Source organism: Chryseobacterium aahli (genome assembly GCF_022699665.1).
GTDB lineage: Bacteria > Bacteroidota > Bacteroidia > Flavobacteriales > Weeksellaceae > Chryseobacterium > Chryseobacterium aahli.
Genome location: NZ_JALDNB010000006.1, coordinates 57,672 through 114,069 on the forward strand (window position 1 = coordinate 57,672; position 56,398 = coordinate 114,069).

Here is a 56,398-nt window from a genome sequence, read left to right on the forward strand (position 1 = left end):
ATTTTTTATTAGATGTTGCAAATTTAAGGAAATGATGTTAAAAGTCAATTGTGAATTTTGCTTCATGGGTAAATAGTGAATTTAAATTTAAAATTTTCCGTCAATATTTTTAAAACTAGCAAAGAAGTTGCTTCAATATTTACTTTAAAGTTCATAAAAAAACCATCCCGATAAGAATGGTTTTGAATTTTAATTTACAATTTCGGCGTCAATTATTTTTGAGCCCTCGGTGCCATATTTTCTCTCAGCTTCCCAAAGTAAAAACTTGTCTACTTCTCTGATCAGTTTCGGAATTGCTAAAGATAATACCGCTAAATCATCTAAAACTCCCGCAACGATAACGAAATCCGGGATGATATCAATAGGAGAGATTACATAGAGGAGACCAAGTAACGGTAGGATAAGATCTATCGATTTTACAGGATATTCTCCTTTTCTCCACATTTTCACCATTCTGAAAATGTCAGGAATTTTTTTCACGAAGCCTTTGTGGCTGATAGCTTCTTTAGCTAAATTGAGTTTTGAATATTTCATTTTGTGTTTATTTAAAAAATAATTTCAACTCTATAAATTTCTCAAATTCTGTACCAAGTAATTATAATATTAAGTTAAAGTTATTTAATGATATTGTCAATAAATTGATGGATAGATTCTGCGTCCCAGTCAGTTGCTGCATCTTCTTTAATAAGAATTCTTCCGTTTTCATCAAGTAAAAAAGTCGTGGGGAACGCTTTCGGGAGGATCTTTTCTGAGATTGGGCTTTGGGCAATGTATACAGGAACTGTATAATTATTTTCTTTTAAAAATTTTCTTACAGCCGCCTCTTCATCTTTCATTGCAATCAAAACGAAATCTAGATGATCTTTTCTTCTGTCATATAATCTTTGGATTGAAGGCCATTCCTTTCTGCATGGCGGACACCAAGTTCCCCAAAAATTCAAAAAAACAGGTTTGTTTCTGAAGTTCTTCATATTGGTACTCGGAACATTGATTCCCTGAAGATCGATGTCATAGTCATCAGCTTCAATATGTACAGCGTTTTCTACCGTTGCAATCGGGAAAAACAGATCTTTCAGAGAATTTCTGATTCCGGGAACTAAAAATACAGTTCCAAAAACCGCAAGTACAACGACATATATAATTAATTTTTTCATATAATATTCTATTGTTTTTAAAGGTTATATGTAATCGCTACTTCATAATGACCTGTATGACATGACAAATCGCTGCGATTTCATAATAACTCTAAAATTTCCTGAATCGAATCTTTCCCTCTGTTTCTTGAATAATAAACCTGCAGGTCATTATAAAATAATTCTTTCGGGTATTCTTCAGGATTTGCTTTGAATTTTAATAATAAATCATGTCCAAATTTTGGTCTCGGTCCCCAAGAATTTTTTACATTAAAATCTTTGTCCAATATAATAACTTTTGGGATAGATTGTGTGCCATTGGTCAAAAATTGATCAATCAGGCTGCTGTCGTTGTCTCTAAGGAAAATTTTTACTTCATTTTGACCTTCAAAAAACTTCACCAAAGCCGGAACAGTTGCACTGGCATCACCACACCAGGCTTCAGAGATAATTAAAATTTTTCCGTCGAAGTTTTTTGATTTTAATTCATTCAATTGTTCTTCGTCGATGACAAACTTCTTCAACGTTCTGTCCATTCTTTGAATTCCAAGCTCGTAATAAGGTTTATATTCAATGTCTTTTGCGTTGTCAGGATTATTCAATCTCTGATTGGCAATTTGAAGATATTCGTCGAAGGTTATCGCTTTGTCCCAGTAATTTTGCATTACTTAAAATATTTAAGTTTAAAATTGATTTAAATTTCTCGTTTTGTTAATCAAAAACAAATCGGCCAAAACAAAAGCCGCCAGACTTTCAACCACAGGTACTGCTCTTGGAACAACACAAGGATCGTGTCTGCCTTTTCCTTCTACAGTAACGGCATTTCCGTCTTTGTCAACACTGTTTTGAGGTCTTAAAATGGTCGCAACAGGTTTGAAAGCTACTCTGAAATAAATATCCATCCCATTTGAAATTCCACCCTGAATTCCACCTGAAAGATTTGATTTTGTGGTAAAATCTGTGTTGAATTCATCGTTGTGTTCGCTTCCGGTCATCTTTGCGCCGCAAAAACCGCTTCCATATTCAAAGCCTTTGCAGGCATTGATATTCAGCATTGCTTTTGCCAATTCTGCCTGTAATTTAGAAAAAACAGGTTCGCCGATTCCAACCGGAACATTTTTGATGACACAAGTAATTGTTCCGCCAATCGTGTTGCCTTCTTTTTTAATTTCTTTGATTTTTGAAATCATTTTTTCGGCAGTTTCTGCATCCGGACAACGAACTTCGTTGCTTTCAGTCTTAGAAAAATCTAAAGCCTGATAAGGTTTCTCGCAGAAAATTTCACCTACAGAAGAAACGTAAGCATTGATTTCGATGTCTGATAAAAGTTGTTTTGCCAAAGCTCCCGCAACGACCCAATTGATGGTTTCGCGTGCAGAAGATTTTCCGCCACCACGATAATCACGGATTCCGAATTTTTGATCATACGTAAAATCAGCATGACTCGGGCGATATGATTGGGCGATGTGATCATAATCTTTTGACTTCTGATTTTCATTTTCAATCATAAAACCAATTGGAGTTCCCGTAGTTTTTCCTTCAAAAATTCCTGAAAGAAACTTTACTGTATCACTCTCTTTTCTTTGCGTAACGATTGCTGACTGACCGGGTTTTCTGCGGTCAAGCTCGTATTGAATTTTGTCTAAATCGACTTCCAGCCCTGCCGGAAAATTATTGATGATTCCGCCATACGCCAAACCGTGACTTTCGCCGAAAGTCGTCAGGCTGAGCAGATTCCCTAAAGTATTGAACATAGTACAAAATTACCGATTTTTATTCAGATAATAAAGTCTTTGAATGGTTACTATTTATAGGAGTTTTTGATTTTTTCTGTGAGTTTTTTGACTTGTTTTTCTTCTTCATGATTCATTTTTTTTGAAATGAAGCCTTTTTGGATGTTATTTTTATCAATAAGTTGTGGGAAAACTCCTGCTTTCTGATAGTCGAAAACATAACTTTCAGAAATCGCCGGAATAGGAGTGTCGAAGTTGAAGGGATATTTTTTTGAAACATTAAATTTTAAATTTCCTGCTTCAAAAGAATGATACTTTTTGTTTTCGTAGGTTGAAGGTTTGTATAATTGCTTCCATTCAAATTTCCCCATAAATGATGACATTCTGAAGCTGGGAATCAACTGCGTAAGTACGATTGGAAAAGTTAGAAAGCTGATGAAAATTAAGCTTAAAAGAGAGTAGGCAATCATCGATTTTCTTTTTGTGAAAAAATCTAAAAATATTACGAAAATAATCACAAAAAATATATCTATAAAAAATCTATATTGTGCTGAGAATAATAAAACTAAAACACTTTTTATAATCAATGAAATGCAGATAAAAGTGATGATCTTATTTTTTTTAATGAAAGTGAAAATGGTAAAAACAATTAAACTTAGAACAAATAAAATGTTGATCACTGATTTTATTCCATCTAAAAACAGCCAGTTTTTTACATAATCGAATGTTGAGAATTTCTGAATTTCTTCGTAAGAATATTGGTTGTCAAAAGTTTTTTGGATGGCGTATTGAGATGAAGAATTTAACAATTCTACATTGGGTTTCCAACTGAATCCAAAATCAATCATTGAGACCGGGAAAACAGGATAGCCGAATGTCCAGATATTTTTAAAACAAAATAAAAAAAGAATTAAAATTCCTGAAAGGAAGGTTTTAAAATGAGATTTAAGAATAAAAATAGAGTAGAGGAATGTCAAAATCGGCAACCAAATCATTGTTGGCTTTATCGCAAAAACAAAAACCGAAAATGCAAATAGCAGAGAAGTATTTTTATTATTTACTAAAATCTCATTTACTAAAATTAAAGAAAATACAATCACCGGCAAATCAGGACTTGGAGATTGGGAAAACAAGAACAATATTGGAAGAAAACATAATTGAATCCAGCTTTTCTTTTCAATAATGTATATTAAATACATGATTAGTAAAACGGCATTTATTCTTAAAAAAGGATCAGTAAAATTGGAAAATCCAGCCTGAAAAATATGCCAGATAGACATCTGCCCAAGCACAAGATCAAGGTTTGAAATGCCTTTTACCAAACCATATTCCCGCAGCCATTGTATGCTTGGTAAGTAATATCCAAAATGGTCTAAGATATAAGGATAAAACGAGCTACAGAACAAAATGATGAATAAATTTACAGTAAATAGAAAAATATCTTTCTTTGAGAATTTATGAAATTTCAGGAATAGTTTCTCTTTAAAAAAGTAAAACAATCCAATTAAGATTGTTGGAATTTCAATAAATATATTTAATGGAATAAAGAAAGAAAGGACCGTCCAAATCATGCTGATTCCGAGAATTCCAAATATCAATTTTCCTGAAATTCCTTCAAAAAGCTGTTTGTTGAAAATGATTTCAAGAAATTTCCCCCAACCTAAAAGAGTGGGAATAATGATAATTGAAGTGAGTAAGATGAAAAGCATAAAAAAGATTGCCTAAAAATAAGCAATCTTTTTAAAGTTTTTGAAATGATTTATCTATTTTGGCTGTACTCGCCCACTTTTTCTATCCTGTGATCTACCCAAAGTATATCCTGTTGCACCACCAATGATACCACCAACTACGGCACCACCACCACGGTTTTTCTTATTAACAATGGCTCCTAGTGCAGCTCCACTGACTACGCCAATTGCTGTACCTTTTGCAGCTTCACTGATTCCTTTTTTCTTAGCAGTAGTTCCTTGTGAAGAACCGCCTCCGTTGCTTGTAACACTATTATTAGAAGAAGGAGTGTCTCTGTACACCGTTCTTGTTTCTCTTATTACCTGTGGTTTTGCAGCTGCTACAGCTGCTTTTTCTTTCTGAACCTCTGCAATACTATCTGTTCTTTTTTGAGTTTCATATGCGAATCTCTCTTTCTCAATTGCTAATTTTTGCTTTTCTATTTCAAGTTGTCTTGCCTGAAATTCTATTTTTTGTTGTTCGAGCGTCTTTTCTGCAACTTGATCGTCTTTTTTACAGGCTGTGAGTGTAATTACCGACACAAGTCCTGCTAACAATATATTTTTCATAACTCAAATTTTAAAAATTGATTAAACTTTACAGTTTTCTAATGTGGTATGTTCAATTATGAAGCCAAGTTTTAGTTAAGTAAATGTTAAAGTTTTAAAATTCTTTGTTCTAGAGACTTAGCTAAGGTATAATTGAAAATAAAAAAACTCCAATCGAAAGATCGGAGTTTTTTACGAGGTGCCTAGCGGATTCGAACCGCTGTAGATGGTGTTGCAGACCACTGCCTAGCCGCTCGGCCAAAGCACCATTTTTAGGTGGTGCAAATATAGAATTTTTTCTTATTCAAACAAAGTTTTCACGCTATTTCTTTCTTTCCAAGATCTTCAATATCGCTTTTAGTCTGTTTTTCAGCCTCATAATTTTTGATGCTGATCACTCTTGTATCACTCCAGCTGTCGTGCCATCCATTCTCACCTAAAAAAGAAAGCCCATCAAATGGTACAAGTCTGCAAATGTTTCTTATCAAATAATCTCGCACCGTTGGTTCTGTTCCGTCTGTCATGATTACTTTAGTTCCTATTACAAACTTTCCTATACTTCTTCCTTTCGTAAAATATTCCAACAAGAAAATATAAATGAAAAAGATAATATTTGTCATAACAATATCTGCAAGCCTACCTATTCCTTCGAGTTGGTCAAATAATTTTGTAAAATAATAAATCCCCAGAATCCCGTCGATAAGACCTCCAATGATAGCAAAAGCAAAAAAGAACATATTAAAAACGATTCTATCAATCACAATGCTTCCAAGTCTTGCCCATTTTGTAGCTCTATGTCTGTCGATTATTTGTAAATATTTTCTCATAGTTTTATTTTGGTTTTTAGTTTTATAATAGATTTTAAAATCCTTTTAAGATAAATCTTAAATTCGCATTGGTATCAATCACAGCAGTAATTCCGGAATCGTTTAAGAGAATCTGATGTGGTTTTAGATTGGATACTTTTCCTGTCATTTTCAGACCTTTGTAGTATTCTTTGTTAAAAGCTTCTTCGATGCTTTTTTTTGATGTAGTTTCCAATTCAGCGGTAGGAATTCCGTATTCGTCTTCAATCATTTTTACAATTTTTCCTTTGAAAAGAGAAGTGGCTAATTTCTGAAGGATGTTGGATGTTTTAAGCTTAAATTTTGTGTCCGAAAGTACTATTTTTCTTTTAGTTTCGTCATAAACAGGAATACCCGAAATAAAAGCTGTTCCTTTCACATAACCTTCCGTATCGGCTTCTATCATAATTCGGTTTGCTTCGCCGTATACTTTGATATCCGAAATTTTCACCTTAGAATCTCTGATGTCAAATTCTTTATTTAGAAAAGTTTTTTTGGCGATATTTGTAGCTTCAGAAAACGGAATATTCGCAGTGGTCTGCAACACAAACTGGTCTGCTAGTAACGGAATGAAATTAAAATTCATCATTGCTTTTGCGGGTTGCGAAGCTTCAGGTTTTGTTCCTGTATAAGTCTCGGAGAAAATATCGATACCGATATTGGTGTCAATTTGATTTCCATAGAATTTTAAAGGAGTGATATTGACGTTTATTGGAGTGATTTTTAACCAGGTATTATATTCTTCAGAAATATTAAAAGGTTGAGAAAAAGCATTCCAAGCTAAAACCGCATACTGTTGGAAATTCAGTTGCGAAGCCATTTGCTGATCAATAGTTTTGCAGAAATTGTATTGTTGCTCTTTCAGGCTTTTCTCAACAAGAGAGGTGATAGGAATTTCAACTTTTCCGAAATCCAAAACAGGTTTTTTCACCCATTTAAAGCCTGTTGGCTGAGTAAAAGTGGTGATAGACCAGTTGTTTTTGAAATCTAATGTAGTTTTAAAATACATTACCGTTTCAAAAGTTGTCTCCTGATACGTGTAGACTCCCAATGTTCCGATACCTTTTTTTGCCCAAATTTTTAACGGAACTTCAATCAAAATGCTTTGATTTGTACTTCCAACCAAGCGTATTGGCCGGGTTTTCCAGACTTTTACTTTAAATTGGTCATTATCATTGTCTGTGTAAGAATCATCCTGAAAAATCAGATCTTTTACCGAGGCATTGATCATATTGCTGATTTCCGACAGTGGAAGAGTGACCGGCATCGTAATGCTCGATTTTATTTTCGGAAAATTATAAATGGCATCGCCGGACGTATTGCTCTGTCCAAAAATACCAATGGACAGCAATAGAAATAATATGTTGAATATCTTCACCGTGTTTCTCTTTTTTAAAACTGAAAATTACTCATTTTCTGTAATTCCGCCTAATAAAAAACTTTTTTCAAGTTCAATACTTGCCCCTTTCATTTCCCCTTTCATGGGCGGACTGGTTTTGGTGATTCTTAATTTGATGTAAGAAATCTGATTGAATTTTTCGTTGATTTTAGTAATGATTCTCCCAGCAACGTGCTCAAGCAATTTAGATTTGATCTTCATCTCGTCATGAATGATATCATTAATATCTGCATAGCTTATTGTGTCATTCAAATCATCGGAAGCTGCAGCATCCCACAAATCTGTATGAATTTCTGCATTTAAAATATAGTATGTCCCGACAATGTTTTCTTCCGGAAGAACGCCGTGATAGGCGTAGATTTTCACGTCTTCCAAAAATATTTTGCTCATGATTTTTTTTATATAGGCAAAAATATTATATTTAATAACTAAACAAATCAAATAAATATGAAAAATCTAAAAAAATTAAACAGAGAAAATTTAAAATCAATTAATGGTGGTGCAGTTTGTAATGCAAATTGTCCTCCCGGACCTTACGGCCCAGGTCCTGATTTTCCAAGTTCATGTGAAGCATACAATGCTTTGCCAAAATGTTGCCAATCTAAAGTTTTAGTACATATGGATTGCGTAAATGGAGGAGTTTCATAACTGTAAATATTTTTCTTCAGTGAAAAAAAATAGCTGTCTCAATTTTGAGACAGCTATTTTTTATTTAATACTTTTCGAAAGATCAAGCATTGCCTCAATAGGTTTCAATGCTCTCAGTCGAAGCTCTTCTTCAATGATAATCTCCGGAAGTTCATATTTCATACACAGGTACAATTTTTCCATTGTATTTCTTTTCATGTAAAAACATTCTGAGCAGTTACAACTTTCGTCAAAAACTAAAGCAGGAATCAATTCTTTATGTGGTGCACGTTTTCTCATTTCATGAAGAATTCCTTCCTCAGTTGCGATTATGAATTTCTGACAGTCGTCTTTTTCAACAAAATTTAAAAGTGCAGAAGTCGAACCGATGAAATGAGCTAGTTTTAAAACTGCTTCTTCACTTTCTGGGTGTGCAATCATTTTTGCATCTGGATTATCTGCCAACTGTTGCGCGATTCTTTCCATTGAGAAAGCTTCGTGTACGATGCAGCTTCCGTCCCAAAGAATCATATCACGTCCGGTTTTTTTAGATAAATATCTTCCTAAATTTTTATCTGGAGCGAAAATAATAGGCCTGTCTTTCGGTAAAGCTTCAATCACCGTTTCAGCATTTGAGCTTGTTACAATAATGTCACTTTCTGCTTTTGTTTCAGCATTACAGTTGATGTAGGTTGCAATCAAAGCGTTTGGGTGCTGCTCACGCATTTTTCTCAAACCTTCTCCTGAACAGCCGTCTGCCAAAGAGCATCCTGCCATTGTATCAGGAAGAACAACTTTCTTCGTTGGGTTCAGAATTTTTGCAGCTTCAGCCATGAAGTGCACTCCGCAGAATACAATCATATCGGCTTCTGTATCTTTTGCCTGCCTTGCCAATTGAAGAGAATCTCCCAGAAAATCAGCAATATCCTGAATTTCTCCCGGTTGATAATAATGCGCCAGAATAACGGCGTTTTTTTCTTCTTTCAGTTGGAGAATGGCTTTTACTAAGTCTTCTCCTTGAGGAATCGCAATATCTTTCAAATCTAAAAATCCTTTTACTGGAAGTGTAGATTTAGCTTTTTCTAATGTTTCGGTACTCATGTCGACCTGTGTTTTTCTTTTTATAGAAGTTAGATTTTAGAAATTAGAAGTTAGCAATTAATCCCAAGTTACTGGTGTTTTTTACTAACTTCTAATCTCTAACTTCTAGTTTCTCCTATAAAACTTTTTATTAAACTTTCTATTTCTATTTTTGCTTGATCCAAATCGCTGTTAATCACGATTTCGTCAAATTCTATGGCGTAGGTTAGTTCTTCTTCAGCTTTTTCTACGCGGGTTTTTATGGTTTCGGCATCATCGGTGTTTCTTGAGATCAATCTTCGTTCCAATTCGGCAATCGAAGGTGGTTCTATGAAAATGGATAATGCTTTTTCACCAAAATATTTTTTTAATGAAATTCCGCCTTTTACGTCTACATCAAAAATAACAACTTTTCCCTGATTCCAGATCTTTTCTACCTCAGATTTTAAAGTTCCATAGTATTTATCGGTATAAACTTCCTCAAATTCTACAAAAGCCTCTTCAGCAATTTTCTGTCTGAATTCGTCAGGCGAAATAAAGTGATAATCAATTGCATGAATTTCACTTCCTCTCGGCTGTCTCGTTGTACATGAAATGGAAAATTCCAATTCAGGAATTGCTTCCAGAGAGTGTTTTACCAATGTCGTTTTTCCACTTCCCGACGGCGCTGAAAATATGATAACCTTATTCATTTTTTAGTTATGAATTTTAAATTATGAGTTTTGAAATCTGCAAAGCGATTTATAACTCATCATTAATAATTTATCACTCTTATAAAACGTTTAACGTCTGTTCTTTTATTTTCTCCAAATCATCTTTCATCATCACGACTAATTTCTGAATTTCAGAGTGATTGGCTTTTGAACCTAAAGTGTTGATTTCTCTTCCGATTTCCTGTGAAATAAAACCTAATTTTTTTCCATTGAAATCTTCATTTTCCATCACTTCAGAATAATATTTCAAGTGCTGGGAAAGTCTTACTTTTTCTTCCTGAATATCTAATTTCTCAGTAAAATAGGCCATTTCCTGATAGAATCTTGTTTCGTCAACGTTTTCAAACTCTTTTAAAGTTTTTATATAACGTTCTTTCACCGCATCAATCCTCACTTGCTCGTAAGGAACGACCTCTGCCAAAGATTTATCGATATTTTTAATGTTTCGTTCTAATTCTTCATGAAGAATTTTCCCTTCAGTTTTTCTGAACTCCTGGAATTTATCAACGGCGTTATTTACAATTTTCGCCAAAGATTCCCACTCACCTTCAGTTAATTCGTCCGGTCTTGAAGTGATCGCATCCGGAAGTCTTACCGCCATTTTCAGGTATTCAAAATCCGGTCCGTCAGAAGCGATATTTTTAAGCTCATTCATGTAAGAATCGATCAAACTTCTGTTGATTTTCACATCGTTTGTTTCTTCAAGATTCTCAATATTGATATAGCAATCTACCTTTCCGCGGATGATTCTATCGTTTAGAATTTTTCTTACTTCAAATTCTTTTTCTTTATATCGTAAAGGAATCTTGATATTCAAATCAAAGCTCTTGCTGTTCAGTGATTTAATATCTATCGAAATTTTTTTTCCTTCAAAAACACCTTCGGCTCTACCGAAGCCGGTCATTGATAAAATCATAGTTTTTTATTGTCGTACAAAGATAAACATTTAATTTAGCAAACTGGAAATATCCGCGATATAGAAGTGAAATTATGACAAGGTAACTAAGATGTTTTTTCACTTTTTAAAATGATTGTAAGCGTATGAAAACATTGATTTCTGTAGTAGGAACTACTGGTATTGGAAAAACGAAACTCGCCATTGATTTAGCTCGCCAATTCAATACAGAAATTATTTCCTGTGATTCCCGACAGTTTTTTAGTGAAATGAAAATCGGAACGGCCGCACCTTCGGAAGACGAGCTTTCGCAGGCAAAGCATCATTTTATTGGTCAGCTTTCGGTAAGAGATTATTATTCTATCGGTCAGTTTGAGCATGATTCTTTGGAATTATTAGATCAACTTTTCAAAAAATATGACATCGTGATTATGGTTGGTGGAAGCATGATGTATGAGAAAGCTGTGATCGAAGGTTTGAATGATTTGCCTGAAGCTAATGACGAAAATCAGAAAAAACTGGAAGCCATCTGGCAAACTGAGGGAATCGAAAAACTTCAGGAAATGTTGAAAGATTTAGATCCTGACTATTATGAAAATGTAGATATTCATAATCAAAGAAGGTTGTTGCGAGCTATTGATGTGATTTGGCAAACCGAAAAAACATATTCTGAAAATATTGCTCATCCAAAAAATCCAAGAAATTTTAAGACTATAAGAATCGGCATTGAGGCGCCAAGAGAAACGATTTACGAAAGAATCAATCTACGTGTTGATAAAATGATGGAAAACGGCTTGCTTGATGAGGCTAAAAATCTGGATGAATTAAGGAAATCTCAGGAAGGAAGAAATTTAGCGTCTCTCAATACGGTTGGTTATTCTGAACTTTTCAAATATTTTGATGAAGAATGGGATCTTGATTTTGCAGTTTCTGAGATTAAGAAAAACTCTAGAAGGTTTGCAAAACGGCAATTGACCTGGTATAGAAAGGAAGAGAATATTCGTTGGGTCAACTATGAAAATGCTTTACAAGAATCTTTATCTTATTTAAATGAATTTGAAAGGAATTCAACGATTTAATTAAACAAAAAAAAGTGCGATCCCGAAAGACCGCACTTCAAACAATATAATTAATTTACTACTTCCATCCGCCACCTAAAGCCCGGTACAAATCTACAATACTGCTTAATCTCTGTCTTTTTACGGACGCAAGATTCAGTTCAGCCTGTAGAGAATTTCCCTGAGCGGTAATCACTTCTAAGTAATTTGCCATGCCTCCTTTGTACAGCATTTCGGCACTTTTAATTCCGTTTTTCAATGTTGTTACTTGTTCACTGGCTTTTTGTTCCTGAACTTTCAAACTTTCATTGGAAACCAATGCATCAGAAACTTCGCCCACTGCATTTAAAACAGATTGACGAAACGCCAAAACGTTTTTCTCTCTCTGAATTTTAGCAACATTTAGATCCGTTTTCAATTGTCTTTTCTGGAAAATAGGCTGAGTCAATCCTCCTAAAACAGAACCGAACAATGAAGCCGGAATTGAAAACCAATTGTCAACTTTAAATGAATTAACTCCACCAGTTGCGGTAATTTTTAACGAAGGATACATATTTGCCTGAGCAATTCCCACCATTGAATTTGATTCTAATAAAACCAATTCCTGCTGACGAACATCAGGACGACGGCTTACCATTGCTGCAGGAAGTCCCGCAGAAATATCCTGTGGCAAAGAAGTGTCAGACATTTCAATAGTTCTGTTGACTTTATTTGGATTTTCACCAACTAAAATACTCAAAGCATTTTCCTGAATGGCAATATTTTGCTCCAGTTGAGTGATCAAAAGTTCTGTCGATTGCTTTTGAGCAGTCGCCTGTTGAACTCCCAATGAAGTTGTATCGCCGCTTTGCCACAATTTTTCTGTGAGAGAAAGGGTATTGGTGCTTAAATCTAAATTTGATTTTGCAATTTGTAATTGTTTGTCAAGCATCAATAAATTATAATACCCTTGAGCAATTGCCGCAACAACCTGTGTCTGAATCGCTTTTGTCGCTTCATAAGTTTGCAGATACTGCATTTTTGAAACTTCCTGCTGATTTTTAATTTTCCCCCAAATGTCTGCTTCCCAAGATAAATTAAATGCTGCATTATAATCTTCAACGTGACTTTGACCTAAAAATAAATTTAAGCTTTGTCCGTTCATACTGTTTTTTGAAGGTTTTGAAATCTGCGCAGAAACTCCGAAACCAATATCTGGATATTGAAGATATTTTGCCTGCTTTAGTTTTTCCTGTGAAGAAGCGACTTGTTTTAAGGCAATCTGTAAATCGTAATTATTTTTAATTCCTTTTTCGATTAAATCCTGTAAAATGGGATCATTGAAAAATTGTTTCCACTGCAGGTTTGCAACGCTTGCAGTATCTGCGGTCGCGGTGTATTTGAATGTTTCGGGAAGTTCTGGTTTCGTTTCCTGATATGCCAATTTCGGTACACAAGAAACTGCACCTAATGCAATCCCAAAAGCGATGATTATGTTTTTTACTCTTTTCATAAGTCTATTTATTTAAATTGATCACAAAACTTTGAGTGGTAAGCAAAGTTGTCTTTAGTAGGAGATAATACCTTACTTGTTTTAGAAAATCTTAAAAATTAAATTTGAAGAAAAATTTTTGTACGAATTTCAAATCTCAAAGTTTTGTTAATCATTTTTTATTAATGTGCTGTTGCCAAAAGTTCTTCCTCCAATTTTTGTTTTTGAAGCCTTTTGTTTTTTCGGCTTGGCATTTTTTCATGTAAATACTGGAAGATCACGTACATTACCGGAATAATGAAAATCCCGAAGACAACTCCTGTAAACATTCCACCAACGGTACTGATTCCGATGGAGTGATTTCCTTTTGCTGCGGCACCTTGAGTCCAAACTAACGGTAACATACCGATGATGAAGGCAAATGAGGTCATCAGGATAGGTCTTAAACGTAATCTTGAAGCCTGAAGAGCAGATTCGATCAATGTTTTTCCTGCTTTTCTTCTTTGAACGGCAAATTCGACAATCAGAATCGCATTTTTCGCTAACAATCCGACGAGCATGATTAATCCAACCTGAACATAAATATTGTTATCAATTCCAGCCAATCCTGTGAAGGCGAATACTCCGAAAACCCCTGTGGGAATGGTCAGAATAACCGCAAACGGAAGGATATAACTTTCATATTGTGCAGCTAACAGGAAATACACAAATATGATACTTAACAAAAATACAAAAGCAGTCTGTCCACCGGTTTTGATTTCTTCACGGGTAATTCCTGTCCATTCATAACCATATCCACGAGGAAGTGATTTTTGGGCAACTTCTTCTACGGCTTTAATAGCATCTCCGGTACTGTAGCCAGGTTTTGGAGTTCCGTTGATTGTCACGGCGTTGAATAAGTTGTTTCTTGAAACCGTTTCAGGTCCAAAAGTTCTCTTTAATGTTACCAAAGTCTTTACAGGAACCATTTCGCCGGTTTTATTTTTAACATAAATTCCTTCCATAGAATTCGCATCGGTTCTGTAAGGAATATCTGCCTGTGCCATCACTCTGTAGTATTTCCCGAATCTATTGAAATCTGAAACGAAGCTACTTCCGTAATAAATCTGCATGGTCTGCATCAATTCTGTTATAGAAACGCCGAGTTGATTGGCTTTATCAGTATCAACATCAATTGTATATTGAGGATTTCCTGCTGCGTACGTTGTAAAGGCAAAAGCAATTTCCGGTCGTTTCATCAATTCTCCGATAAATGCCTGAGTCGTTGTTCCCAATTGCTCAAAAGAACCGTTGGTTTTATCCTGCAACATAAATTCAAACCCTGAAACGTTACCAAAACCCTGTACGGTAGGGAAGTTGAAGAAGAATGCACTGGCATCTTTTACCTGTGCTACTTTTCCTGTCAAGCCCGCAGCAATCTGATCGGGATCTTTCACTTCGCCACGATCTTCAAAATCTTTCAGTTTAATAAAACCTGCAGCATAAGGAGAAGCATTGGAATTACTGATGAAGTTCATTCCGTCGGCTACCCAAAGGTGATTTTTGGCTTTTTCACCGTTGATGATTTTATCAATCTGTTCAGTGGCTCTGTGCGTTCTGTCTAATGAACTTCCCGGAGGTGTATTCACTGCATACAAAACAAATCCCTGATCTTCTGTAGGAATAAATCCTGTCGGGGCTTTATTGATCAAGAAAACACTTGCCGCTGTGAGTAACGCTAAACCGGTAACCGCAACCCATTTATTTTTAATTAAAAATTTAAGGCTGTAGATGTATTTTCTGGTCATGTTGTTGAAGCTTTTGTTGAAAGCATTGAAAAACTTCGCTCCAAAACCTTTTTTCTGACCGTGATCGCCATGTTCTCCCTGAGGATCATTTAATAACAAAGCACATAAAGCAGGACTTAAAGTCAAAGCATTAACCGCTGAAATCAAAATCGCAATGACTAATGTAAATGCAAACTGTCTGTAGAAAACTCCTGCAGGACCCTCCATAAAACCAACCGGAATAAACACCGCACACATCACCAATGTAATGGAAATGATGGCTCCGGAAATTTCGCTCATCGAGTTTGTCGTTGCCTGCTCGACCGGCATTCCTGTCTGTTCCATTTTCGAATGGACGGCTTCTACGACGACAATCGCATCATCCACCACAATACCAATCGCAAGTACCAATGCAAACAAGGTCAACATATTGATACTGAAACCAAACATCTGAAGGAAAAAGAATGTACCGATAATTGCTACCGGAACGGCAATCGCAGGAATTAATGTAGATCTGAAATCCTGAAGGAAAATGTACACTACAATAAATACCAAAATAAATGCAATCACTAATGTTTCCACAACCTGATGAATTGAAGCATCCAAAAAGTCTTTGGAATTGTACATGATGATAGGCTCAACTCCTTTTGGAAGAGTAGTTTTCATTTGCTCAACCTGCTTTTCAATATCAGTTAAAATTTCATTTGCATTAGAACCTGCAGTTTGTAAAATTGCAAATCCTGCGACAGGTTTACCGTCCATTCTGTTGGCTGCGGTGTACGTGTAAGAGCCGAATTCTACTCTTGCAACATCTTTTAATCTTAAAAAAGAACCGTCACTGTTCGATTTAATGGCGATGTTTTCGTAGTCTGCATTTTTGTTTAATTTACCTTTATATTTTAAAATATATTCGTAAGTTTCCTTGCTTCCCTGTCCCAAACGTCCCGGTGCTGCTTCAAGATTGTGATCTTTTACTGCTGCTAAAACTTCCTGTGGAGAAAGATTGTTGGCAGCTAAACGGTCTGGTTTCAACCAAAGTCTCATCGAATAATCTCTCGTTCCGAAAACCTGAGCTTGAGCAACTCCCGGGATACGCTGTATCTGTGGAATGACGTTGATTTTTAAATAATTCTGTAAGAAAAGTTCGTCATATTGTTTCGGGTCGTTACTTGATAATCCCATAAACATGATCATACTGTTTTGAACTTTCTGAGTCGAAATTCCCGCCTGAACAACCTCTTGCGGAAGTTGGCTCATCGCTTTCGAAACACGGTTTTGAACATTTACCGCTGCATTATCAGGATCTGAACCTTGCTTGAAAAATACACTCAAGGTCATCGATCCGTCGTTACTTGAGTTAGACGTCATGTACGTCATGTTCTCAACACCGTTCACCGCTTCTTCAATAGGAACAGCAACGGAACGGGCGACAACTTCTGCATTCGCTCCCGGATAAAATGCCGTCACCTGCACACTTGGTGGCGCAATATCGGGAAACAGCGTAATCGGAAGGTTGAAAACCGACATCGCTCCCAACAGCAACAATATAATGGAGATAACCGTAGAAAGTACCGGTCTATCTATGAATTTTTTTAACATAAGAAGTTTATTTTTTAATGTTGTTTAAACGCTTTTCTGACTTTTGTATTAAAAGTTTAAACGCTTTTTACAAAGGTCTTGCTCTTAAAAGACTGTCAGAAGAAATCGCTTTCGGCTGAATGGTAACTCCATCTTTCAACGCTCCGATTCCTGTGTAAACGATTTTGTCACCTGCGGCAACTCCTTCAGAAATAAAGTAATAACTTTCTGTTTTTCCTGAGATCGTTACAGGTTTTGAGGTTACTTTTTTATCCTTCCCGACTACATAAACGTAGACTTTATCCTGTATTTCAAAGGTTGATTCTTGAGGAATAACAAGTGTGTTGGCAAATAATTGCGGCATACGAACTCTACCTGTATTTCCTGTTCTCAACGCTCCGTTTGCATTTGGGAATACTGCACGAACGCTGATTGCACCTGTGGTTTTATCAAATTGTCCGTCAACAATGCTCATTTTACCTTTTTCAGGATACGTGGTGTTATCTGCGATAACTAAATCTACCATCGGCATATTTTTCAGTTTTTCGTTTAGGGTTGCTCCCGGATATTTTTTCTGGAAACCAATAAAATCCAATTCGCTTAAAGAGAAGTAGGCATAGATTTCACTGATGTCTGATAATAAAGTCAACGGATTAGCATCTGTTCTTGAAATCAAGCTTCCTTTTTTGTAAGGAATTCTTCCGATATAACCGCTTACAGGTGCTGTGATGGTTGTAAATCCTACGTTGATTCTGGCTCCGCCAACTGAAGCTTTTGCTTGTGAACCTGCTGCAACTGCTGCTGCATAATTGGCTTTTGCAGTTCTCAGTTGTACATCAGAAACTACTTTTGCAGCAACCAATGGCTGAAGTCTGTCAACCTCAACCTTAGCTTTCTGAATATTGGCATTAGCAACCTGTAAATTAGCATTTGCCATATTCATCTGCTCTCCATAAGCCCTTGAATCTATTTTGAATAATGCTTGTCCGGCTCTTACATAAGCACCTTCTTCTACATAAATTCTATCTAAATATCCATCAACCTGTGAACGGATTTCTACATTATTTTTTCCTTCCAATGCGGTTGGGAATTCTTGGTAAATAGTTGCTGGTGAAGTAGTAACGGTAAATACCGGTAATTCTGGAGCGGGTGGAGCAGCATTAGTGCCTTCTGCCGCTTTTGTGCAACTTTGTAAAAAAATGATACTCGATATAAGTACGATTAATTTTGCTTTTGCGGTTGTTTTCATTTTAAGTTTTATTTTTTTAATGAAGTGTTAGATTAAGTAATGTTGTTTTAATTTTAAATTATGTTATATTTTCTAACAGTGTTAATACTTTTGCTAAAAAAATACATAATTTTAATTGGTGGATCAGCTTGTCGTTTCCATGATTACAATTTTTAAATTAAGTTTTTTGGTTTATGAATTATATTACATGTGTTATTTTATCTAACACTGTTAATGATATGGGAAAAAAATTGCCAGAAATAATGTAAAGAAGTTATGTTTCATTTTTAAAGTTTTTTTAATTTAATTAATAGATTAATGTTAATTATTCCGTGTTACTTTTGCTAACGGTGTTAATTTTTAGTTCAAAAAAAAATTTACAATGATTTAATAAAAGCCGAAACCGTTTCGTCTAATGTTGTTTTATTCATTGTTGAAGGGATGTCATCATTTCTCATCATCATAATCGAGATCAGTCCGTGAACTGCTGAAAACAGAGCATGAGAAGAGTGACAAGCATTGTTCTCATTTGAACCTTTCTTCTTTATAATTTCAAAAGTACAGTCGTAAAGCATATCCTGGAAAGACGAAAATTCTTCTTTCATCAAACCTTTTCCGCTACACTGCATTCCAAGACCGAACATCAATTGATAATATTCTTTATTCTTAAAAGCAAAATTCCAATAAGCATCTACAATTGCTGTCAATTGATCTTCGGGAGTTTCGTGTTTTTTCTGAGCTTTCAGTAATTCTATCTGCAAACAGTGAAACCCATTGATAGAGATTTCATATAAAATCGCTTCTTTGTTTTCAAAGTGATCGTAAACAACCGGAGCGCTATACTCAATTGCATCAGCTATTTTACGGATAGAAAGCGAAGCCCAACCGTCAGCTTTAGCCAAAGTGAATGCAGCCTGCAAAATATTTGCACGGATAGATTCTTTTTCTCTTTGACGACGTTCATGTAAACCCATGATTTTTATTTTACTAACAGTGTTAGCAAAACTACAAACATTTAACCATACCAACCAAATAATTTTTAACATTTAACTTCTAACGAAAGACTTTGAGTAGCTTTTATAATTTGCCGAATACTTACAGAATGGGAGTTGGAGTAAGTTATTTTTGATTATTGTAAAAATTAATAAATTAAATAGCCTAACTCAATTAGATTATTGTTTTAGCAACAACTAAAAGAAATCTTTATCTTTGTAGACAAATAAAAAGATATGAATACTCCCTCAAATATGTTGGCATTAGGCACAAAAGCCCCGTTTTTTGAACTTCCTAATCCTTCAAAAAGCAATGAAATTCAGTCATTAGATGATTTGAAAGGTGAAAAAGGTACATTGGTAATTTTTATGTGCAACCATTGTCCGTTTGTGCTTCATGTTATCGATAAGTTGACAGAATTGTATGAAGATTATAATGAGGCGGGAATTGAATTTATTGCGATCAACTCAAATAATGTTGAAAAGTATCCTGCAGATTCTCCGGAGAAAATGATTGAATTCCAAATTGAGAGAAATTTTGATTTTCCTTATTTATATGACGAAAGTCAAGCGATTGCGAAAGCTTATGATGCAGCTTGTACTCCGGATTTCTTTTTCTTTGATGATAAATTAGATCTTGTTTACAGAGGTCAGATGGATGATTCAAGACCAGGAAATCATAAAGAAGTGACTGGTGAAGATTTGATTATTGCTTTTGAAAACCTTTTGATTGGCGAGCCACAGGAAGAAATTCAACGTCCAAGTATGGGATGTAATATTAAATGGAAATAACTTTTCATTATTTAAAAAAGCTGTTCAATTTTGAGCAGCTTTTTTTATTCTAAAAATGTAGCTTTAGCCTCAACCTTCAAATCTACATTGACTTTATTGTGTGAGAAATTCTTCATAAACTCTGAAGGTGTTTTTTCTGTATATTTTTTAAACATTCTGTTGAAGTAAGTTACATTGTTAAAGCCGCAGCTGTAACTGCATTCCGAAATGCTTTTATCCTGCGCCATCAACAAGCATGCTTTGTTAATGCGATACCGATTCACAAATTCAGTAAACGTGATTTGGGTTGCTTTTTTAAAAAAATTACAGAACGCCGGAAGCGTAAGATTTGCCAGTTTTGCGATATCTTCAATATTAATTTCTTTGTCGTAGTTGTGTTCTACAAACGTGAAAATATTTTCCAGTCTTGTTTTGTTTTTTGAAATGATGGTGTAGGGCATAATTTCGTTATTCAAAAGCTCATAATCTTTAGATTTTGAAAGCTCAAAAAGGATTTCTAACAACAGTAAATATCTTTTATAACCTTCAGATTCCAGCATCAGCCTTAGTTTTGGAATCATTACTTTTTTTATTTTCCTGTGAAATTTTATACCATATTTTGAAAGCTCCAATAAATCTTTAATAGATCTTGCTTCAACTTCCTGCTCTGGAAACTGCAAAATTTCCTGTCTGAATTGTAAGACAATTTCTTCATGCGGATCAATAGAATTTAAACCAAATCCGGAATGCGGAATATTTGAGCCGATTAATACCAAATCACCACTCGTATAATTGCTTTTATGATAACCAACGTGTCGCGTCCCGCTCCCGGAAATTACACACACGAGCTCAATTTCCGGGTGATAATGATATTCCCATTTGAATTCGGAGATGGGCGAGTTGTTGTGAATCGTGCGAAAAGAGCTCTTTTCATCAGGGATTACTCGTTCGAACGTGACTTTCATTTAATTAATGGTATTTTGTTTCCTAAAATAAGAATTATATTAATATAGTTCAAATATTCATTTACTATGTTAAATTAACGTTAACCGAAATGCTTCTATCTTAGCCACCAAGAAATTAATTAATGAAAAATTTCAACATCAAGGCGGTTCTATTTTTAAACTATTTCGTTTTTGCGATTCTTTTGAATTCGGTAGGAACGGTGATTTTACAAATGCAGCAAAATTTCGGAATTTCAAAATCTTCTGCAAGTGTTCTGGAAGGTTTTAAAGATCTTCCGATCGCAATTTGCTCATTTATTTTAGCATCGTTTTTACCAAAAATTGGAATTAAAAAATCAATGTTAATCGCATTGTTTCTGGTAAGCTGTATGTGTTTTGTGATGCCGTTTGCGAATGACTTCTGGTTTTTCAAATTATTATTTACCATTGTCGGGATTTCTTTTGCTTTAATTAAGATTTCGGTTTTCACCTCCATCGGATTGGTGACAAATACAGATAAAGAACACTCAAGCTTTATGGGTTATCTGGAAGGGTTTTTCATGATTGGCGTTTTGGTAGGGAATGTTTTATTCAGTCTGTTTATCGATGATCTTGATCCCAAATCTACGCATTGGCTCAAGGTATATTGGGTTTTAGGTGGACTTTCTACATTATCTTTTTTGTTTTTATTCTTCACAAAACTGAATGAAACTGAAGCGAAAAGTGAGAAAACAGACTTGCTGGGAGATTTAAAAAACAGCATCAGCTTATTCAGCTACAAAAAAGTATTGTTCTTTTTGCTGTGTGCTTTCCTTTTTGTTTTGGTGGAACAAAGTTTCCAGACCTGGACGCCGACTTTTTATAAAGAAATTTTAAAAGTTCCGACTTCGATGTCTATTCAGGCAGGAGCGGTTTTGGCGGGAGCTTTTGCGTTAGGAAGATTTTTATCAGGGTTTTTCTCTAAGAAATTCAGCTGGATTTATGTGGTTTCGTTCTGTGTAGTTGGCTTCGCAATAAGTATCCTATTGGTTTTACCACTAACTCATAATATTCATATTACCACAAATACCAATTGGTTCAACGCTCCGCTCGTTGTGTATTTATTTCCATTAATGGGCGGATTGTTGGCGCCGATTTATCCAAGTATCAACTCTGTAATTTTAGCATCAATCCCGAAATATTTACACAGTGCAATGGCAGGTTTGATAGTAGTTTTTTCCGCAATCGGAGGAACAGTAGGTTCTATTATAACTGGTTTTGTGTTTCAGGAATTCAGCGGACAGCAGGCGTTTTATCTTTCATTAATCCCGCTTTCGTTGTTAATTGTTTCCGCGATTATTATGAATAAATTAAAAATAAATCCTAAAAAATAAAGATGAATAATCAACTATATATCAACGAAATTCAGACTCTTTTTGATGAGGTTCAAAGGTCTCAAATTTTTGAAGACCAAAAAACAATGACGGATGCAGTTCCATTATTTTCTGTTGCTGAAATTAATTCTAAATATGAAAATGAAAAAAATGAAGAAGGTTTTGATTTAAAACAATTTGTATTGTCAAATTTTGATTTTTTGGGAACTAAAATTTCAATTACCAGAGAAACTCAATTGCAAATTGATGAGCATATCGAAAAGCTTTGGGACGAATTGACAAGAACGGCTTACGAGGAAAAAGGAACTTTATTGAAACTTCCAAAACCGTATGTAGTTCCGGGAGGTCGTTTCAACGAATTTTTCTATTGGGATAGCTATTTTATCATGTTGGGTCTACAGGTTTCAGGAAGGGTGGAAATGATGGAAAATATTATTGAAAACTGTTCTTATTTAATTCAAACTGTTGGATTTGTGCCGAATGCGAGCAGAACTCATTTCCTAAGCCGTTCTCAACCGCCCTATTTTTCATTAATGGTTGATTTGCTTTTTGAAACAACAAAAGACGAAAATATTTACATCAAATATCACGACACTTTAGAAAAAGAATATATTTTTTGGATGAATGGCGAAGCAGATTTAGAGAATGGTTCAAGTATAAAAAGAGTAGTAAAAACCAATAATGGAGATGTTTTAAACAGATATTACGACGCAGAAAACGAGCCTCGTCCTGAAAGTTATTTAATTGATATTGAAGACAGTGAAAATGCTGGCGAAGAATTTTACAGAAATATAAGAAGTGCCTGCGAATCAGGTTGGGATTTTTCCAGCAGATGGTTTGCAGACGGAGATACAATTCAGACAATTGAAACTTTAAATCTTGCTCAGATTGATTTGAATTGTCTTTTATGGCATTTGGAAAGCACTTTAGCAAAATCTTCATCACTTCAAAATTTAGCTGAAAAAGAAACCTATTATTCAGGAAGAGCAGCGAATAGAAGACAGATGATCGACAAATATTTCTGGGACGAAAATTCAGGAACTTATAAAGATTATCACACGAAAAAAAATACAACAACACCGTCCGAACATATTGCGGCTCTTTATCCTCTATTTCTTGGTTTAGCGAGTGATGAGCAGGCGAAATCTGTTGCTAAAAATATTAAAGAAAAATTTCTTTATCAGGGTGGATTGGTTACTACGACCAAAAAATCAGGTCAGCAATGGGATTTTCCAAACGCTTGGGCACCATATCAATGGCTAGGTTTTCAATCAATGAAAAATTACGGTTTTGATGATTTAGCCGAAAAGATTAAAAACAATTGGTCTTCAAACGTTGAAAGAGTCTATAGAAACACCCGGAAATTAATGGAGAAATACAACGCTTTAGATATAGAAACTGTTGCCGGAGGAGGAGAATATCCTAATCAGGACGGCTTTGGGTGGACGAATGGTGTTTATCTTAAATTAAAAAATAATTAAACAAACTATATAAAAACAATTTGGCTATGAAAAACAAATCAATCTTTTTGCTTGCCGGAATTGCTACGCTTTATTTCAATAATACGTATGCACAAGAAACTCCACAGGATTCTACAAGAACTGCATCTATTGACCAAGTGGTCATCACGGGTAACTCCAGACCAAAACCAAAAATCGAATCGAGTACAGCGATTTCTACTTTCAGTGCAAAAGAAATTCAGAAACAAAACCCGATCAGTGCTGCTGCTTTATTGCAGAGAGTTCCCGGTTTTGCGGTTGAAACTTCTGGTGGTGAAGTAGGAAATAACCTTTTCGCAAGAGGGATTCCTTCTGCCGGAGCTTATGAATTTGTACAGGTTCAGGAAGATGGTCTTCCGGTTTTTGAAGACGGAGCTTTGCAATTTGCGAATGCAGATAATTTCTTCAGAGTAGATAATTCTGTGAACAGATTAGAAGCTTTGAGAGGAGGTTCAGGATCTATTTTTGCAACCAATTCTCCGGGAGGTTTAATCAACTTTATTACAAAAGAAGGTGGAAACGATTTCAAAGGAACTGCAAAATTAGAAACAAGTACTTACGGTTTGATGCGTACAGACGTCAATGTTGGCGGAGCTTTAGTTCAGGATAAATTATTCTTCAATGTTGGTGGTTTTTACAGAACAGATGACGGAATCAGAAAAACAGGTTTTAAAGCGAATCAGGGCGGACAGATCAGAATGAATCTGAAATATGTTTTCGATAAAGGATATGCTAAAGTATATTACAAAAAATTAGACGACAGAAATACGTTTTATCTTCCGATTCCTTTGGTGCAAAACGGAAATGATTTAAAAGAATTTAACGGATTTGATGCTAATTACGGAACGTACAGCTACAGGAATATCAGCCAATTAAATATCCCACAAGCGGGTGGAGGGTTTTTCAGCAGAAATTTAGAAGACGGAATTCATCCGAAAGTTGATGTTTTGGGGGCTGAATTTAAATATGATTTAGGTGGAAATTTCTCTGTTTTAAATAAAACAAGGTATACTAATATCGACATGAATTATACCGGAATTTTCCCAGCAGGCGGACCTAAATCAAGTGCTGAATTTGCCAAAGATTACGGAATCACAGGTAATAATTTCCAGTATTCATCAGTAAGTTCTGATGCAGTTATGAATCCGGCTTATGTGCAGAAATTAGGTTTCTGGGCTATCGATAAGCAGATGAATAATTTTGTGAATGACTTACAGTTCAGCTATAAATTTGATAAAGGAAATGTAACGGCAGGTTTCTATAAATCTAACTGGAAATCACATCAAAACTGGAACTGGAGCAATATTTTAGCAACAGCTTCAGATAAACCGGAACTCTTAAATTTAGTTGATACTTCTCTTGCGCCAACCAGTACAGGTTATTCTAAAACATACAACGGAGTTACAGAAATGTCCTTCCTGTTAAGAGATTCTCAGGTTCAGGGAAGTCTGAATGATCTTTATGCGAACTTAGATTTTAACATTACAGATGATTTAAGCTTCAATGGAGGAATTCGTTACAGCCGTGATTTCTATAAAGGATATGGTGTGAACACTACATCAGGAAACTTAAATAATTCTGGTTTAACAACAGACGGAACGCACAGTTTTTTAACAACAACTGCTGATGATAATATGTCAGTTTTGGGCAATAAATTCACGTATTGGAAATATGATGTCAACAGAGTATCTTTCACGACGGCTTTGAATTATAAAATTAACTCTGAAAACGCAGTGTATGCCCGTTTTTCTAATGGTTTCAGATCTCCGAATGAAGAAGCGTATTATAATAATATGATGGATCTTTCAGCAATAAAACCTGTTACGACTAATCAGTTGGAAGTTGGATATAAATATTACTCAAGAACTTTTGATATTGCGGTAATTCCGTTCTATTCTACATTGAAAAACTTATCTTTTACCGATGTTTTCTCTGACGGAACTTCAGAAAACAAATTTGCCAACACGACCAATTTTGGGGTAGAATTAGAGGGTTATGCGAGATTATTTAATAATTTATTGGAAGTGACTTTCAACGGAACCATTCAAAATCCGAAATACAAAGATTTTACAGGAAATAATGCGGACGGATCAACATTTAATTATGATGACAACACCGTAAGAAGAATGCCTAAGTTTTACTTCAATATCGCTCCGGCTGTGAATATCACAAAACAATGGAGAGCGTATGCAAGTGTAAATTATTACGGAAAACGTTTCCAAGACGAAGGAAATACCGAAAAGAATACACTTCCTGCATTTTCAGAAGTAGGAGCGGGAACTTCTTATCAGTTAGGGAAAATCAGATTTGCGGTTGATGGAACCAATATTTTCAACACCATCGGAATTACAGAAGGTGATCCAAGATCTCCACTTACAGGATCGGGAGATATCAGAATGGCAAGACCAATTATGGGTGCAGCTGTAAGAGCTTCGATTACATTGGATTTCTAAACACTTAGTTTTTTTATTTAAATTGATAAAACCGTCAGAGATTTTCTGATGGTTTTTTTTATTTTTTGATGCTGTTTCGACAAATGAAAAATCTGTTTTGTTTATGAGGTATTTTTAATCGAGGGCCTTTATTTTCAAACCATAATTTCTAATGCCTCCATTTTCCTTCAAATTCCCCATTGAAGAATGTGCCGTCGCCTTTTGCTAAGATCTCACAATCTGGAAGCTTACTAGAGATCTTTAAAAGACCTTCAAATGTATAATTGTTGTTCTGAACTTGAATAATAATGTTTTCCATGTATTTTAATGCAGCTAATTTTTTCAAACCATCTTCAGTAATTGATGTTTCCTGAATTTGCAGATTGAGTAAATTTTCTAATTCTATCAGGTGTGAAACGCATTTGTCTGTAAGTTGTGAGTTGCCTTTTAATCGAAGATATTGCAGTGCTCTTAGATTTTTTAAATATTTTATACCATCGTTGGTAATTTCAGTGTCCTGTAAATTCAAATTTTCAATTTTACTGCAATTGGATACATGAGCCAATCCTTCGTCATTGAGGTTTGAATTGATAAAACTGGCAGAGATGAGATTGGGAAACTGTTTCAGATAAGACAATTTCTTGAAATTACTTAAAGATTCTTCCCATTTCAGCAAGAAATGGTCACTGTTTATATCATAGTAATGATTTCCTATTTTTATTGAGTTTTCCATGTAATTTTAACATTAACTATTAATAAAAGGAATAAATACCAAGTCTTTTACAGATATTCTACGAATTATATCTGTCATTATTGTTAATAATATTCAATTTCTCGACTTATCTGTTTTTCATTTCTCAGATCATTCTTGATAAAGATTTTTTCTACCTTGAATATCCAATTATTATATTTGTCATATTCATAGTGATATCTCTTTTCCAAAACACAAATACCGTAATTATCAAACATTTTTATTGATGTAGGATTACCAATTTGGTCATAAATCCACTTTGTTTTTGTTCTAAATTTATCATTAAAAGTCTCCAACATTCCATTTTCATTGTACTCAAAAGTTAGATTTTCTATATAATTACCCTCACGAAATTTAGTTGGTTTGTGTCTAATGTATTTAACGCTTTGCAATCCATCTTTTTCATATGTAAACATGGCTTCATACAAAAGCTCAGATTTGTTTTTTTGGCTAAATGTTTTGGTTTCTAAAAGCCTGAAACAATTGTCAAAAATCATTATCATTTTAGATTGTTCATCTCTATTATTTCTAATATGGGTCTTGTGAATTTTTCCGTTCCTATCAAAATGATATTTTGTAGGCTTGTGCTTTTCGCTTATCTAATTACTATTTGGACTGTTGGAAAATTTTGTAGTTTCTATTTGTTCAAACTCTAAAAATGGGGAATAAGTTACGTCACTTCGAGATGAAATCTTGTTATGAAAATATTTTATTTCTTGTACTTTCTCCGGCATTTTCAGGCTGTCTGAAAATAATATGATTTCCTGATAAGCAATTTCATTCTTTATAATTTGATATAATTCTAGGCTCTCTTTAAAATAATATTCACGAGTGTAATTTTCGTAAGGTTCTGAACATATTACTCCACCAGAAATTTTTTGTTCTACTTTGTCTGTTATTTTTTTTATAACACCCTTTAAATCATTAAAAATTGTATATTCTATACGGCTAATCTGATGATTAAACAAGTGAATATGTTTAGCAAGATTATTTGCTTTTACATATTCGTTTTTTAGATAACTTTCAGTATAAAATAAAGGATTGTGGATATTAAGTCCGTTTATATCGAACATGGCTTCAAATATTTATAATTTTTTTATTGCTACCAACGTTTGGATTTACAGATTGCTTAATCTAAACTATATGACAGAATAGAATGTCTTTTTATTTAAAACAATCCGCTTATAACAAAATGCATTTTACATTGATCTAAAAACAACCTGTTTGTAATAAAATGCAATTTACATTTGCTTAAAACAATCTGTTTGTAACAAAATGCATTTTACATTGATCTAAAAACAACCTGTTTGTAATAAAATGCAATTTACATTTGCTTAAAACAATCTGTTTGTAACAAATGCATTTTACATTGATCTAAAAACAACTTGTTTGTAATAAAATGCAATTTACATTTGTTTAAAACAATCTGTTTATAACAAAATGCTTTTATGTTTTATTAAAACGGATCAGTTAGAAGAAAAACAAATTTATAATTTTAAGGATTTTATTTTTACTTAAAAAATGGATTATACTCCTTCTCAAAACCAATCGTCGTTGGATTTCCGTGTCCGGAGAAAACCTGTGTTTCATTATCCAGAACAAAAAGTTTAGTTTTAATTCCTTCAATCAATTGCTCGTAATTTCCCTTGTATAAATCTGTTCTTCCAATGCTTCCTTCAAATAAAACATCACCGGAAATGATGAATTTCTGAGTTTCATTATGGTAAACCACACTTCCAGGCGAATGTCCCGGAACATGATAGATCTTAAATTTTTCGCCGTCGAAATCCAATTCGTCACCTTCGTTTACATATTCTAAATCAACGTTTACTGCAGGAATCTGAAAACCAAATCTTATTCCGCTTGCCTGCAACATATCCAAAACTTCTTTATCATCTTCATGCATTGTTACAGGAACTTTATACGTGTCAAATGCCCATTGCAAACCCAAAACATGATCAATATGAGCATGAGTTAAAATGATTTTTTCAATCTTTAATCCATTTTCTGTGATGAAACCTTCGATTGCTTTGGTTTCCTGCTCGTTCATATTTCCTGGGTCAATCAACCATGCATTTTTGTTTTCATTAAAAAGAACGTAAGTATTTTCACTTGCAAAATTGAACACGAAGGCCTGTATTTGAAACATATTCTGAATATTTTTTTATCAAAAATACAATATTCTTTATAGATTCGTTATCTTCGTCATAATGAAAACGTTGCAGATATTTTTACTCAGTTTAGGTTCTTTAGCTTTCGGGCAGAACATTCAAAGTATTCAGTTGTTTAATCCTCAGACGAATGACGAAACGCCGGTCATCAATATGAATCAGCAGTTGGTTTTGAGTTTTGATGATTTGACTAATTCAAGTACAATTTACAGATACACCATCAAGCATTACGACAGAAACTGGCAGGATGATAATCTTTTCTTCACGGAAATTGCCAATGGAAGCATAAATGCGTTGCTAGATCAATTTGAATATTCTTTCAATACAATACAACCTTACACGCATTATAAACTGAATTTTCCAAACGATAAGATCAGACCGAAAATATCCGGAAATTTTGAAATCGTCGTTTACAAAGACTCTGCAGACAAACCACTTTTTACCAAAAGATTTTCTTTGGTGGAAGATCAGGCGAATTTAGTTCTGAATATTTCAAGAATTGCAGATGCCAGAAATCCGAATATCAATCAAAGGGTAGAGGTGCAGGTGACTTCAAAAGGTGGAGATCTGTCAGGAAATGTGAATTCTATGACATTGAATGTGATGCAGAATAACAATCAGAATATGACGATTACTAATCTTAAACCGAGTTCTACTTTGGGAAGTCAGATTTTGTTTCAGCAGATGAGTATTGTATTTCCCGGAAACAACGAATTTTATTATTTCGATAATAAAAACATGAATATGCCTGCAGATATGGTGCAGGAAACGGGTTTGAAAGATGGGGTTAATCAGACTTATCTTCATCCGGTTTGGGCATATCCTTTAAATTATCAATATCAGCCAGATGTCAACGGAGCATTTTATTACAGAAGAAATGATTTAGGTTTAGAAAGAAATGCAGAAAGAGAAGCGGATTACGCTTGGGTTCATTTTTCGCTAGATTCTGATCCGATGGATAAGGAACTTTATATTGTGGGAGGTTTTAATAATTTTAAAGCAAACAAAGAATCCCAAATGATTTATAATGCAGAAAAGAAACAATATGTCGCAAAAATTTTCCTGAAACAAGGTTTTTATAATTATATTCTCGCAACCAAAGAAGCCAACGGCTCTTTGAATTTTGGAGAAATCAACGGAAATTTCTGGCAGACAGAAAATCTTTATCAGGCATTTTTGTACTATAAACCTTTCGGAAGAAATTATGACGGATTGTTGGGGTATGGGGAATTTAGAACGCCTGTGAGATAATTTGAAATTTCACAAATGACAAAAATTCTTTGAAATAAAAAACCTTACAAATTTCCATTTGTAAGGTTGCTGTTTTAAGGTGTACAAGACCTTTACAGATAAAATCAAACTATATAATAATGTCAAAAAAAGTCGTCAATTAAATATCTTTTTTTTAATTCTTAAAAATGGCAGTGATAAAAAGGCTGTCGTTCTCTTCAAACAAATAATGAATGTTGACAGGAAAATTTTCGGTTTTGTATACCTGAATTTCCTTGCTTTTTATATCTAATTTCTCGTTGTTACTTACAATCGTATTGATAGATTCTTTTAAATCATCCAAAAAATATTTGTCTTTATTGTGTTCCTCAGCATTAAAAACCCTCATCAGCATTCGAATGTCATTCTTTGCAATTGATGACAATAAAACTTTCATTACGCACAGATTTTTTCTAATTCTGAAATGCTTTCAAAGAAATCAAGTTTTGTCTTATTGTTTTCAGAGTGAAACTGAATTCTTTGAGAAACTTCATCCAATTGAAATTGTGGAACATTGGATTTTGGAGTTGTATCTAAGTTATCCACGATTCTAATGAAAGCTTCTGCAAGTTCCGGAGTGAAACTTTCAATTTTTCTTTTTAGAATTTCTATACTTGAGTCCATTATTTCTAAATTTTTAAATTGTCCTTATCTTTTGATAGGGTAAAAGTACAAAAAAATATTAAAAAACAAAATTTACCCCTATTAAATTTTAAATTATTTTAAAATAAATGCATTTTTAATTAAAGAGACTGTCTTTTTTAGGGGGTGTTGCTGAAATAAATAAAAAAAGGACATCTGATTGCTCAAATGTCCCATATATTTTTTAAATTAAATTTAAACGAAATAAAACTCGTTCAGTTTTTCCTCACAGAGTGTTTTTACAACATCGATCCATCGGTCTTCATCATTCAGACAAGGAATGTAATGGAAATTTTCACCGCCACCATGCTCAAATTGATGTTTTCCTTCGACTGAAATCTCTTCCAAAGTTTCAAGACAGTCGGAAACGAAAGCCGGGCAAACAATCGCAAGGTTTTTAATTCCTTTTTTGCCGATGGTTTCCAAAGTTTCATCGGTATAGGGTTCCATCCATTTATCTTTCCCTAATCTTGATTGGAAGGTTACCATCACTTTTTCTTTTGGTAATCCCAATTTTTTAATCACAGAATTGGTCACATCAAAACATTGATGACGATAGCAAAACTGGTGGCTCGGATTGTTTTCACGAGAGCAACAATCGTTCAAATTGCAGGTATTCGTAGGATCGGTTTTATAAATATGTCTCTCAGGAACTCCATGATAAGAAAATTGTAATGCGTCGAAATTTTCAGGAAGCTTTTCTCTGATGCTTTCTGCAAGACAGTCGATGTAAATTTCTCTGTTGTAAAAAGGCTGGATGTAATTGATTTTAATTCCCGGAAATTTCTTTTTTCTTACTTCTTCTGCTTTTTCAATCACCGTTTCAGTTGTACTCATCGCATATTGCGGGTACAATGGAAATAAAACAATTTCCGTTACACCTTGGTCAGCTAACTTCTGAATTCCGGCTTCAATGCTCGGTTGTGCGTATCTCATCCCGATTTCTACGGGAACGTCAACCAATTTCTGAAGTTTTTTCTGAATTTTCTGAGTGATGACAATCAAAGGCGAACCTTCATCTGTCCATACTGTTTTGTAAGCTTCCGCAGATTTTGCAGGTCTTGTATTTAAAATAATTCCCTGAACCAAAAGTGCACGGAAAAACCATCGGTAATCAATCACTTTTTCGTCCATCAAAAATTCATCAAGATATTCTCTGACATCGGGTACAGAGGTAGATCTTGGTGAACCAAGATTGACTAATAATATTCCTTTCATTCTATATTGGTAATAATTAATGGGTGTGAGTTATATGATTTAGGTAAAATATTACTTATTACCTATTACTCATTACTAATATTTATCCGTTTACTGCCTCTACTCGTTCTACTAAATCCGGTAAAAATTGTTTCAGAATATTTTCTATACCGCCTTTCAGTGTAGCTGTAGAACTTGGGCATCCCGAACAAGCACCCTGTAAAAGCATTTTTGCTGTTTTTGAAGATTCGTCATATTCCATTAAAGATATTTTCCCTCCGTCATTTTCTACTGCAGGAGCAACATATTCATTTAAAATATCAGAAATTTTCTGTTCGTTGTCTGTATAATCTCTGTTGATGATATTCTCAACCGGACTTTCATGTTTCTGAGCGACAATATTTGAAATTTCTCCACCACTTTGAAGATATTCAGCGATAAAACCACGTACAGCCATCATTACCTGATGCCATTCCACAGAATTGTCTCTTGTGACAGCCACAAAATTGTCTGAAATGAAAACTTCTTTAGCAAAATCAAAATCTTTGAAAATAGCCTGAGCCAAGGGAACTCCCTCTGAAGTTTCTCTTGATTTTACTTCCACAAAACCTTCCATCAGCACTTTGCTGGAAACGAACTTCATCACATTAGGATTTGGAGTCATTTCAGCATAAATCTGAATCATTTCTTTTTTCTTTTGAAGGTAAATTCTTGGGTTAGCCAAAAGTTCGTCCTCAATTACATTTTTTAGGTTTTCGGCAATGTGTTCCCATTCTACAGTATCTTGTTTTGCAATCGCAACAAAATTAGCAGTAATGAAAATTCTTTCCACAAAAGGATAATTGAAAACTTCCTGTGCTAAAGGTATTTCTGATATATCTGAATTTCTGTCCAATTCTAAAGACCCTGGAATCAAATTGTAATCAGCTACAAATTTCATCACTTTTGGGTTTTCTGTTGGCTCTATAAGAATAGTATGCATTTTTTCTTTAAATTTGAGATACAAAAATACGGATTTAGAACTTAGAAGTCGGAGGTTAAGAGTTAGATTTTTGCTATCACTGTAATTTACAATTTGTGATTTCATGTTTAATTTTTAATTGGCTCATTATCAAATTTCAAAATAAAAATATGGCTTTAGTAAAAGAACTTTTAGGAAAAGCACCGCAAATCGGAGAAAATACTTTTTTGGCAGAAACCGCAACGATCATTGGAGATGTTGTCATGGGAAAAGACTGTAGTATCTGGTATAATGCGGTCATCAGAGGTGATGTGAATTACATCAAAATGGGAGACAAAGTCAATGTACAGGATAACGCCATGCTACATTGCACTTTCGAAAAATTTCCTTTGGAAATCGGAAATAATGTTTCTATCGGTCATAACGCCATCGTTCACGGATGCAGAATTAAAGACAATGTTTTAATCGGAATGGGTTCTATCGTGATGGATGACTGTCTGGTTGAGGAAAACTCTATCGTTGGAGCAGGTTCTGTAGTGACGCAAGGAACACATATCAAATCCGGTGAAGTTTGGGGCGGAGTTCCGGCAAGAAAGATTAAAGATATATCAGCTGATTTACTTGAAGGCGAAGTAAACAGAATCGCAAATAACTATGTGAAGTATTCTTCTTGGTATAAAGAATAATTTATTCAATTCTTATAAATAAATACAAAAGCTCTGAACTAAATTTTAGTCAGAGCTTTTATTGTATTTAAAACTATTTAGTTACGGATAAATCAAAACCGCTTTTTCGGCTTGACATTTCACGCCCGTAGGTTCTGCTGCCATCATACAATCTGAGGTAATGTTGTATTTCTTATTAAATTCAGACATCTTTTGGGTGTATTCTTCAATTTTAGGAAGAATGGTTGCTTCATTTTTCTTTGGATAAGCAATATATGAAACCGGTCCGCCACAAGCTTTTGTTCCCAAAGGTGAGAATGCCCAATCTGCAGCATTTGTACATTTTTCTTTAGTAACCATTGATTCTATTGAGGCTTTTAGTTTATCTAATTGCGCTTCATCATATTTCTGAGAACTCTCATCTGCAGGTCTTTCTGAAATATCCTTAGGCATTTCCGCTGGATCATTATTTTGTGCAGATTTACACGAAAAGATCGTAAGACTTACAAACAATACAAGTGTAGGGATTTTGATTAACCAGTTTTTCATAGTTAGATTTTTATTTTTTTAAGGTCATCAAATTTCGTTCCTTATTTTCATTTTTCGTAATTTTGCAGCGATGAATAATCATTTTTTTGACTTAATAGAACATACCAACCGAAGCGTTTTTCTTACCGGAAAAGCAGGAACGGGAAAGACAACATTCCTTAACGAATTTGTAAAAAAGACCAGAAAAAAACACATTGTCGTAGCTCCTACCGGGATTGCTGCAATCAATGCTGGTGGCGTAACCATTCATTCAATGTTTGGTTTGCCTTTGCGTACTTTTTTGCCTACAACAGACAGAATTGATGGAAGTTTGGGAAATAATATTGCTGACCTTCAACAACATTTCAAATACAGAAAAGATAAACTAAAGCTTTTGCGTGAGGTAGAGGTTCTGATTATTGATGAGGTTTCGATGTTGCGTGCTGATGTTTTGGATATGATGGATTTTTCCCTGCGATTTATCCGTAGAAATAATCAGCGTTTTGGCGGTGTTCAGATGTTATTCATCGGAGATTTGTATCAGCTTCCGCCAGTGGTGAGAGATGAACATATCTTAAAAATGTTTTATCAGTCACCTTTCTTTTTCGACAGTCTTGCGATAAAAGATATTCCTTTGTTGACGATTGAACTGACGAAAGTTTACCGTCAGACTGATGAAAATTTTCTTGAAATTTTAAATTCAATCCGTGACGGAGATGTTGCGAATATCGATTTTGAACATTTAAATGAAAGATATAATCCTGATTTTAATGCAGGTGAAGATTCATACATTTATCTCTGTTCGCACAACAAACTGGCAGACGACATCAATCAGGAGAAATTGGCTGAAATTAAAGTGAGTCCAGCTACTTTTGAAGCGAAACTTTTTGGTGAGTTTAAAGAAAATCAATATCCGAATGAGCAGTTTTTAGAATTGAAAATTGGTGCTCAGGTCATGTTTATCAGAAATGATATTTCCGGTGAAAAGAAGTATTTTAACGGAAAAATTGGTGAAATTTCTGCCTTAGACGAAAAGGAAATTAAGGTTGTTCTTGAAGGGAGTGAAAGAGAAATTATCGTAAAAAGAGAGGTCTGGGAACAGAAAAAGTATTCTTTAGACGGCGAAAAAAATATTAAAGAAGAAGTTTTAGGAAGCTTTGAGCAATTTCCTATCAAATTGGCTTGGGCGGTGACAATTCACAAAAGTCAGGGTTTGACGTTTGATAAAGTAATTATTGATGCCGGGAAAAGTTTCACGGCAGGTCAGGTTTATGTGGCATTGTCGCGTTGCCGAACTTTGGAAGGAATTGTTTTAAAATCTAAAATTACTCCTGAAGTTATCTTTAAAGACAACAGGATTCTGCAGTTTCAGGGTGATACTTTTGCCAATGACAATGTTGAGGAAATTCTGAATAGAGAAAAATACGATTACAGCATCAGAAAAGTGCTTCGTTCGGTAGATTCTCAGTGGCTTTTAAAAGAAGTAGAACTGTGGAATAACCTATCAATTACTACAAAAAGTATCGACCACGCAAAATCCAAACAATTGTATCTCCAATTGAAGCGTGATGTTCTTAATTTGGGTAAAATTTTCGAGAAACTAGAACGAGTTATTTTCCAGAAAGTCAATAATTTCATCAACCAAACCGAAGAGTGGAGCGAGATTGAAAGTAAAACCAAAGGTGCTGTCAATTTCTTTTTCAGCGAAGTGAAAGACAAAATTTTTAGTCCGTTGAAAGAATTTTATTCTGAAATAAAAGGGGTAAAAGGTCTGAAAAATTATAATGAAGAATTGAGAAGCTGGCTGGAAGATATTGAAGAATATCTGAATAGTTTAAAAACCGTCCATCTTTTGGAAACGAAACTTTTAGACGAAAAAAACGATAAGGAAGTCAGCATGAAAATTGCGAAAGTTCCTTCTCAGGTTCTGACTTTCCAGCTGTTTGAGCAAGGAAAAACTATTTCAGAAATCGCTTTAGAAAGAGGTTTGGTCAAAGAAACGGTTTTGGGACATTTAGCAAGATTTGCCGAACAAGGCTTGCTTGATTTGTCAAGAGTAATTACTTCAGATAAAATTAAAACTTTCGAAAAAGCTTTTAAAACCGATCCTAAAGAAACTTTAAACGAATGGAAAACTGCGTTGCCTAATGATTTTGATTTTAATGAAATCAGGATTTTGATTAATCATTTTAATTTTTTGAAGGAAAAAGGGAAATAATTTATAGGAACTCTTTAGCTTTGAGTCATTTTTTCAAAATACGATTGATTCGATAACCTACAATCTTTATAATTCCATTTTCTTTATGCATAGAAAATATTTCTTCTGTTTTGCCGGATTCTCTGGTAACTTCATAGACTAAGAGATATTGGCTTTTTTCATCTGAACCCTTTACAACCAAAGTCTCCCAATGTTTTATGTTATATTCTTTGATTACGCCATTTTCCTGCTGTGCAGTAAGTATCAATTCATCTAATTGATCTTTGTTTGTGATTTCGAAAAACACATCGCTGAATAAGTCGTAGATTTTGTCTTTATTTGAACCATATAATATTTCCCAATATAATTTGCTGGTAATTTCTTGTGCATCATTTTTATCTGATTCTCTGTTTGAAAATGTTTGATTAAAAGTGCAACTTACTAATAAAGTTAAAGTGACGAAGAGTAAAAATTTTTTCATAAAGTATTTTTAATATTTCAAGCTTTTCTTAGGATAATTAAAGTTCCTCACTAAGATAATCATAATCTTCAAAATTCAATAATAATTCAGATTCTGCTTCATTAGTAATTACTTGATTGGAATAACAAGATGTGCAAACTTTTATAACCTTGAGGATTTTATTTTGTTGTTTAAAAATAATAAGATCTCTAAAAACTTTTTTGCAGGCAGTTTCATAATTGTTTACACTTTCCTTTTTTGTGGTTAAAAACTTTGAGATTTCTAAAATTCTGTCATTCTCCAAGTTGATTTTTTTATATCCTGCATTTTTTAGCTTAGAAATAAATTCTGGATTAATTTCAGAACTTTTAGTTTGTCCAAAAATTAAGTGATATTCAAAATCTGAAATTTTTTTATTATTTAAATATTTATTCTTTTTTAGTTTATAAATCTCAACGATAACAGGAGTTTGAATTTTATCAGTCTTATCAAAATTTAAGAAAACCGCGGAAACAATTGCCAAGAGAATTTTAAGCTTAAAAAACTTCATTGAATTAAGATTTAAATAGATTGGTTAAATTAAGAAATTAAAATGATGATATTTCTATTATAAATAGAGAAATCATTCTTCAATAGCTTTTTCCCTAGCACGCTCATAATTCCTATCAATTACAAAAAGTAACTAATACGACTTAATAGCTTTAAATTTGTATTTCATTTTCCTAAAAGAAAAATGTTTAAATATGAAAAACTTTGAAATATCTGTTTTAGACCTTGCTCCCGTAAAGCAAGGAAAAAGTATTCACGATACTTTTCAGGACAGTCTGTCTTTAGCAAACTTTGCTGAAAATTTAAATTATAAAAGATTCTGGCTTGCCGAACATCATAACATGGAAAGCATTGCCAGTTCTGCAACCTCAGTTCTGATTGGTTTTATTGCCAACGGAACGAAAAAAATCAGAGTAGGCTCCGGTGGAATTATGCTTCCGAATCACAGTTCATTAATTATCGCCGAACAATTCGGGACATTAGAGTCACTTTTCCCTGGAAGAATAGATTTAGGTTTAGGAAGGGCTCCCGGAACAGATGGTTTAACGGCACAAGCTTTGGGAAGAAATCCAGCTATCATCAATGAACAGTTTCCGAGACAGATTTTAGAATTACAAAAATATTTTTCCAAAGAAAACTCAAATGCTTTGGTTCGTGCGATTCCTGGTGAGGGTTTAGATATTCCGATGTATATGTTGGGTTCAAGTACAGATAGTGCTTGGTTGGCTGCAGAATTAGGATTGCCCTATGCTTTTGCAGGACATTTTGCTCCCGAACAAATGGAAATAGCTTTTAAAATTTACAGAGAACATTTTGAGCCTTCAAAACATTTAGACAAACCTTACATTATTGCCTGTGTGAATGGAGTAGCCGCAGAAACTTCTGAAGAATCGCATTTACTTTCCACGACATTGTTTCAGGCATTTATCAACATCATCAGAAACGACAGAAAACCTTTTCCGGCACCTGTTGAAGATATGGATGCAATCTGGTCAGCAATGGAAAAGTCGATGGTTTTACAGAAACTGAAATTCAGTTTTATTGGAAATCAATCTGAAATTGCGGAACAGCTTAAAGCCTTTCAGGAAAGATATCAGGTAGATGAATTAATGATCAATTCTCACATCTACGATCACCAAAAAAGGCTAGAATCTTATGAGATTATTAAAAGAGCAGTAGACTCGTTATTCTAAGCTTAACAAACCATCCATATTAATTGTTGATGCTTATTTTTATGAGTATCTTTGCGAAAATTAAAGTAAAAATGTCAGATTTGAAGTTAAATACTATTCCAGAGGCTATTGAAGACCTTAAAAATGGTAAAATAATTATAGTGGTAGACGATGAAGACAGAGAAAATGAAGGAGATTTTCTTTGTGCTGCCGAATTGACGACTCCTGAGCTCATCAATTTTATGGCGTACCACGGAAGAGGGCTTATTTGTATGCCGCTTCCTGAAAAAAGATGTGACGAACTCGGTTTAGACATCATGGTAAGCAGAAGCAGCGACCCTAAAGAAACTGCGTTTACCGTATCGGTTGACCTTTTAGGTGACGGTACTTCTACCGGAATCTCTGCAGGTGACAGAGCTAAAACAATTTTGGCTTTGATGGATGAAAAGGCTAAACCAACAGATTTCATGCGTCCAGGACATATTTTCCCGCTTCGTGCAAAGAAGGGTGGAGTTTTGAAAAGAGCAGGACACACAGAAGCTGCAATTGATCTGACTTGCCTTGCAGGTTTGAAAGAGGGCGGTGTGATCTGTGAGATTATGAATGAGGATGGAAGCATGTCTCGTTTACCGGAATTGTATGCTTTTGCACAAAAGCATGATATGAAAATTGTTTCTATTGAAGACTTGATTCATTACCAGCTTAAAAAAGGAAACCTTATCGAAAGAATCGAGGAAAGAGAAGTGAAAACCGCTTATGGTGATTTTGATTTCTTAGCTTTCAGAGAAACTTCTAACGACCAGATTCACTTTGCTTTAACGAAAGGTTCTTGGACCGTTGATGAGCCTGTTTTGGTAAGAGTACAATCTTCTGATTCTTATTTTGACGTTTTGACGAGATTGAATAATGGTGAAAAACCTCAATTGGAGAAAGTAACCAGCATGATCAATGAAGCTGGTAAAGGAGCGATTATTTTCATTAATAATGTATCTAATTCTGAAAATACACTGAGAAAATTGCAACAGTTCTTAAACTATCAGGATGGTCAGCAAAAACATCCGACTGCCGCTTTCAATTATAGAGATTACGGTATAGGAACTCAGATTTTAAAGAATTTAGGAATCAATAAATTTAAAGTGATTACTCAGAATCCTAACGTAAAACCTCAGGTTGGAGGTTATGATGTTGAGGTGACAGAGATGGTTCAGCTTTAAAAATGAATTGACTTCGAATAAAATTCACAATTAAAACATATAAAAAAATGGCTTGAGTACATCAAGCCATTTTTATTTCGTCGAAATTCCTAAATCCGTTGAGGAAATCTTTGACGTTCATTCTTTTCTTTCCTTCTAACTGGAGTTCTGAAGGATAATAAATTCCGTCTTTTGTGTAAATTTTAAATTCACTTTTAGAAATATCTGAAGTTCCGGAAGTTTTCCCATGATCAACAATTTCAAATTTCCCACCGTAAATTTTTAGGCCTTTTTCATCTTCTCCGATTTTCAAAGTAGTGAAAGCTGCTGGATAAGGTGACATTCCTAAAATAAACTGATGAACTTCCTTTGAATTTTTACTAAAGTCAATTCTTGTATCTTCTTTAAAAATTTTAAAGGCATTTTTAGGCTGTTCAACGTGGGGTTGAGGTTTTTCTGTGATTGAATTTTCAGATAAACCGTCTAGCGTTTTTACAATTAATTTTGCGCCCATTTCCATGAGTCTATCGTGGAGATTTCCAGCGTTTTCATCTGGCAAAATTTCAATCTCCTCTTGTAAAAGAATATTTCCTTCATCAATTTTTTCGTTGATGAAAAATGTAGTTGCTCCTGTTTTTTCTTCTCCGTTAATTACAGCATAATTGATGGGTGCAGCACCACGATAATCAGGGAGTAATGAAGCATGAAGATTGAAAGTTCCCAGTTCAGGCATTTCAAACAAGATTTTCGGCATCATTCTGAACGCAACGACAACGAAAACATCCGCATTTAAACATTTAATTTCTTCTAAAAATTCAGGATTTCTTAATTTTTCGGGCTGCAAAACATGCAGATTATTTTCGACAGCGTAAATTTTTACTGCAGATTGATTGATTTTCTGTCCACGCCCGCTCGCTTTGTCAGCAACGGTTACTACGCCTACAACTTCATGATTTGATTGATGAATGGCTGCCAAAGCAGTTTTAGCAAACTCAGGTGTACCAAAAAAAACGACTTTCAATGATTTCATAATGCAAAGATAAAGGTCTTTGATTTATTTAAAAAATTAAAAGGTTTAAAGATTAAAAATGAAAAGTCTTTAATTTTACCTATTACCTATTACCTATTACCTATTACCTATTACCTATTACCTATTTAAGGGCGTACGTTCTAAAGTTCAGCATTTTTACTTTTCCTGAATCGAGAAGAAATATGAGGTTTTCTAAAATATCTTCCTTTGAATGAAAATTTAACTGAATCGAAAGTTCTTCGATTGTAGCTGGTTTTTTAGCCAATAAACCTGTGATTTCTGAAGATATACTTTTCCCAAATATAGAACGTTTATTTTTTTCGCAAACCGTGCACTGTCCACAGTTTTTTGAATTTTTCTCTCCAAAATAGGCAAGAATCAGTTTCATTTTACAGTAGGTAGAATCTTCGATGTAGAATTTCATCTCTTCCCACTTCTGAATTTTATTTTTTTGAATTTGTTCAAAAAGTTTCCAATAGATACTGTTGGTCACTCTTTCATCTCTTGGCTTAAGAAATTTTATACTTGCCAAAGCTCCGTCGATATATTCAAGATAATTTTTCTGTTGCAGTTCTTTTAATCTTTCTTTAATCAAATGAATACTTACTCCGATTTTATCGCTGACTTTTTGTTCGCTGAACATCACTTTATGCGTTGTAATTCCTGAGATTGAGCGAAGGAGAAGTTCAATAAAATAAGCATCTTTTTGAGGTATCTGATCAATTTCGTCAGCTTTTATTGAAAGTTCTAACGATGATAAACTCTTGTTGCTGTTGTAATAAATAATCTCCTGAGTATGAAGGAAATTTAATACGTTTTTAATTTTAGCTGTTGAAAGTTTTGTGAAATTTTGAATACCTGAAATATTTAATTGAAAAACTTTTTCGGGAAGTTCAAATTCAGCCACCTGAAACTTAGAATATAGAAAGGAAATAATTTTCAAAAACTCAGCTTTATTCGGAATTTGATTTCTTAAAATCTGATCAAAATTTAAAATTTCCTGTTGATCCCAAAGCATGAACGCAAAACTTTTCTTGCCATCTCTTCCGGCACGCCCGATTTCCTGATAATAATTTTCTATCGACTGAGAAGGGGAGAAGTGAATAACGAAGCGCACATTGTCTTTATCAATTCCCATCCCGAAAGCGTTGGTGGAGATCAGTACATTTTGGTCGCTGTTATTCCAAGAATTCTGTTTTTCGTTTTTTTCTTTCGTCGTTAATCCGGCATGGTAGTAATCTACGTTGGTTATTTTATTTCTATGAAGATATTCTGTGAGCTGCTCAGCATCTTTTCTGGTTCGCACATAGATGATTCCAGATTCTTTAGCATATTTTAGAATATTAAAAATCCTTTGGTATTTATCTGAGATTTCTTCCGAAAAAATTTTAATATTATCTCTTTTAAAACTTTTCTGAAAGACGTTCGGTTTTTTTAATTCAAGCTTATTTTTTATTTCCTCTAAGACTTTTGGTGTTGCTGTCGCCGTTAAAGCAAGACAAGCTATTTCAGGATTGTTTTTTCTGAAATCTTTAATGTTTTGATAACTCGGTCTGAAATCTTGTCCCCATTCTGAAATACAGTGTGCCTCATCTACCGCAATAAATGAAAGCTGTATCTCTTCTATTTGCTGAATAAAATTAAAGTTAGTCAATCTTTCTGGTGAAACGTAAAGGAGTTTCGTTAAACCGTCTTTACAGCGGTTATAAATAACTTCCGCATCAAAATCATCGAGTTCTGAAGAAAGATATTCAGCTTCAATTCCTCTAAATTTTAACTGATTGACCTGATCTTTCATCAAAGCCAACAACGGAGAAATAACCAAGCAAACGCCTTCCCTTAACAAAGCTGGAAGTTGATAACAAAGAGATTTTCCTGCACCGGTTGGTAAAAGAACCAAAGTGTCATTTCCCGTAATCACAGAATCGATGATGTCCCCTTGAGAATCTCTAAAGGTTTCATAGCCCCAAAAATGTTTAAGGGTTTTATTTTTCAGTTCTTGGAAATCGTGAGAAGAAATCATACTGTAAAAATATAGAAACTAATTTAACAAAAAAAGTCACGCAATGCGTGACTTTTAAAATATATAAGAAGTTTATTATTTAGCTTCGAAATAAACTCTTCTGTTTGCTCTGTTTTTCCATTCAGGACATTTAGTAGCAGGATCACACTCAGGGTATTTAAGGTCTTTTTCACCTCTACCTACAGCGTTGATCTTAGAAGAATCTACACCATTTTTGATCAAATAGTTTTTCACACTGTTTGCTCTTCTTTCAGATAGCTTTTGGTTGTAAGCATCAGAAGCTCTTGTATCAGTTGCTCCAATTACAGTATAAGCACCGTTAGAAGAATTGATATAACTAACAGCATTGTTAAGGATTGGTGTGTTTGAAGGTAAAATTCTGTCAGAATTTAAATCAAACTCAATTCCAGTCATTTCTCTTTCTTCTACAACTACTTTTCCTGGTACTTCTGTAGGAGTAAGAGGACATCCATCGTTTTCAACAGGTCCAGGTACTGTAACACACTTATCGTGAAGATCGATAACACCATCTAAATCTGCATCAAGAGCAACACCTGCACCATCTACTCTTGCACCGGCAGGAGTATCAAGTTGTCTGTCCCAATCGTCACAAACTCCGTCGTTATCTGCATCACCTTTCTTACAAACCTCGATATCTTGGTTTTTATCAGCCAATACATCTAGTTTATAATAAATCTCTTGCAATGGGTCATGCCACATTAAGTGAGATTCATGTTTTCCTAATTTTAAAGATAAACCTACAGTAGCATTGAAGAAGTTGTCTGAAATCTGATCTTCTCTTTTGTTGATATCACTGTATTGTGCACCTCCACCGTCGAATTCATCATCACCTGTGTAAACATACATCAATCTAGTTTCAAGATCTAATCTTCTGTTTACTTTAAATTTAAGTCCTGCACCGGCTTGACCGAAGAATGAACCAAATTTAAAAGGCTTAACTTCTGTCATTAATCTCTGGCCAGATAAATCTTTTTGATAAGCTTTGTATGCTAATGTACCAACACCTGCATAACCGTGTAATGCCCACCTGAAAGTAGATTTATTATCAACTCTTCTTAGAAGATTTGAGAAATTAATATCTCCCAGTATTGAGATTGCATCATATTGAGTTCTTGCACCTACTTGCTGATACGTAGAACCTGCAGGAGCAGAATCTTTAGTATTAAACCAACCTTGTCTTGTTTCACCTCTATCATACTGTAAGTTAATGCCAAAAGCATGAGTGATCGCTTTGTCAACACTTACATAAGCAGAATAACCGAAAAGATTTTTTCCGTTACCGTTTTTTATAGAGGTTAAATCTGCAGACTGTACTAATGGTACACCTGCACCAAATGAGATAGCCCAATCATTGAATCTTTTAGATTTTTGTGTAAATGGGGATACATTAGCAGACCCAGATGAGAATGTATTTGGATATCCTTCATTTGAAACTACCGCTATTGAGTCTTGTGCAAACGCTACAGTAGGAACTGCAAACGCAAATGCAACAATTGCTAAACTTAATTTCATAGTGTATTTTTTATTTAGTTAATTAAATGATTTGTTATTATTTGATAATATGATTATTTGGGACAACCATTATTATCAGCAGGTCCTGCAACTGTAACACACTTATCATATAAGTCAATTACACCGTCAAGATCTAAATCTAATGCTACACCAGAACCGTCAACTCTCGCTCCGGCAGGTGTATTCAATTCTCTGTCCCAGTCATCACAAACACCGTCGTTGTCATTATCACCTTTTTCACATACTACAAGTTCATTTGAAGTGTTTTCTAACACATGAGTTCTGTAATATATTTCTTGTAAAGGATCATGCCAAGATAGGTGAGTCTGATGTTTACCTAATTTAAATGATAAACCTAAATTAAATGTCATCATAGCATCTGAATAAGAATCATTAATTAAATTATAATTGATTCTGTCCCCAGTTGGTGTTTCAAGCGCTCTACCTTCACCACCGCCATCGAATTCTTCATCTCCACTGTTGATGTACATCATTCTCGCTTCGATGTCAATTAGTTTAGAAACATTATATTTCAAACCAAGACCAGCTTGTACGAAAAATGATTCAATTCCTAATTTCTGATCAATTGCAATTGGGATTCTTGGTGGGCTAGTGCTCCATCTGGAAGCGTCGCTGTCAATCAATTCAGTTTTATATCCCATGAAACCTGCTCCCAAATATCCATGAAGAGCCCATCTGTAAGGAGAATGATTGTCAACTCTTCTTAATAAATTAGATAAGTTAACATCTCCTAAAACGGAAACCTGATGAAATTCAGTCCAAGCTGTACCTACACCTGCAGCAGGATTGTTCGGTAATTTAGCTTGTTGGTTTGTTTTACCCATTGAGTATAACAAACTAAGACCAAAAGTATGCGAGATCTGTTTATTGATACTTGCATATCCATTCCATCCCCAATTTACTTTTCCATCATAAAATGATGTTACGTCTGCAAATGTCATAAATGCAGGACCTCCACCGATCGATACAGACCAATCGTTGAACTTTCTTGCTTTATTGTCAAATTTTTGAATATTCGCAGAACCAGAAGAGAAAGTATTGGGATACTGGTCTGTGGTATTAACCGCAATACTGTCTTGAGCATAAGTAGCAATGGGCAATGTGGCCAATAGTAGTAAACCTAATTTCATACAATACGTTTTATGTTTTTATTAAATAAATTTTTTTAATAATATTTTAGAAAATTCCCTTTCAAAAAGATGTTTCTTATGAGGGATTTCTAACCTTTCTGAAGTGAATTTTAACTCATTATACTTAATGATGTCAATATCGATAATTCTATCTGTGTAGCTTCCTGATATTTTCGAATCATTAAGTCTCCCCATTTCAATTTCTATTTTTTTTATATAATTAAGTAGCTGAATTGGTGAAAAATGAGTAAATATTATTGTTGCAATATTACAAAAATTATTGGAACTAACAAACTCTACAGCCTCGGATGTTAAATATTCACTATTTTGTAATATATCACCTACCTCTTTTAGTCTTTCTAAAGCAGTGTCTAAATTATTTTTTTTATCACCAATGTTACTTCCTAGTAACAAAACGACCTTATGTTGCGACATATTGAAAAATGATTATTTATGAAGAGTTTCTTTAAAAATGTATTGGCAAATATAGTAGCAATTATGATACTATGTGCTGTGTTTTTCTTCTTTTTTATCGTCATGATTGCATTTGGATCGATGAGTGGCGAGCAATCTGTGAGTGTGAAAAAGAATTCTGTTTTAACAATTAATCTTAAAACAGATATCATCGACAGTCCTACAGAAGAGCAGCAAAGTATTTTCAATATGAACAAAAAAAATACAAGTATACTTATATATGATGCGTTGGAAGCAGTAAGAAAAGCTAAAAATGATGATAATATTAAAGGTATTAGTATAGAGGTTGATAATTTGAATGCAGGAATTACACAGATCGATGATTTGAGAGCTGCTATTCAGGATTTTAAAAAGAGTGGAAAATTTGTATATGCTTATGGTAATACAGTTTCGCAGTCTTCTTATTATTTAGGATCAGTTGCTGACCAATATTATTTGAATCCGTCTGGTGGAATTGAGCTTAAAGGTCTTGCTACTGAAGTAACATTCTTTAAAGATTTTGCTGAAAAATATGGAATCGGAATTGAAGTAATCCGTCACGGAAAATTTAAATCCGCAGTTGAACCATTTTTAAGAAATGATATTTCTCCCGAAAATAAAGAACAACTAAGCACACTTCTTAATGATATTTGGGATAATACTTCTTCCAAAATTGCAGCTTCAAGAAAAATGGATGTAAGCCAATTCAAAACTGTTGTCGATAGTTTATACGGAATGATTCCTGACTTAAGCTTGCAGCATAAATTAACAGACAAACTCATTCAAAAGGCTGAGTATGATGAAATCATTAAAACAAAATTAAGCTTAAAAGGAGATGATAAATTAAATAAGATCTCTTTAACAAAATATATCGATTCTTACTCTGATAAAGATAAATCAGGAGAAAAAATTGCAGTATTATACGCATCGGGTTCTATCAATAATGGTGATGAATACAGTGATATTTATTCTGAAAAATATATTAAATATATTAAAGAACTTCAGGATGATGACAAAATCAAAGCTGTTGTTTTGAGAATTAATTCTCCAGGAGGAAGTGCAAATGCTTCAGACGAAATTTTATTTGAACTTCAACAATTAAAAAAGAAAAAGCCACTGATTGTGTCTTTCGGAGACTATGCGGCTTCGGGCGGATATTATATTGCAATGGCAGCTGATAAAATCTATTCAGAACCCAATACGCTTACAGGATCAATCGGGGTGTTTGGAGTGATGCCTTACTTTAAAGATTTGGCCAACAGAAACGGTGTGCGTTCTGATATTGTTGCGACCAATGCCAATTCTGCATATTATTCTTCATTAAACGGATTGACGCCTTACGGAGTAAACCTGATGACCAGAAGTGTAGAAGGAACTTACAAGAGATTTGTGCATTTTGTAACTCAAAACAGAAAAAAAACTTTTGAAGATATCGATGCAGTAGGAGGTGGTAGAGTGTGGAGTGGTACTCGTGCAAAGCAAATAGGATTAGTAGATGAATTAGGAAGTCTGGAAGATGCTGTAAAATTTGCAGCACAAAAAGCAAATTTGAAATCATACAACGTTTCTTCTTATCCTAAAAGGATGACCGCATTTGAGCAGATATTTTCAGATTTAAATGAAGATGACATTTCTGCAAGAGTGATTAAAAATAAAATTGGTAAAGCAAACTATGAAATTTTAGAGCAGATTACAGATAAGAAACTGAAGTCTGAGGTAAAAATGGAAATGCCTTATCAGATTAAAATAGACTAAATTATATTGTTCATAAAAAACCCCGATTTGAAAATTTCAAATCGGGGTTTTTGTTTTTTCTAATGAAAGTTTTATTTCTTAGTAGCCATTCCGTAAAGCCAAAGAACAAGGATTGCACCACCAATAGCTAATGCCCAGCTTCTGAAATCCCAAAAAGTTCCAATGTCTCCCCAATGTAAAATATAAACGCCGATAAGGCCTCCAACGAATGCACCTACGATACCTAAAATAATCGTAATTAGCCATCCGCCACCTTGTTTTCCTGGCATAATCAATTTAGCAAGTGCTCCTGCTATCAGACCGAAAATAATCCATGTAATGAATCCCATAGTTTTAATTTTTTTTAATGTTAGTAAGTGTGTTTATTATTCAAAAGATATTAAATTATCTCTTCTTGAAAAATGAATCTACAAACTCTGTACCATTAAATAATTGAAGGTCCTGCATTTTTTCGCCAACACCAATGTATTTCACAGGAATCTGAAACTGATCAGAAATTCCGATTACTACACCTCCTTTTGCCGTTCCGTCTAATTTTGTTACAGCTAAAGCATTTACTTCAGTTGCAGCAGTAAACTGTTTTGCCTGCTCAAAGGCGTTCTGACCTGTAGAACCATCTAATACTAATAAAATCTCGTGTGGAGCGTCAGGAATTACTTTCTGCATTACTCTTTTGATTTTAGAAAGCTCATTCATCAAATTGATTTTATTGTGAAGTCTTCCTGCGGTATCAATGATTACCACGTCTGCATCTTGAGCAACTGCACTTTGTACAGTATCGAAAGCAACAGACGCCGGGTCTGAACCCATTTCCTGCTTTACAATTGTTACTCCGGCTCTTTCGCTCCAAATCGTAAGCTGATCTACGGCCGCAGCACGGAAGGTGTCTCCTGCACCTAAAATTACTTTTTTCCCGTCAGCTTTAAACTGATGGGCTAATTTTCCGATTGTTGTGGTTTTTCCTACACCATTTACCCCGACAACCATGATGACGTAAGGTTTTTTTGAAGTGTCGATATTTCCGGTATTTGCCTGTGGATTTTCTAGAAGCAATCCTGAGATTTCCTCACGGAGAATACGATCCAATTCGCTTGTATTGACGTATTTGTCTCTTGCAATACGTTCTTCTATTCTCTGGATGATTTTGATGGTGGTAGACGCGCCTACATCGGAAGCGATAAGTATTTCTTCAAGATCATCAAGCACCTCGTCATCTACTTTGCTTTTGCCGACTACGGCTTTAGTCATTTTTTCAAAGAATCCCTGATTAGATTTTTCCAAACCTTTATCTAAAGTTTCTTTTTCTTCTTTTTTAAAAATATTTTTAAACCAACTCATCTTAGAATTTTGATTTTTATAAGCTTACTTTGTCTTGTACACACAAAGATAACAAAAAAACTACCCAAAATATGAGTAGTTTCTGTATTGTAAATAAAGTAACTGATTATTTTTTCAAATAAGCGTCAACTTCGTCTGCATTCATTACTTTTTCTTCGAAAACGTAAGCTTCTGATTTAGAAGACTTCACCATTTTCACAACTTTAGTCATTTTTTTTGACTGTCCGCTTTGTAGGGTTGCTACTACTTTCTTTGCCATGGTAAATTATATTTATAAATTACTTGATTTCTTTGTGAAGGGTAGATCTCTTAAGAACCGGATTGTATTTTTTCAATTCCAATCTTTCTGTAGTGTTCTTTTTATTTTTTGTAGAAATGTATCTAGACATTCCTGGCATACCACTTTCTTTGTGCTCTGTACATTCAAGAATTACTTGAACTCTATTTCCTTTTTTTGCCATGATTTAGTTCTTTTTAATCAATCCTTCTCTGATGCCTCTTTCGATAGCTTCTTCGATTCCAATCTTGTTAATGATTCTCAATCCATGAGCTGAAACTTTTAGCGTAACGTGCTTGTCTTGCTCTGGAAGGTAAAATTTCTTTTCCAATAAGTTAATTTCAAAACGACGCTTCGTTTTGTTATTAGCGTGGGAAACGTTGTTACCAACCATTGCACGCTTTCCTGTTATCTGGCAAATTCTTGACATATCTCGATGTTCTTATTTGTATAATATTTGAGGTTGCAAAATAACGAATAATTTTTTAGACAGACAAGTTTTATGCAAAACTTTTATAATAAATATTTGTCTTTTATTTTTATTTTGAGCCAAATTAAATTTAATAATTCCTTGACAGAGCACTTTTAACGCATTTCAAAAATAAATTGATGTGAGAATTAGGTGTTATAATTCTTATTTAAAGAGATGCAAAAATAAAGCTTTAATTATATTAAATGAAAACCCGTTGTGTATTTTGGATTATTGTTTTTCGAAAATAAGTGAAATGGCTTTGTTTAGCCTGATGTCAGTGTTTTTTTTACAATTCTTTGTATAACCTTGCGTTTTTTTATCGCTAGGAAAGACAATTTTTTTATAATAAATCTTATTTTTTAAGATAAACAATGGCGTTTCACTTAGTAAAGAAATACAAAGACTTTAATTATCAGTCACTTGACGGTATCTGCAAAATGCACAACGGGTTAAATGAAATTCTTATTCTAGTCTTTGGAGAGATTTTTTTCATAATTAAAGCTATGACCAGAAATATATTTTCAAAATAGCATTAAGCATCAAAACATTTTTACTAAAGCAGATTGTCTTTCTGTTCAGTCTTTTTAAATGAGTTCTGATACTCAGGTTTTTTCTTTCAATAGAATTGGTTCCAAATCTTTTGGTCTGATGAATTTCTTTTGGAATTAAATATTGGTAGTTTCTAAGCTTATCAGTATAAATTTTTTCAGGATTAGAATTAAGCAGCGTGGTTATTACAGCCTTTAAGGTTTTGTTTGTCCTTTTACCTATGTAAAAGCCAGCCAATATTTTACTTTTTTTATCAATAGCATAAACCAACCAGGTTTGATTTTTTTCTGATGAAAAATCTCATTTCATCGAGCTCATAAGATTGATAAAATGAAATTTTAGGTTGACTTATATCGTCTGCAATCTTAATAATTCTTCTAAGTAAAGTTGTGGTAGAAATGTTTAAAACTCTGGCTGTACTTCTGATTCCCATTCCTTCATTTGTCAGTTGAATTATTTGTGAATTAATATTCTTTTTATAGGCTTTATAACTGTAAAACTCTATAAATCTTTTATTGCAGCTTTTACAGATGTACTGTTGTTTTTTAGTTTTTGTAGTTCCGTTTTTAATAATTTTTTTTGAATAACAGTTTTTGCAAATTCCTGTATCACTAACTCTGATACACGAGGAATGATCTTCAATCATTTAGATTTATTTTTATCGCCAAAAATAAACAAGAGTAGGGAATGCCTACTCTTGTTTTGAGTGTTTTGTTTTTGATGGATATTGAAAATCAGTGAGTTGTATTTTTGAAAATGCTCATCACTAACTCTGGAACATTACCCGAAAGGATAGTAGGTATTGTTGGCAACAATCTCTCCCGGAATAAAATATTCAATACAATTTCCATCATAGCATTCCCTGATTCTCTCATCTCTGTCTTTGATGCTTCCGTCATGGTCTGAATCTGCATAGCTGATACGCACATTTCCCAAATGATCAACATAATTGTATACATATAAATTAAGAAGAGCATCGTAATATCCCTCAGATGTCGGAATAATTCTTAATTTCATCCCGGTAGTCGTCGTATTACCGGTCTCATCTTCCCACCAATTGGTATATTTATACTGAAAACCGTCCAGATAATTGGTTTCTACAGTTCCAAAGAGCTTCTTCATTTAGGATTGCTCAGTCATTTTGATAGCACACACCTCGAATATAAGGCGTAATATATATATTCCAGATAATACCAGAATCTCTTTCGAAACGAACAGGTTCCCTTCCATATCTCATTACACCACCATAATCCAAATAATTTACTTTAGGGCGAATTCCTTTTAACTTAAGTGAATAAAATTTATTTTTTATAAGAGGTTCACAAGGTTTTAATATTTCTTTTTTAGTAGCAATTTTAAAAATTGAATCATTTTTCTTAACATAAAAGATATTGTTATACTTGTATGTGGAGGTATCAATCCTGATTAATTGATATTGTGCTAGTGATATTGTGTCAAAATCTTTTTTTGTATGTATTTTCGGTTCTGTGTATGTGTATCTTTTCTTGAAGATAGAACAACTCACTACAAAAGATAAAAGTATTATAGTAATTAAATATTTCATAAATAGTTTTTTAAGGATAAGTCCAAAGTATGTCTTTCTTTTTTGTGCCATCATTTATATAAATTTTTCCTTTACCTCCCACTGGTATATTTTCAGATTCATTACCGTCCTTATCTGTAAAATCAGAATAAGGAGTTCCCGACTGTGGCGAAATAGTTTCTGTTTCATTATGAGCAGCTTCATATATAGAACCTGCTGTTGCAGAACCTCCAGAAGAGATTCCAGATTTTTGAACCATCAGTCCTGCTATGTAAGATTCTAATATTTCGTGTAAAGTCGTAGCACCTGGTTTACCAGCATTATCATCCATTTTCTTTAGAGCTTCTGGATTAAGCGATTGGTTTGTTGTAACAGCTTTCTTTCCATCTACTTCTGTTGAGCCTACAATAGCATTTTCAAATACTCCTATGTTAGGAGATTTAGATTTAGTAAGTTTATCATCTGTAGCTGCAATTTGTACTTGAATAGAACTGTCTGTTGTCGCATCTAAAAGTTTTTGGGATTTAGCACTAAGTGTTTTTCCTTTTACTGCAGTTGCTTTTACTTTTCCGGTTTCATTGTTCATTGTTAACTTCAATTCTCCACTTACAGATTTTCGAAGTTCTTTCAAAGTTTCTTGTGATTTATTTCCTTTAATGATTACATCATAAACTCCCCGTCCATCAGGGTCAATAAATTTCATAGGATTGTTCACAGCATAATTATAAGTTGACCATCTTCGATACTTCTCCGCCAGCGGATCCACCACACCCCATCGTCCGATATCCGGCATATATTGACGCCATCCATAATCGTACATTCCTGTCTCTTGGAGTTCTTTTCCGTTGTACTTATATTTATAAGCATTCGAACTATTTACCTGATTATTGTGATCGAACAACATTCCGAAAGGATAATAAGTGTTGTTGGCAACTACTTCTCCCGGAATAAAATAATCAAGACAATGACCATCCGAACATTCCCTTATCCTTTCATCCCTGCCTTTGATGCTTCCATCGCGATTAGAATCTGCATAACTTATTCTCACATTTCCTAGATGATCCGTATAATTATATACATATAAATTAAGAAGGGCATCGTAATATCCTTCAGATGTAGGGACAATTCTCAATTTCATTCCGTCATTCGCATATTATCTGCCTATTCAAATTTCATTGAGAAAGTAGATTTAATAGTCACATAATACTCTTTATCTTTAGCAATCTTTGAAAATTTTCTTCTATTTTCTTTTTTGCTTAAACTATATATATTAATAATAATGTACTCTTGTTTTAAATATACTTTTGGAAGGTTTAATTTGTAATTGGCTTTAATAAAGTAACTTTTATTTTTGCTCAAGATTGAATTAGTTATATCAATATTAACATTTTCCTCTTTATTATTCAAAATCTGATCATATTCCGAATAACTCAAATTTAAATTACCAACACTATACTTTGCAATAATTGGTTTTAAAGTATTAATCTTAAATTCTTCAACTGATATACATATTTCGTTATCAATTATAACAATCATATTAATTCTTTTATCTTGAGACATTACCATATTAGGTAGAAATATTATTATTAATAATAATATTCTTAGTTTTATTTTATTCTGCATTTCTATTAAGAATATTTATAATTACTTGTTTAGTTAACTTCATAGAATTAGATATATTACCCCCTCTGTAAATAGCAGCACCTACAGGTCTAGAATCACTGAAAGTACCGTCAGAATTTCGTGTTATATTGTTATCATTACCAATTTGTAGCCTTCCTACAATTATATTCGTGCCTTTGCCAGAAAAAGTTCTATCATCGACTCCAGGAGTAGGAGTTAAAGCATTAAAAGGATATGCTAACCCATTACTTCCAACAAAAATACCAGCAGGGTGAAGATGTATTGTTGTATGTGTTTTAGCATTAGTAGGTACTAAAGCCGGTGCAGTTCCAACATCATTTGCATCAATTGTAGGTAAAGGACCCGTTTCTCCTTTAGAGATTATACCATCTCCTTCAATTGATGAAGATTCTTCCCTAAATCCACCATTTGCATCGCCTCTATCCAAAACAGCTAAAGATTCTTTTAATGTATAATCAGGAGGAACAATCATATCAGAATTCAATTCACTTAATTTGTCTATAGAAATACTTTCACCTCTTCTTTTTGCATCTCTTATTGCTCTTTGATCATCTCTGTTAGTAATCATCAAAGTTCCTTCATCTGTAGTTCCGTCGGTCCCAATTTTATTTCCTTTTTCATTTACATAATCAATTGGATCTCTACCATCCGGATCTATGAATCTTATCGGATTATTAAACGCATAATTATAAGGGCTATGTCTTGTCATTTTCTCCGCGAGCGGATCAACAACGCCCCATCTTCCAACATCCGGCATGTAAAAACGTGCGCCATAATCATACATTCCGGTCTCTTGGAGTTCTTTGCCATTGTACTTATATTTATAAGCATTCGATCTATGTACCTGATTATCATGATCAAACAGCATTCCGAAAGGATAATAAGTGTTGTTGGCAACAATCTCTCCCGGAATAAAATATTCAATACAATTTCCATCATAGCATTCCCTGATTCTCTCATCTCTGCCTTTGATGCTTCCGTCATGGTCTGAATCTGCATAGCTGATACGCACATTTCCCAAATAATCAACATAATTGTATACATATAAATTAAGAAGAGCATCGTAATATCCCTCAGTGATTCTATTTAACTATCTCACCATTTCGTTTAAACCTTATTTGAAATCCGTGATCTCGAATACTTATTGCCGTCTTAATCGCTTTTTCCGTTCCAAGCTTTTTAATCACATTTTTACCTTTTTCTGGATAAGAAAATATATGATCAATAGATAAATAAAGAGGTATTATTAATTGTTTTTCTAAAAAAACAGATCTATTGCTATGCTTCAACCAAAATTTTTCTGATTCATTGTAATCCGTTTTTAAGTATATTACGAAAGTATCTTCGTTCTCTTTGTCTAAAACAAAAAAGATGTTTTTTTCTTTTTTCTCCGTTTTTTGCACTTCTTTATAGAGAATTTCTTTTACAGAAGCTGGTAAAAAATAGATTATATCTGAAGGTTTTTTTTGTGCAAGACAATTACTCACAAAGAAGCTAAGTACTAATATTAATATAATTTTTTTCATTATTATCTTTTTTGCTTGTCAATATATTTTCTTAAACATCCATCAATAAAGCAAACCAACACCCCTGATACATTACTAGTTTCTTGCCGTTGTACTTATATTTATAAGCATTCGAGCTATATACCTGATTATTATGATCAAACAGCATTCCGAAAGGATAGTAGGTATTGTTGGCAACAATCTCTCCGGGAATAAAATAGTCAATACAATTTCCGTCATAGCACTCACTTATCCTTTCATCCCTTCCTTTTATATTTCATTGTAATCATAGTGCGCTAATTTGAAGAGCATCTCTTTTGCTCTTGAGTTAGTTTTTTTTGAACTCTTCTCATGCTGCCTCCGGGAGTATCATATTCGTAAGTATATGATTTATTGGCTAAAGGATTATAGATTTTTTTATATTTTTTATCATCTGTATTATAAACATAGAGAATAACATACGGTTGATCCAACCAGCTCAATTTAAAATCTCCTATTTCATACATTTTTGATTTTGATTGCTCTTTACAAATTTTCGAGAAAGTAAATTGAAAAGATTTAATTTTATTATCCTTTAATATCTCATAATCAGATTCTTTAAGTTCGAGATTTCCAGGCTGGAAATTACAGGTTATATTTTTTCCATTTTCCATATTTATTTTGATATATGAATATTTCACAACTTCTCCATCAACTAATATGATGATATTAGCTTTTTTATTTTGAGCACATGTATAGAAACTTAAACATATACAAAATATGTAAACAATTTTTTTCATATTATTTTTCTAAAATTCTTTTAACAGCTTTGTCTTCAAGTTTTAATGGTTCACGATAAGAGCCATTATAAATAACAATTCCATTTGGCATTTTGTCAATTCTAACATTCGTTTGTCTTGTCATACTATCAAAGACTTCAACACCAGTTGCTGGGCCTAATGGACCTACTATTATATTAGTCTTATATTGTGAAAATGTTGAAGGATCTAAAGGACCTGGTATTGTCGCATCTCCGGAATAAATCTTTCCTTGAACTACTTCTGCTTCTGTAAGATGAGAATGAATAGTCACTTCCACGTCAGATATTGTTTTTCCTGAAGGAAGATCAGGTAATTTTGTAGTTGCAATGGTTTCAGCTTCCTTATGAGCATCATTGTATATAGAACCTGCAGTACCAGAGCTACCTGAAGAAATACCTGATTTTTGAACCATCAGTCCTGCTATGTAAGACTCTAAGATTTCGTGTAAAGTTGTTGCGCCTGGTTTATTATAATTATCGTCCATTTTCTTTAGAGCTTCTGGATTAAGCGATTGGTTTGTCGTAACAGCTTTCTTTCCATCTACTTCTGTTGAGCCTACAATAGCATTTTCAAATACTCCTATGTTAGGAGATTTAGATTTAGTAAGTTTATCATCTGTAGCTGCAATTTGTACTTGAATAGAACTGTCTGTTGTCGCATCTAAAAGTTTTTGGGATTTAGCACTAAGTGTTTTTCCTTTTACTGCAGTTGCTTTTACTTTTCCGGTTTCATTGTTCATTGTTAACTTCAATTCTCC

58 protein-coding genes, 1 tRNA gene and 1 pseudogene are annotated in these 56,398 nt (G+C 33.9%); 12 read left to right on the forward strand and 48 right to left on the reverse strand.

The window, feature by feature from the left end; all coding sequences use genetic code 11:
- Positions 1–189 precede the first annotated feature (189 nt).
- From MQX03_RS11330 to folB, 10 genes are all read right to left on the reverse strand, one after another.
- Positions 190–534 carry a YkvA family protein gene (locus tag MQX03_RS11330; RefSeq protein ID WP_242803269.1) on the reverse strand — a complete coding sequence of 115 codons (345 nt, stop codon included), beginning with the start codon at positions 532–534 and terminating at the stop codon, positions 190–192.
- An 80-nt stretch (positions 535–614) separates the two neighbouring features.
- Positions 615–1,154, reverse strand: coding sequence for a TlpA family protein disulfide reductase (locus MQX03_RS11335; protein ID WP_242803270.1), 540 nt, complete (start codon positions 1,152–1,154; stop codon positions 615–617).
- Between the two features lie 80 nt (positions 1,155–1,234).
- Positions 1,235–1,798, reverse strand: coding sequence for a thioredoxin family protein (locus MQX03_RS11340; protein WP_242803271.1), 564 nt, complete (start codon positions 1,796–1,798; stop codon positions 1,235–1,237).
- An 18-nt stretch (positions 1,799–1,816) separates the two neighbouring features.
- On the reverse strand, positions 1,817–2,887 hold the full coding sequence (aroC, locus tag MQX03_RS11345; protein ID WP_129534886.1) for a chorismate synthase: 1,071 nt from the start codon (positions 2,885–2,887) through the stop codon (positions 1,817–1,819).
- Between the two features lie 50 nt (positions 2,888–2,937).
- Positions 2,938–4,575, reverse strand: coding sequence for an LIC_10190 family membrane protein (locus MQX03_RS11350; protein ID WP_242803272.1), 1,638 nt, complete (start codon positions 4,573–4,575; stop codon positions 2,938–2,940).
- A 54-nt stretch (positions 4,576–4,629) separates the two neighbouring features.
- On the reverse strand, positions 4,630–5,163 hold the full coding sequence (locus tag MQX03_RS11355) for a glycine zipper domain-containing protein (protein WP_242803274.1): 534 nt from the start codon (positions 5,161–5,163) through the stop codon (positions 4,630–4,632).
- 176 nt (positions 5,164–5,339) lie between these two features.
- A tRNA-Cys gene (locus tag MQX03_RS11360) sits at positions 5,340–5,410 on the reverse strand.
- Positions 5,411–5,459: 49 nt separating this feature from the next.
- Complete coding sequence (locus tag MQX03_RS11365) at positions 5,460–5,969, reverse strand: RDD family protein (protein ID WP_242803276.1); 510 nt, start codon at positions 5,967–5,969, stop codon at positions 5,460–5,462.
- 34 nt (positions 5,970–6,003) lie between these two features.
- On the reverse strand, positions 6,004–7,365 hold the full coding sequence (locus tag MQX03_RS11370) for a DUF4403 family protein (protein ID WP_242803277.1): 1,362 nt from the start codon (positions 7,363–7,365) through the stop codon (positions 6,004–6,006).
- Between the two features lie 27 nt (positions 7,366–7,392).
- Positions 7,393–7,779 (reverse strand): dihydroneopterin aldolase, encoded by a 387-nt coding sequence (folB, locus tag MQX03_RS11375; RefSeq protein WP_242803329.1) that lies wholly within the window; start codon positions 7,777–7,779, stop codon positions 7,393–7,395.
- A gap of 54 nt (positions 7,780–7,833) precedes the next feature.
- Between folB and MQX03_RS11380 the strand changes: the two genes are divergently transcribed.
- On the forward strand, positions 7,834–8,034 hold the full coding sequence (locus tag MQX03_RS11380; RefSeq protein ID WP_242803278.1) for a bacteriocin-like protein: 201 nt from the start codon (positions 7,834–7,836) through the stop codon (positions 8,032–8,034).
- A 60-nt stretch (positions 8,035–8,094) separates the two neighbouring features.
- Here MQX03_RS11380 and nadA read toward each other — a convergent pair whose 3' ends face one another.
- From nadA to MQX03_RS11395, 3 genes are all read right to left on the reverse strand, one after another.
- The gene (nadA, locus tag MQX03_RS11385) at positions 8,095–9,114 is read right to left on the reverse strand and encodes a quinolinate synthase NadA (RefSeq protein WP_242803279.1); all 1,020 of its coding nucleotides are present in this window, start codon (positions 9,112–9,114) and stop codon (positions 8,095–8,097) included.
- A 98-nt stretch (positions 9,115–9,212) separates the two neighbouring features.
- Positions 9,213–9,785, reverse strand: coding sequence for a guanylate kinase (gene gmk / locus MQX03_RS11390; protein ID WP_242803280.1), 573 nt, complete (start codon positions 9,783–9,785; stop codon positions 9,213–9,215).
- Between the two features lie 79 nt (positions 9,786–9,864).
- Complete coding sequence (locus MQX03_RS11395) at positions 9,865–10,722, reverse strand: YicC family protein (protein WP_242803281.1); 858 nt, start codon at positions 10,720–10,722, stop codon at positions 9,865–9,867.
- Positions 10,723–10,847: 125 nt separating this feature from the next.
- Here MQX03_RS11395 and miaA point away from each other — a divergent pair, with 125 nt between their 5' ends.
- Positions 10,848–11,780, forward strand: coding sequence for a tRNA (adenosine(37)-N6)-dimethylallyltransferase MiaA (gene miaA / locus MQX03_RS11400; RefSeq protein ID WP_242803282.1), 933 nt, complete (start codon positions 10,848–10,850; stop codon positions 11,778–11,780).
- Between the two features lie 58 nt (positions 11,781–11,838).
- Here miaA and MQX03_RS11405 read toward each other — a convergent pair whose 3' ends face one another.
- From MQX03_RS11405 to MQX03_RS11420, 4 genes are all read right to left on the reverse strand, one after another.
- Complete coding sequence (locus MQX03_RS11405) at positions 11,839–13,251, reverse strand: efflux transporter outer membrane subunit (RefSeq protein WP_242803283.1); 1,413 nt, start codon at positions 13,249–13,251, stop codon at positions 11,839–11,841.
- Positions 13,252–13,412: 161 nt separating this feature from the next.
- Positions 13,413–16,595: an efflux RND transporter permease subunit gene (locus MQX03_RS11410; protein ID WP_242803285.1), complete on the reverse strand. Its 3,183-nt coding sequence runs from the start codon at positions 16,593–16,595 to the stop codon at positions 13,413–13,415.
- 67 nt (positions 16,596–16,662) lie between these two features.
- Positions 16,663–17,823: an efflux RND transporter periplasmic adaptor subunit gene (locus tag MQX03_RS11415; RefSeq protein WP_242803287.1), complete on the reverse strand. Its 1,161-nt coding sequence runs from the start codon at positions 17,821–17,823 to the stop codon at positions 16,663–16,665.
- A gap of 356 nt (positions 17,824–18,179) precedes the next feature.
- Positions 18,180–18,776: a TetR/AcrR family transcriptional regulator gene (locus MQX03_RS11420; protein WP_129534875.1), complete on the reverse strand. Its 597-nt coding sequence runs from the start codon at positions 18,774–18,776 to the stop codon at positions 18,180–18,182.
- 255 nt (positions 18,777–19,031) lie between these two features.
- Here MQX03_RS11420 and MQX03_RS11425 point away from each other — a divergent pair, with 255 nt between their 5' ends.
- A complete protein-coding gene (locus MQX03_RS11425; protein ID WP_129534874.1) occupies positions 19,032–19,586 on the forward strand; it encodes a thioredoxin family protein in 555 nt (184 codons plus the stop codon).
- Positions 19,587–19,630: 44 nt separating this feature from the next.
- Here the strand turns inward: MQX03_RS11425 and MQX03_RS11430 are convergent, their stop codons facing one another.
- Positions 19,631–20,530: an AraC family transcriptional regulator gene (locus MQX03_RS11430; RefSeq protein ID WP_242803289.1), complete on the reverse strand. Its 900-nt coding sequence runs from the start codon at positions 20,528–20,530 to the stop codon at positions 19,631–19,633.
- 122 nt (positions 20,531–20,652) lie between these two features.
- On the opposite strand from MQX03_RS11430, the gene MQX03_RS11435 reads away from it, so the two are divergent.
- Genes MQX03_RS11435 through MQX03_RS11445 form a run of 3 tightly spaced genes read left to right on the forward strand, consistent with a single transcriptional unit; the run spans position 20,653 to position 25,834 of the window.
- Entirely contained in the window at positions 20,653–21,882 is a 1,230-nt protein-coding gene (locus tag MQX03_RS11435) for an MFS transporter (RefSeq protein ID WP_242803290.1), read from the forward strand.
- Between the two features lie 2 nt (positions 21,883–21,884).
- Positions 21,885–23,363 (forward strand): trehalase family glycosidase, encoded by a 1,479-nt coding sequence (locus MQX03_RS11440; RefSeq protein ID WP_242803291.1) that lies wholly within the window; start codon positions 21,885–21,887, stop codon positions 23,361–23,363.
- A 26-nt stretch (positions 23,364–23,389) separates the two neighbouring features.
- The gene (locus MQX03_RS11445; protein ID WP_242803292.1) at positions 23,390–25,834 is read left to right on the forward strand and encodes a TonB-dependent receptor; all 2,445 of its coding nucleotides are present in this window, start codon (positions 23,390–23,392) and stop codon (positions 25,832–25,834) included.
- Positions 25,835–25,982: 148 nt separating this feature from the next.
- Here the strand turns inward: MQX03_RS11445 and MQX03_RS11450 are convergent, their stop codons facing one another.
- From MQX03_RS11450 to MQX03_RS11465, 4 genes are all read right to left on the reverse strand, one after another.
- A complete protein-coding gene (locus tag MQX03_RS11450) occupies positions 25,983–26,546 on the reverse strand; it encodes a leucine-rich repeat domain-containing protein (protein WP_242803293.1) in 564 nt (187 codons plus the stop codon).
- An 83-nt stretch (positions 26,547–26,629) separates the two neighbouring features.
- Positions 26,630–27,061: a hypothetical protein gene (locus tag MQX03_RS11455; RefSeq protein ID WP_242803294.1), complete on the reverse strand. Its 432-nt coding sequence runs from the start codon at positions 27,059–27,061 to the stop codon at positions 26,630–26,632.
- Between the two features lie 102 nt (positions 27,062–27,163).
- Complete coding sequence (locus MQX03_RS11460; RefSeq protein WP_242803295.1) at positions 27,164–27,637, reverse strand: hypothetical protein; 474 nt, start codon at positions 27,635–27,637, stop codon at positions 27,164–27,166.
- 437 nt (positions 27,638–28,074) lie between these two features.
- Positions 28,075–28,713, reverse strand: a complete 639-nt coding sequence (locus MQX03_RS11465) for an MBL fold metallo-hydrolase (RefSeq protein WP_242803297.1) — start codon at positions 28,711–28,713, stop codon at positions 28,075–28,077.
- Positions 28,714–28,774: 61 nt separating this feature from the next.
- On the opposite strand from MQX03_RS11465, the gene MQX03_RS11470 reads away from it, so the two are divergent.
- Positions 28,775–29,986: a type IX secretion system plug protein gene (locus MQX03_RS11470; protein WP_242803299.1), complete on the forward strand. Its 1,212-nt coding sequence runs from the start codon at positions 28,775–28,777 to the stop codon at positions 29,984–29,986.
- A 154-nt stretch (positions 29,987–30,140) separates the two neighbouring features.
- Here MQX03_RS11470 and MQX03_RS11475 read toward each other — a convergent pair whose 3' ends face one another.
- The 4 genes from MQX03_RS11475 to MQX03_RS11490 form a co-directional block, all read right to left on the reverse strand.
- Positions 30,141–30,401 (reverse strand): hypothetical protein, encoded by a 261-nt coding sequence (locus MQX03_RS11475; RefSeq protein ID WP_242803301.1) that lies wholly within the window; start codon positions 30,399–30,401, stop codon positions 30,141–30,143.
- Positions 30,401–30,628, reverse strand: a complete 228-nt coding sequence (locus MQX03_RS11480; protein WP_242803302.1) for a hypothetical protein — start codon at positions 30,626–30,628, stop codon at positions 30,401–30,403. The genes MQX03_RS11475 and MQX03_RS11480 overlap by 1 nt, the downstream gene beginning before the upstream one ends.
- A gap of 213 nt (positions 30,629–30,841) precedes the next feature.
- Positions 30,842–31,864 (reverse strand): ferrochelatase, encoded by a 1,023-nt coding sequence (gene hemH / locus MQX03_RS11485; protein ID WP_242803303.1) that lies wholly within the window; start codon positions 31,862–31,864, stop codon positions 30,842–30,844.
- An 82-nt stretch (positions 31,865–31,946) separates the two neighbouring features.
- A complete protein-coding gene (locus tag MQX03_RS11490) occupies positions 31,947–32,825 on the reverse strand; it encodes a NifU family protein (RefSeq protein WP_129534863.1) in 879 nt (292 codons plus the stop codon).
- Positions 32,826–32,974: 149 nt separating this feature from the next.
- Between MQX03_RS11490 and MQX03_RS11495 the strand changes: the two genes are divergently transcribed.
- Positions 32,975–33,490: a gamma carbonic anhydrase family protein gene (locus MQX03_RS11495; RefSeq protein ID WP_242803304.1), complete on the forward strand. Its 516-nt coding sequence runs from the start codon at positions 32,975–32,977 to the stop codon at positions 33,488–33,490.
- Between the two features lie 81 nt (positions 33,491–33,571).
- On the opposite strand, the gene MQX03_RS11500 is transcribed toward MQX03_RS11495, so the two are convergent.
- A complete protein-coding gene (locus tag MQX03_RS11500) occupies positions 33,572–34,018 on the reverse strand; it encodes a hypothetical protein (protein WP_242803305.1) in 447 nt (148 codons plus the stop codon).
- Between the two features lie 70 nt (positions 34,019–34,088).
- Between MQX03_RS11500 and MQX03_RS11505 the strand changes: the two genes are divergently transcribed.
- Positions 34,089–36,215 (forward strand): helix-turn-helix domain-containing protein, encoded by a 2,127-nt coding sequence (locus MQX03_RS11505; protein WP_242803306.1) that lies wholly within the window; start codon positions 34,089–34,091, stop codon positions 36,213–36,215.
- Between the two features lie 25 nt (positions 36,216–36,240).
- On the opposite strand, the gene MQX03_RS11510 is transcribed toward MQX03_RS11505, so the two are convergent.
- Both MQX03_RS11510 and MQX03_RS11515 read right to left on the reverse strand, forming a co-directional pair.
- A complete protein-coding gene (locus MQX03_RS11510; protein WP_242803307.1) occupies positions 36,241–36,675 on the reverse strand; it encodes a hypothetical protein in 435 nt (144 codons plus the stop codon).
- Between the two features lie 37 nt (positions 36,676–36,712).
- On the reverse strand, positions 36,713–37,204 hold the full coding sequence (locus MQX03_RS11515; protein WP_242803308.1) for a hypothetical protein: 492 nt from the start codon (positions 37,202–37,204) through the stop codon (positions 36,713–36,715).
- Between the two features lie 193 nt (positions 37,205–37,397).
- Between MQX03_RS11515 and MQX03_RS11520 the strand changes: the two genes are divergently transcribed.
- On the forward strand, positions 37,398–38,396 hold the full coding sequence (locus tag MQX03_RS11520) for an LLM class flavin-dependent oxidoreductase (protein WP_242803310.1): 999 nt from the start codon (positions 37,398–37,400) through the stop codon (positions 38,394–38,396).
- Between the two features lie 71 nt (positions 38,397–38,467).
- The gene (ribB, locus tag MQX03_RS11525) at positions 38,468–39,589 is read left to right on the forward strand and encodes a 3,4-dihydroxy-2-butanone-4-phosphate synthase (protein ID WP_129534855.1); all 1,122 of its coding nucleotides are present in this window, start codon (positions 38,468–38,470) and stop codon (positions 39,587–39,589) included.
- Positions 39,590–39,650: 61 nt separating this feature from the next.
- On the opposite strand, the gene fmt is transcribed toward ribB, so the two are convergent.
- From fmt to folK, 5 genes are all read right to left on the reverse strand, one after another.
- Positions 39,651–40,598: a methionyl-tRNA formyltransferase gene (gene fmt / locus MQX03_RS11530; protein ID WP_242803312.1), complete on the reverse strand. Its 948-nt coding sequence runs from the start codon at positions 40,596–40,598 to the stop codon at positions 39,651–39,653.
- Between the two features lie 121 nt (positions 40,599–40,719).
- Positions 40,720–42,621: a RecQ family ATP-dependent DNA helicase gene (locus tag MQX03_RS11535; protein WP_242803314.1), complete on the reverse strand. Its 1,902-nt coding sequence runs from the start codon at positions 42,619–42,621 to the stop codon at positions 40,720–40,722.
- A gap of 75 nt (positions 42,622–42,696) precedes the next feature.
- Entirely contained in the window at positions 42,697–44,154 is a 1,458-nt protein-coding gene (locus MQX03_RS11540; protein ID WP_242803315.1) for an OmpA family protein, read from the reverse strand.
- Positions 44,155–44,207: 53 nt separating this feature from the next.
- Positions 44,208–45,305 (reverse strand): OmpA family protein, encoded by a 1,098-nt coding sequence (locus tag MQX03_RS11545; protein WP_242803316.1) that lies wholly within the window; start codon positions 45,303–45,305, stop codon positions 44,208–44,210.
- A 21-nt stretch (positions 45,306–45,326) separates the two neighbouring features.
- Positions 45,327–45,740: a 2-amino-4-hydroxy-6-hydroxymethyldihydropteridine diphosphokinase gene (gene folK / locus MQX03_RS11550; protein ID WP_242803317.1), complete on the reverse strand. Its 414-nt coding sequence runs from the start codon at positions 45,738–45,740 to the stop codon at positions 45,327–45,329.
- Between the two features lie 18 nt (positions 45,741–45,758).
- Between folK and sppA the strand changes: the two genes are divergently transcribed.
- Positions 45,759–47,513, forward strand: coding sequence for a signal peptide peptidase SppA (gene sppA / locus MQX03_RS11555; RefSeq protein ID WP_242803318.1), 1,755 nt, complete (start codon positions 45,759–45,761; stop codon positions 47,511–47,513).
- 71 nt (positions 47,514–47,584) lie between these two features.
- Here sppA and MQX03_RS11560 read toward each other — a convergent pair whose 3' ends face one another.
- The 14 genes and pseudogenes from MQX03_RS11560 to MQX03_RS11630 all read right to left on the reverse strand — a co-directional run.
- The gene (locus MQX03_RS11560) at positions 47,585–47,842 is read right to left on the reverse strand and encodes a GlsB/YeaQ/YmgE family stress response membrane protein (RefSeq protein WP_129534848.1); all 258 of its coding nucleotides are present in this window, start codon (positions 47,840–47,842) and stop codon (positions 47,585–47,587) included.
- Positions 47,843–47,897: 55 nt separating this feature from the next.
- Positions 47,898–48,851 carry a signal recognition particle-docking protein FtsY gene (gene ftsY / locus MQX03_RS11565; protein ID WP_229985877.1) on the reverse strand — a complete coding sequence of 318 codons (954 nt, stop codon included), beginning with the start codon at positions 48,849–48,851 and terminating at the stop codon, positions 47,898–47,900.
- 106 nt (positions 48,852–48,957) lie between these two features.
- Positions 48,958–49,110, reverse strand: coding sequence for a DUF4295 family protein (locus tag MQX03_RS11570; RefSeq protein WP_082002123.1), 153 nt, complete (start codon positions 49,108–49,110; stop codon positions 48,958–48,960).
- Positions 49,111–49,129: 19 nt separating this feature from the next.
- Entirely contained in the window at positions 49,130–49,312 is a 183-nt protein-coding gene (gene rpmG, locus MQX03_RS11575; protein ID WP_027373683.1) for a 50S ribosomal protein L33, read from the reverse strand.
- Positions 49,313–49,315: 3 nt separating this feature from the next.
- A complete protein-coding gene (gene rpmB / locus MQX03_RS11580; RefSeq protein WP_034760742.1) occupies positions 49,316–49,558 on the reverse strand; it encodes a 50S ribosomal protein L28 in 243 nt (80 codons plus the stop codon).
- Between the two features lie 543 nt (positions 49,559–50,101).
- Positions 50,102–50,795 (reverse strand): annotated as a pseudogene (locus MQX03_RS20635) (IS1 family transposase).
- Between the two features lie 134 nt (positions 50,796–50,929).
- A complete protein-coding gene (locus MQX03_RS20530; protein ID WP_317224569.1) occupies positions 50,930–51,271 on the reverse strand; it encodes a hypothetical protein in 342 nt (113 codons plus the stop codon).
- Positions 51,272–51,281: 10 nt separating this feature from the next.
- The gene (locus tag MQX03_RS11600) at positions 51,282–51,713 is read right to left on the reverse strand and encodes a hypothetical protein (RefSeq protein ID WP_242803322.1); all 432 of its coding nucleotides are present in this window, start codon (positions 51,711–51,713) and stop codon (positions 51,282–51,284) included.
- A 10-nt stretch (positions 51,714–51,723) separates the two neighbouring features.
- Positions 51,724–52,830, reverse strand: a complete 1,107-nt coding sequence (locus tag MQX03_RS20535; protein ID WP_317224570.1) for an RHS repeat-associated core domain-containing protein — start codon at positions 52,828–52,830, stop codon at positions 51,724–51,726.
- Positions 52,831–52,853: 23 nt separating this feature from the next.
- The gene (locus tag MQX03_RS11610; RefSeq protein WP_242803324.1) at positions 52,854–53,315 is read right to left on the reverse strand and encodes a hypothetical protein; all 462 of its coding nucleotides are present in this window, start codon (positions 53,313–53,315) and stop codon (positions 52,854–52,856) included.
- Positions 53,305–54,348, reverse strand: a complete 1,044-nt coding sequence (locus MQX03_RS20540) for an RHS repeat-associated core domain-containing protein (protein ID WP_317224571.1) — start codon at positions 54,346–54,348, stop codon at positions 53,305–53,307. The genes MQX03_RS11610 and MQX03_RS20540 overlap by 11 nt, the downstream gene beginning before the upstream one ends.
- A gap of 70 nt (positions 54,349–54,418) precedes the next feature.
- Complete coding sequence (locus MQX03_RS11620) at positions 54,419–54,862, reverse strand: hypothetical protein (RefSeq protein WP_242803325.1); 444 nt, start codon at positions 54,860–54,862, stop codon at positions 54,419–54,421.
- A 275-nt stretch (positions 54,863–55,137) separates the two neighbouring features.
- On the reverse strand, positions 55,138–55,620 hold the full coding sequence (locus tag MQX03_RS11625; RefSeq protein ID WP_242803327.1) for a hypothetical protein: 483 nt from the start codon (positions 55,618–55,620) through the stop codon (positions 55,138–55,140).
- 1 nt (position 55,621) lies between these two features.
- Positions 55,622–56,398: hypothetical protein (locus MQX03_RS11630; protein WP_394801745.1), on the reverse strand; the 777-nt coding region annotated here is incomplete at its 5' end.

What these genes read in the sequence shown, in the direction of transcription:
- MQX03_RS11330 (WP_242803269.1), bottom strand. Translation starts at nt 534, where the DNA reads ATGAAATATTCAAAACTCAATTTAGCTAAAGAAGCTATCAGCCACAAA.
- MQX03_RS11335 (WP_242803270.1), bottom strand. Translation starts at nt 1,154, where the DNA reads ATGAAAAAATTAATTATATATGTCGTTGTACTTGCGGTTTTTGGAACT.
- MQX03_RS11340 (WP_242803271.1), bottom strand. Translation starts at nt 1,798, where the DNA reads ATGCAAAATTACTGGGACAAAGCGATAACCTTCGACGAATATCTTCAA.
- aroC (WP_129534886.1), bottom strand. Translation starts at nt 2,887, where the DNA reads ATGTTCAATACTTTAGGGAATCTGCTCAGCCTGACGACTTTCGGCGAA.
- MQX03_RS11350 (WP_242803272.1), bottom strand. Translation starts at nt 4,575, where the DNA reads ATGCTTTTCATCTTACTCACTTCAATTATCATTATTCCCACTCTTTTA.
- MQX03_RS11355 (WP_242803274.1), bottom strand. Translation starts at nt 5,163, where the DNA reads ATGAAAAATATATTGTTAGCAGGACTTGTGTCGGTAATTACACTCACA.
- MQX03_RS11365 (WP_242803276.1), bottom strand. Translation starts at nt 5,969, where the DNA reads ATGAGAAAATATTTACAAATAATCGACAGACATAGAGCTACAAAATGG.
- MQX03_RS11380 (WP_242803278.1), top strand. Translation starts at nt 7,834, where the DNA reads ATGAAAAATCTAAAAAAATTAAACAGAGAAAATTTAAAATCAATTAAT.
- nadA (WP_242803279.1), bottom strand. Translation starts at nt 9,114, where the DNA reads ATGAGTACCGAAACATTAGAAAAAGCTAAATCTACACTTCCAGTAAAA.
- gmk (WP_242803280.1), bottom strand. Translation starts at nt 9,785, where the DNA reads ATGAATAAGGTTATCATATTTTCAGCGCCGTCGGGAAGTGGAAAAACG.
- MQX03_RS11395 (WP_242803281.1), bottom strand. Translation starts at nt 10,722, where the DNA reads ATGATTTTATCAATGACCGGCTTCGGTAGAGCCGAAGGTGTTTTTGAA.
- miaA (WP_242803282.1), top strand. Translation starts at nt 10,848, where the DNA reads ATGAAAACATTGATTTCTGTAGTAGGAACTACTGGTATTGGAAAAACG.
- MQX03_RS11405 (WP_242803283.1), bottom strand. Translation starts at nt 13,251, where the DNA reads ATGAAAAGAGTAAAAAACATAATCATCGCTTTTGGGATTGCATTAGGT.
- MQX03_RS11410 (WP_242803285.1), bottom strand. Translation starts at nt 16,595, where the DNA reads ATGTTAAAAAAATTCATAGATAGACCGGTACTTTCTACGGTTATCTCC.
- MQX03_RS11415 (WP_242803287.1), bottom strand. Translation starts at nt 17,823, where the DNA reads ATGAAAACAACCGCAAAAGCAAAATTAATCGTACTTATATCGAGTATC.
- MQX03_RS11420 (WP_129534875.1), bottom strand. Translation starts at nt 18,776, where the DNA reads ATGGGTTTACATGAACGTCGTCAAAGAGAAAAAGAATCTATCCGTGCA.
- MQX03_RS11425 (WP_129534874.1), top strand. Translation starts at nt 19,032, where the DNA reads ATGAATACTCCCTCAAATATGTTGGCATTAGGCACAAAAGCCCCGTTT.
- MQX03_RS11430 (WP_242803289.1), bottom strand. Translation starts at nt 20,530, where the DNA reads ATGAAAGTCACGTTCGAACGAGTAATCCCTGATGAAAAGAGCTCTTTT.
- MQX03_RS11435 (WP_242803290.1), top strand. Translation starts at nt 20,653, where the DNA reads ATGAAAAATTTCAACATCAAGGCGGTTCTATTTTTAAACTATTTCGTT.
- MQX03_RS11440 (WP_242803291.1), top strand. Translation starts at nt 21,885, where the DNA reads ATGAATAATCAACTATATATCAACGAAATTCAGACTCTTTTTGATGAG.
- MQX03_RS11445 (WP_242803292.1), top strand. Translation starts at nt 23,390, where the DNA reads ATGAAAAACAAATCAATCTTTTTGCTTGCCGGAATTGCTACGCTTTAT.
- MQX03_RS11450 (WP_242803293.1), bottom strand. Translation starts at nt 26,546, where the DNA reads ATGGAAAACTCAATAAAAATAGGAAATCATTACTATGATATAAACAGT.
- MQX03_RS11455 (WP_242803294.1), bottom strand. Translation starts at nt 27,061, where the DNA reads ATGATTTTTGACAATTGTTTCAGGCTTTTAGAAACCAAAACATTTAGC.
- MQX03_RS11460 (WP_242803295.1), bottom strand. Translation starts at nt 27,637, where the DNA reads ATGTTCGATATAAACGGACTTAATATCCACAATCCTTTATTTTATACT.
- MQX03_RS11465 (WP_242803297.1), bottom strand. Translation starts at nt 28,713, where the DNA reads ATGTTTCAAATACAGGCCTTCGTGTTCAATTTTGCAAGTGAAAATACT.
- MQX03_RS11470 (WP_242803299.1), top strand. Translation starts at nt 28,775, where the DNA reads ATGAAAACGTTGCAGATATTTTTACTCAGTTTAGGTTCTTTAGCTTTC.
- MQX03_RS11475 (WP_242803301.1), bottom strand. Translation starts at nt 30,401, where the DNA reads ATGAAAGTTTTATTGTCATCAATTGCAAAGAATGACATTCGAATGCTG.
- MQX03_RS11480 (WP_242803302.1), bottom strand. Translation starts at nt 30,628, where the DNA reads ATGGACTCAAGTATAGAAATTCTAAAAAGAAAAATTGAAAGTTTCACT.
- hemH (WP_242803303.1), bottom strand. Translation starts at nt 31,864, where the DNA reads ATGAAAGGAATATTATTAGTCAATCTTGGTTCACCAAGATCTACCTCT.
- MQX03_RS11490 (WP_129534863.1), bottom strand. Translation starts at nt 32,825, where the DNA reads ATGCATACTATTCTTATAGAGCCAACAGAAAACCCAAAAGTGATGAAA.
- MQX03_RS11495 (WP_242803304.1), top strand. Translation starts at nt 32,975, where the DNA reads ATGGCTTTAGTAAAAGAACTTTTAGGAAAAGCACCGCAAATCGGAGAA.
- MQX03_RS11500 (WP_242803305.1), bottom strand. Translation starts at nt 34,018, where the DNA reads ATGAAAAACTGGTTAATCAAAATCCCTACACTTGTATTGTTTGTAAGT.
- MQX03_RS11505 (WP_242803306.1), top strand. Translation starts at nt 34,089, where the DNA reads ATGAATAATCATTTTTTTGACTTAATAGAACATACCAACCGAAGCGTT.
- MQX03_RS11510 (WP_242803307.1), bottom strand. Translation starts at nt 36,675, where the DNA reads ATGAAAAAATTTTTACTCTTCGTCACTTTAACTTTATTAGTAAGTTGC.
- MQX03_RS11515 (WP_242803308.1), bottom strand. Translation starts at nt 37,204, where the DNA reads ATGAAGTTTTTTAAGCTTAAAATTCTCTTGGCAATTGTTTCCGCGGTT.
- MQX03_RS11520 (WP_242803310.1), top strand. Translation starts at nt 37,398, where the DNA reads ATGAAAAACTTTGAAATATCTGTTTTAGACCTTGCTCCCGTAAAGCAA.
- ribB (WP_129534855.1), top strand. Translation starts at nt 38,468, where the DNA reads ATGTCAGATTTGAAGTTAAATACTATTCCAGAGGCTATTGAAGACCTT.
- fmt (WP_242803312.1), bottom strand. Translation starts at nt 40,598, where the DNA reads ATGAAATCATTGAAAGTCGTTTTTTTTGGTACACCTGAGTTTGCTAAA.
- MQX03_RS11535 (WP_242803314.1), bottom strand. Translation starts at nt 42,621, where the DNA reads ATGATTTCTTCTCACGATTTCCAAGAACTGAAAAATAAAACCCTTAAA.
- MQX03_RS11540 (WP_242803315.1), bottom strand. Translation starts at nt 44,154, where the DNA reads ATGAAATTAAGTTTAGCAATTGTTGCATTTGCGTTTGCAGTTCCTACT.
- MQX03_RS11545 (WP_242803316.1), bottom strand. Translation starts at nt 45,305, where the DNA reads ATGAAATTAGGTTTACTACTATTGGCCACATTGCCCATTGCTACTTAT.
- folK (WP_242803317.1), bottom strand. Translation starts at nt 45,740, where the DNA reads ATGTCGCAACATAAGGTCGTTTTGTTACTAGGAAGTAACATTGGTGAT.
- sppA (WP_242803318.1), top strand. Translation starts at nt 45,759, where the DNA reads ATGAAGAGTTTCTTTAAAAATGTATTGGCAAATATAGTAGCAATTATG.
- MQX03_RS11560 (WP_129534848.1), bottom strand. Translation starts at nt 47,842, where the DNA reads ATGGGATTCATTACATGGATTATTTTCGGTCTGATAGCAGGAGCACTT.
- ftsY (WP_229985877.1), bottom strand. Translation starts at nt 48,851, where the DNA reads ATGAGTTGGTTTAAAAATATTTTTAAAAAAGAAGAAAAAGAAACTTTA.
- MQX03_RS11570 (WP_082002123.1), bottom strand. Translation starts at nt 49,110, where the DNA reads ATGGCAAAGAAAGTAGTAGCAACCCTACAAAGCGGACAGTCAAAAAAA.
- rpmG (WP_027373683.1), bottom strand. Translation starts at nt 49,312, where the DNA reads ATGGCAAAAAAAGGAAATAGAGTTCAAGTAATTCTTGAATGTACAGAG.
- rpmB (WP_034760742.1), bottom strand. Translation starts at nt 49,558, where the DNA reads ATGTCAAGAATTTGCCAGATAACAGGAAAGCGTGCAATGGTTGGTAAC.
- MQX03_RS20530 (WP_317224569.1), bottom strand. Translation starts at nt 51,271, where the DNA reads ATGAAGAAGCTCTTTGGAACTGTAGAAACCAATTATCTGGACGGTTTT.
- MQX03_RS11600 (WP_242803322.1), bottom strand. Translation starts at nt 51,713, where the DNA reads ATGAAATATTTAATTACTATAATACTTTTATCTTTTGTAGTGAGTTGT.
- MQX03_RS20535 (WP_317224570.1), bottom strand. Translation starts at nt 52,830, where the DNA reads ATGAAATTGAGAATTGTCCCTACATCTGAAGGATATTACGATGCCCTT.
- MQX03_RS11610 (WP_242803324.1), bottom strand. Translation starts at nt 53,315, where the DNA reads ATGCAGAATAAAATAAAACTAAGAATATTATTATTAATAATAATATTT.
- MQX03_RS11620 (WP_242803325.1), bottom strand. Translation starts at nt 54,862, where the DNA reads ATGAAAAAAATTATATTAATATTAGTACTTAGCTTCTTTGTGAGTAAT.
- MQX03_RS11625 (WP_242803327.1), bottom strand. Translation starts at nt 55,620, where the DNA reads ATGAAAAAAATTGTTTACATATTTTGTATATGTTTAAGTTTCTATACA.